We start from the raw sequence: 57,671 nt of genomic DNA, 5'->3' as shown, positions 1-57,671 counted from the left end.
AATGGGAACAAGTGCCCGTATAACCCAAAAACTGACTAGTGATGAATCTGAGAAGACATCTGATTATTTAACAATGGAAATTAGTAATCGAAAATTAAAACGCGACTTAAAAATAACAACAGATAAAAAAGGAAATGTTTATGCTCACATTAAGCTCCAATTAAAAGTTATAGCACTTGAATCTCCAAGAGATAATATGTATACAATGGACGATAGAGAAAAACTAAATAAAGAACTTTCTAAACAACTCACGAAAGAAGCGAAAAAAATAACACGAAAACTACAAAAAGCAAATTGTGATGCTTTCGGTATTGGAAGACATCTTATCGCTTATCATCCTAACTTATGGAAGAAAAAAAATTGGAATAAAGATTATGCAAAAGTAAAATTCAAACCTGAAGTAGAAGTAAGCATTTTGTATAGTGGTGTCTTAAAATAAAAAGGTTGTATGCCGCTCGGGCATACAACCTTTTTATTTCGTATATCGATACACAATTGATTCATATGGTCTTAAGTTAAGTTTTGCAATATCCTTGCTGGCATCTTTATAATTCGACAGTAGTACTTCTTGTTTCATTCCATCTAACTGAACGTGCGCTGGTACTGAATACGTTATTTCTTCTCCATAGAAGTTATTTATAACAAGTAGTACTTCACTTTCTGTAGTACGAGTATATGCCCAAATTTTAGGATCATTTTTATCCAAAATAGCATATTCTCCTTCTGTAATTACATCATACGTTTTTCTAAGCTCTATTAACTTTTTATAATGATAAAATACGGACTCTTTATCTTCTAATGCTTTCTCTACGTTTATTTCTTTAAAATTTTCAGCCGCTGAAATCCAAGGTGTACTTGTTGTAAAACCACTGTTCATCTCTTCATTCCACTGCATCGGAGTGCGAGAGTTGTCACGAGATTTTTGCTTTAAAATCCCTATAATCTCTTCTTTTGATAGCCCTTCTTTTAGCTTTATATCGTATATATTTAACGATTCTACATCACGATATTGCTCGATGGACTCAAATTTAGGATTCGTCATACCGATTTCTTCCCCTTGATAAATATAAGGCGTTCCTTGCAGCATGTGCATGGCTGTCGCTAACATTTTTGCAGATTCGTTTCGGTACTTTCCATCATCACCAAAGCGTGACACGATGCGAGGCTGGTCATGATTACACCAAAATAACGCATTCCATCCTCCGCCCTTTTGCATTTCAATTTGCCAGTTAGACATAATCTCTTTTAATTTAATAAAATCAAACTCTGCTTTCGTCCACTTATCACCATTCGGATAATCTACTTTTAAATGATGGAAACTAAACGTCATGCTTAATTCATTACGCTCAGGATTAGAATATTTAATACAATTATCAATTGTCGTAGATGACATTTCTCCAACTGTAATGACATCTTTTCCTGCAAAAACATTTCGGTTCATCTCTTGTAAATATTCATGAACACGCGGGCCATCTGTATAATACTTGCGTCCATCACTTGTCGCAGTACTACCTTCATCGTTTAAAAAGCATTGGTCTTTTGAAATTAAATTAATGACATCTAATCGGAATCCCGTTACCCCTTTATCCAGCCAAAAGCGCATCATATCATATACTTCTTCACGCAGTTTTTCATTTTCCCAATTTAAATCAGCTTGTGTTTCATCAAATAGATGTAAATAATATTGCTCCGTCTTCTCATCATATTTCCAAGCAGATCCACCAAACTTAGACTGCCAATTATTTTTTTCATCACGCCAAATATAGTAATTACGATATGGACTATTTTTATCTTCCTTCGCTTCTTTAAACCACTTATGTTCAGTCGAACTATGATTTACAACAATATCAAGCATAATTTCAATGTTACGTACTTTCGCTTCTGCTAAAAGTTCTTCAAACTCTTCCATCGTTCCGTAAGATGGATCAATGCTGTAATAATCACTTACATCATATCCATTATCATTTTGTGGTGATTGGTATATCGGTGTTAACCAAATATAATCCACTCCGAGTTCTTTTAAATAATCTAGTTTCTCTGTAACCCCTTTTATATCACCGGTTTCTCTATTGTAATAACTATTAAAGCTCTTCGGATAAATTTGATAGACTACACTTTTATGCCAATCCTTCATGTTTAACTTCCTCCTACTTCTGTTTCACTCTTTTTGCAAATAACCATGTTAAAGTAAATGGGATTACAACTGCAATAATCATTCCGACAATAAACATTGGAATCGATTTCGGAATGATAGAAATAAATGCTGGCAATCCCCCAATTCCGATAGCAGGTGCTAATACACCATTTAATGTAATGAATATCGCTGCCACAGCAGACCCTATAATCGCTGCATAAAACGGGAACTTATTTCGTAAATTCACACCAAACATCGCTGGTTCTGTAATACCGAAGTATGCTGAAATGGCTGATGTTGATGCCATACTTTTATCATTTTGATTTTTAGAAATCCAGAACATCGCAAGTGCCGCACTACCTTGCGCAATGTTAGAAAGAGCAATCATCGGCCAAATAAATGTACCGCCATGTTGTGCAATCAATTGTAAATCAATTGCAATAAACATATGATGCATACCTGTAATTACAAGTGGTGCATATAACGCTCCAAATAATACTGCTCCAACTACTGGTACTGTTTCATATACACCTACTAATCCTACTGTTAATAAATCTCCAATATGACGTGTAACCGGACCAATAATTCCTAATGCTAACACACCTGTCACAACGATTGTTGTAATTGGTACAACTAATAATTGAATTGCATTTGGTACATGTTTCTTTAAGAAAATTTCTACTTTACTTAACACAAATGCAGCTACTAAAACCGGCAAGATTTGACCTTGATACCCTACCTTTTCAATTTGGAACAGTCCTAAAATATCGAAGTACTCAATCTTTTGTCCGTCTAAACCAGTCGCTGCTTTTCCATAGTCCCAAGCGTTTAATAAGGCCGGGTGCACAAGCATTAATCCCATAACAATCCCTAGTATTGGACTACCACCAAAACGCTTCGTTGCTGACCACCCGACAAGTGCTGGTAAGAATACGAATGCTGTATTGGCCATCATATTAATTAAATCCCAAAGCCCGCCTAAGTTCGGATAAACATCTAATAAATTTTTCCCATCAAAAAATAAGTCCTTTGCGCCTAATAGATTGTTAATACCCATTAGTAAACCAGCCGTTACGATCGCTGGTAATATCGGCATAAATACATCTGAAAATATTTTTACAAACTTTTGAGCTGGATTTAACTTCTGATTTCCAGAGTCTTTTACGTCAGCTACAGTCGATTCTTTCATACCCGCAAGCGTTATCAATTCAGCGTAAACACGATCTACATCTCCTGGACCAATTACAACTTGAAATATACCAGCGTTATGAAACGCTCCTTTCACTAATGAAACAGACTGTAATTTATCATTATCTATTTTACTTTCATCTTTTAAAGCGATACGGAGCCTCGTCACACAATGTGCAGCTTGTTCAATATTGTCTTTCCCACCAATATACTGCAACACTTCCTCTGCTGTTTTACGATAGTCTTTCCCCATATTCCCGTCCCTCTTTTCTTTTTTTGATACCGTTTACAATTACATATTAACTCGTATATATAAGTTAGTCAACACTCGTATATACGAGTTTGTGTTTTTTTTATAAAAAAAAGAGATGAAACAATATTTTGTTCCACCTCTTTACTTCCTGCGTGCCACATCCGAAAAGTGAAAAATATCTAAACGGTGGCGTGATTCTGTATATTCAAACTGACTTCCATCATACAAATGTGTAAAGTTTTTCACAACGACAACATAGTCTGTTCCATTTAAATCTAAATACTTTCTGTCATCCTCTGTACATGGCTGTACTTCAATTACCCTCTGCGAATAACTAATATGTAGCCCAAGCTCTTTCTCGATGTATTTATAAATCGATGCAGTTGCAATTTCTTTCGTTAATCCTGGAACAAACTCAGATACAAAATGATTTATATCTAAAATTACTTTTTCTCCATCAATATTTCGTACACGTTTAATATGGTCAATCACTGTTTTTTCTTTCACGTTTAATAACTTTGCTACGTCTTTCGTCGCTTCAATTTTCTCCATTTCTACGACATCTGTAATACAATGACGTCCTAAACGTTCATTTTCTTCTTGGAAACTTACAATACCACCAAAATTAAATTCAATATTTTTTCGCTTTAAAACAAAAACACCTTTTCCATGAATTTTTTGCACATATCCACGCTCTTGCAGTAAATCTACAGCTTTTCTCACCGTGCCTCGGCTTGCCTCATACTGCTTCATTAATTCTGTTTCTGATGGGATTTTGCATCCCTCTTTTAATTGTTTATTATCAATAGATTTACTGATTTCTGTATAAATTTGTTCATACTTACTCATCATCTACAATAGCCCCTTGTCACCTTCTAATTCTATATGTATTATAACATGCTTCACTCTTCTGCCAATCTCTCACTTATTTTCCAGTACAAGAAAAATATAGGTAAATATTTAATCTTTAAAACGTATTTTTATAAAAATTTTTATATTTTTCTTTTCATTCAAAAAAACATGTAGTATACTAACTTCAAAATCAGAGGAGAAAGGGAGCAAAGAACTATGCTTACTTATACAACAACTGTAGTTACATTTGCACAAAAACATCATCATCATACGTAACCCTTGAAACCTAGCGGAAAAATTACGCGTAGGTACAAGGGTTATTCCCGTTGTACCTACGCTTTGGCAAAAGAGCCATGTAGGTATTTTTTTATCTACATGGCTCTTTTTTTATTGTCAAAAGGCTAGTAAAAAATGATGTTTAAGCAAAACTTACTACAAAGGAGTTAACAAAAATGGAAACGAAAAAATGGGGATTATGGGTTTTAACAGCATTTGTTATCGGGAATATGGTTGGCGGTGGCGTATTTATGCTTCCAGCAAATTTAGCACAAGTATCAGGTCCAATGGGTTCTACACTCGCATGGAGTATTACAGGCCTTGGCGTATTTATGATTGCACTTGTATTTGGAAATTTAGCGATTCGTAAACCAGAATTAAAAGCTGGACCACAAAGCTATGCTCAAGCGATGTTTCCTTCAAAAAAAGCTGGTAAAGTTGCAGGATATAGTATGGCATGGGGATATTGGGCTGCTAACTGGGCTGCAACAGCATCTGTTATTATTTCCTTTGCTGGATATTTATCAACATTCTTTCCAGTTTTACAAAGTAAGCAAATTCTTTTTTCAATAAACGGATTTTCACTAGAACTCGGAAAAGGGTTAACTTTCCTTGTATGTAGCCTTATGCTATGGGGAATTCAATATATTCTTTCTCAAAATATTGATCGAGCTGGAAATATGAATCTACTTGCTACTATTGCAAAAATTATCGGATTTACAATGTTTATTGTAATTACATTATTCATTTTCAATGCTTCTAATTTCGGAGACGGTCAAACCTTTATGAATGAAGCAGGACAATCTATCTCGTTAGGTGGCCAAATCAATTCAGCTGCTATTGCAACACTCTGGGCATTTATCGGTATTGAATCAGCGGTTATGCTTTCTAACCGTGCAAAATCACAGCGCGATGTAAAAAAAGCTACGATTTTCGGATTAATTATCGCTCTTCTTATTTACATGTCAATTACTTTACTTACAATGGGAGCTCTTCCGCAAGATGCTTTAAAGGAGTCTCAAAAACCGTTAGTAGATGCATTAAATTTAGCAATTGGAAATAAAGGTGCATATATAATGGCCTTACTCGCTCTTATATCTTTATTTGGATCTACAGTTGGCTGGATTGTTGTTAGTTCAGAAGTACCTTACCAGGCAGCAAAAAATGGACTTTTCCCTAAGTTTTTCGGGAAAACAAATAAAAAAGGTAGTCCTTCAAAATCACTATTGATTACAAATATAATGACGCAAATTTTCTTATTTTCAACGATTTCTGGTACTGTTTCAGAAGCGTATAGTTTCGCTATCGTCGTAGCAACATTAGCCTATTTAATTCCATACCTTGTTTCTACCTTGTACCAATTAAAATTAGTTATTACAGGAGAAACGTATGATATACTGCCCGGATCTCGAGTAAAAGATGGAATCATTACGACATTAGCGTTGGTATACTCTATTTGGGTTATCAAAACGGGAACTGCTGATTTAAAAACATTCTTCTTAGGAATTGGATTGTTCGTATTAGGTCTTATTCTTTATCCAGTACTAATGAAAGACTCACAAAAAACGGATTAAATAAAGAGAAGCTGCTGGCTTCTCTTTTTTATTAAAAATCTGTAATTAACTTTTCTTTTAGCTCTCCTACAGATAAAGGTTTCGCATAATAAAATCCCTGTACATAATCACAGCTCATTGATTGTAACAAACTCTCTTGCTCTACTGTTTCTACTCCTTCAGCAACTACTGCTAAATTTAAACTATGAGCAATTTCAATAACGGATTTTACAATCGTTCGTTCTGGTTGTGCGTGATCATAATGAAATTCACGAATAAAATTACGATCAATTTTTACAATATCCAGTGGTAGTTGTTTTAAATAATATAAGGAAGAATAGCCAGTTCCGAAATCATCCAAAGCAATTAAAACACCCATATTTCTTAATTCTTGTAATGTAGCAATAATATAATCAAAATGGCGGACTGCTATGCTTTCCGTTATTTCTAATATTAAACGGTTCGGAGGAAAACCAGTTCTCTTTAAAATGCTACGTACAGAGAAAATAAAACGTTTCTGCATTAATTGTTGTATAGATAAATTCACTGATAACTTTAGTCCTTCTTGATAATTGGGCAATGTTTTAAACAATCGGCACGATTTTTCTAATACCCAGTCTCCTAGCTTTATAATAAGTCCAGACTCTTCAGCTACCGGGATAAATTCGTTTGGTGAAATAGGTCCGTCTTCTGTCATACAGCGTACTAGAGCTTCTATACCAGAATATCTCTTCGTTTTCAAATCAATAATAGGCTGCAATACTACATCTAACTCTTCATCACGAATTGCCTTTTGCAAAGCAAACTCAACTTTCATTCTACGATTTATTTTCGCGCGTAGCTCATCTGTAAAGAAACATGCAGCATTTCTCCCCTGTTCTTTTGCACTATACATAGCTAAGTCGGAGTTTTTCAATAATGTTTCCACGTCTTGTCCGTCTTGTGGATAAGAACAAAGTCCTAGACTAGCTGAAATATATACTTCATGGCCTTCAAGAATAAATGGTGCCTGGAAACATGACAACACAGATGTCGCTAACTGCCTCATATCATCTTGCGTATGATTTTTTGTTAACAGCACAAATTCGTCGCCACCTAGCCTAGCCAGAACATCTTTCTCTCCTAGTACATAATGCAACCTTGAAGCGACTTCGCTTAAAAGTAAGTCCCCTATCATATGACCTAACGTATCATTTACTAATTTAAAACGGTCCAAATCAAAGTAAATCATACCAAATTCTTTTTTATCTGCAATCAATTTATTAACGGTCGTTATTAATTGCAAACGGTTCGGCAAACTCGTTAAAGCATCATGATAGGCAAGTTCCCTATAACGACTTTCACTTAGTCGCAACCTCTGTTCCGCTTCTTTTCTACTACTAATATCATTTCGTATTGCGATAAACTGGTATGGCTCTCCTTTTTCATTTAAAAATGGAACAATTGTTGTTTTGACCCAATAATATGTACCATCTTTTGCTCGATTCCGAATCTCACCTGTCCATACTTTCCCATTCAAAATACGTTTCCATAAGTTTTGAAAAAAGGTTTTCGGATGATGACCTGAATTTAAAATACGGTGATCTTTTCCAATTAATTCTTCCCTTTTGTATTTAGAGATTTCACAAAATTTATCATTTACATATGTAATAAGACCTTCTCGGTCTGTAATTGCAACAATTGAAGACTCATCTAATGCTAACTTTAAATCTCGCAACGAAGAGTCATATAATGCATGACCTCTCTGTTCTAGCATGCGCATCTCTCCTTGCTTCTATCTGACTAAAACACAACCTGTTTCTCTTCATAGAAATAGAGATATTTCATTTTCTAATACTAGCCCTTTACATAAATTATCTTTTTAAATAAACCGATTAAAATAACATAATATTATTTGTAATAAAAAGCAATATTATACCGTTTCAATTATAACTGGTAGCTTCCCATATCTCTAATTACTTCGCGCCTTATTATACCGCAATCCTTTTAAGTAGCTCTATGCAAGCCTTGTTTCCAACTAATACCACTCATATCTGATCTCTTTGTTTTTAATAACGAAATAGAAATTAGATCATACTACATAACTATTCACGAATAATAATATGAAAATCTACATTAATGTGTATGTTTTTGAATTACAATAACAAAATATTAACATATTTCTACCTTAACTTTGGAATTATTTTATAAATAAATACTGTATTAAACTAAAAAAGAGGATAGCCTCTTTTTTAATTTAATACGAATATGGTATTTGCTGATAACCTGGGTATGGCATTGGATACGTTACAGGGTATGGCGATGGATAAGCTACTGGATATGGAGCTGGATAATATCCTCCACTTGTTGCACCTGTTAATGCACCAGCTGTCAGTCCGCCTAACACTCCTCCTGCAAAGCTTCCAGGGAAAAATCCGCCTCCCCATGAACTACCACCACCCCAGCCCCATCCGCCTCCGTGATGATGATGGTGATCATAGTGATTGTGTCCTCCATGGTGATGATGTCCACCGTTATGATTGTGCCCACCATGATTGTGTCCTCCATGATGATGATTTCGATAGTACAATCCATTATTTTCTATATAATTCATGTTTCTCCGCTCCTTTTCGATTTTTTCATTTTCATATGCGTTAAGAGTGGGATAAAAAATGGGATAGTACACTGTATGTAGGACAAATGCGGAAAGTATAGGTGAAATGTCTATATTTTGTAAAAAAAGCAAAACACCTTATAATAAAGATGTCATATTACATCTTCTATTTAAGAAGTCTATATTGAAAAAAGATTAGGGGAATTATATAGAAATGAAGAAGCCTATCGTTCAATTACTATTAATATTTACAATTGTATCTATCGTTCTGTTCCTATTAAATACATCGTATATTTCGTTATATACATTTGTCGGTGCTCTATGGTCCATCACAATTGTCGGAATTTCATTCGTTATTTTTATAGAAAATAGATCTCCACAAAGTACGTTAGCATGGTTTTTAGTATTAGCACTTCTTCCTATTATAGGTGTGCTTTTATACGCTATTTTCGGACGCAGCCGCTGGAGAAGAAAAAAACATCTCCATCGTTCAGAAGAACAAAGAAAATTATTCCGTGAAATATTAGAAGGAAGAAGACTAGAGTTATTACTCACAGTCCCACTAAATGAACGTTCCATACATTTAACAGAAGTCATACAAAAATTTGGAGGTGGTCCTGCCGCAGATAAAACAACTACAAAACTTTTAACAAACGGAGATCAAACATTTTCAGAAATTTTGCGAGCTATAGAGCAGGCAAAGCATCATATACATATTCAATACTACATTTATAAATCTGATGAAATTGGTACAAAAGTTCGAGATGCTTTAATACAAAAAGCAAAAGATGGTGTTATTGTACGCTTCCTTTATGATGGCCTTGGAAGTAATACGTTACGACGGCGATTTTTGCAACCTATGAAAGAAGCTGGGATTGAAATTGTAGAATTTGACCCTATTTTTTCAGCTTGGTTACTTGAAACTGTCAATTATCGTAACCATCGAAAAATTGTTATTGTAGATGGAAAAATTGGTTTTACCGGAGGACTCAATGTCGGTGATGAATATCTTGGCCGTTCCAAAAAATTTCCTGTTTGGCGTGATAGTCATTTAAAAATAGAAGGAAAAGCATTATATAAATTACAAGCAATCTTTCTAGAAGACTGGCTCTATGCCTCTAGTGGTTTAAATACTTATTCCTGGGATCAATTCATGAATAGACAATACTTCCCAGGTAAAGAGATTTCAAATGCAGAAGGTGCTGTTCAAATCGTAGCAAGCGGACCAAGCTCCGATGATAAAAGTATTCGTAATACATTATTAGCTGTTATGGGCTCTGCAAAAAAATCCATTTGGATCGCTACACCCTACTTTATTCCAGATCAAGAAACTTTAACATTATTACGCTTAAGTGCAATTGCCGGAATAGATGTACGGATTTTATATCCAGGTAAAAGTGATAGCATCATTAGTGATCAAGCATCTCAATCCTATTTCACTCCGCTTTTAAAAGCTGGTGCTTCTATTTACAGTTATAAAGATGGTTTTATGCATGCAAAAATTGTACTCGTTGATGATACAATTGCAACTATTGGAACAGCGAACATGGATGTACGTAGCTTTGAATTGAATTACGAAATTATTAGCGTGCTTTATGAATCAAAAACAGTTCACGACATTAAACGTGATTTTGAAGAAGATTTTAAACATTCAACTGAAATTAAATGGAACTCTTTCCAAAAAAGAAGTATAAAAAAACGCATATTGGAGTCTTTCATGAGGCTCATTTCTCCTTTACTGTAGGCAATCAACTTCATCTTGATTGCTTTTTCTTTTCCCTTTATCCTCCTTCCTTTTCTTTGCATACCATATTAAAACAAGTTATCATAAGATGTATTACTTTATGAAAATAATGTTAGGTGGGAAATACATGTTAGAACAATTTCATATACATGCTGATTTAAAACAACAGCTTTCTACGATTCATGAAAAGAATAAACAAGAAGCTGGTGAAAATGCACATTTAATCGGAACGAAAATATATAAAGCGTCTGATAATAGCATTATTGAAGATGCGATTACAGCACTTCTTCTTGGCAAGAATATTCTATTAAAAGGACCGACTGGTAGTGGTAAAACAGTACTAGCGGAAACTCTTTCTTCTTTATTCCAAAAACCAATGCATAGCATTAACTGCTCTGTCGACTTAGATGTAGAGGGTATTTTAGGATACAACACACTACAAACGAAAGATGGTGCATCTGAAGTTTCATTCGTTAACGGTCCTCTTATGAAAGCAATGAAGAACGGTCACTTCCTATATATTGACGAAATCAATATGGCAAAACCTGAAACGTTACCACTTCTTCACGGCGCATTAGATTACCGTAAAATGATTACAAACCCATTTACACAAGAGGTTGTATACGGTGATGACGAATACCGTGTAATTGCTGCGATTAACGAAGGTTACGTTGGAACAAGTGAACTAAATGAAGCGTTAAAAAACCGTTTCGTTATTATTGAAGTTCCTTACATTCAAGGTGATACATTAAAAGAACTATTATTAGCAGAATCAAAATTAAATGATGTTGCAACAATTGAAAAGTTTGTTGCATTTGCAAGCGACCTTATGCCTTTAGCTCGCGATGGACGTGTAAGTGAAGAAGCAGCAAGTATTCGTGGTATTATCGACGCATGTGATTTAGGTGTATATATTCCTGTTATGCGAGCGATTGAACGAAGCATAATTGCAAAACTTAATGATGAAACAGAACAAATGACTGTCCGTGAATTAGCAGAAAGTTATTTCTTTGAGGGATAATTTATGAGACAAATTTTTAGTGACAAAAAAATTGATGCGTCACTGTTTCTACAAATGGAAAACTTAATGTATGCCCTTCTAAAAGAAGACGATGCCTATCTTGAATATGGCTATAAAGCATACTACGACGAAATTGAAAAGAAAGTTGTCATTAGTCACTTTTGGGATGATCGAAAAGAAGAAGATACAGTAATCGGATTAAAAAGCGAAGTGTTCTTAAAAGCACTTGGTAATAAACATTACTCGGACATGACTTTAATTCGTTCTTATGCGATTGAATTGCAAGAATCGCCCCTAAAAAAGTTTTTAACACAATTATTTGTTCTATTAGAAGATTTACGCGTTGAGGAAATCGTAAAGAACTTACGTCCTGGCACGAAGCATGTTTTTAAACGTCGAAAAGAAATGTACCGCAATTATTTCGGCTCTCAAAATGAAATAAACCGTGTTCGTAATTATCACGGTGATCGTCTATTTTGTCTATGCTATCTTTCATTAACGAGCGATAAATACGAAATGTTTAATAATGAATATTTTGAGCAAATTGAAGCGATTTTACATGAAACATTCCAAGCACGTAATACAGAAGATATTATGTATATCGTTGAGAAAATTCGCTATCGCTTAGAGGCGCTTCTTGAAAGCGATATGCTTAACAACTATTTCGGACATGCTCCACTTTACTTATCTGTCCTTGCAGACGAAAAGAACTGTCGCGTCGAAGATTTAGCAAATGATGATACGCAGCTTATAGATGACGATGAAAATAAAAACAAAATGGATGAAAGTTTCTCCACATGGCATCGTGAAAATAAAAATAACGAAAACGAGAACTTTTTACGCTTTGAATTAGAAAGCGGAACAAAAACTAATATGATGGGTGATACTGCCCGTGAATCAGAAGATGGCGACCAAGCACTTGGTTCTGTACAAGGTACCTCACAAAAAAGTACACAATCCAACTTTGATGGCGCTGATACAGAAGAAGCAAGGGCTTCACACGCTTCTAGCCAGCACGACGGTGCATACGGTAAGTATAATGTAGGTGCTTCTCATACATTTAAAGAAGCTCGCAAACCAAACTCAGATGAGAAAAAAGATTACCAAGCTATCAAATCAGTCGTCAATAAAGATGTAAAAGAATTAAAGAAAATTATCGAAAAAACAATTGAAAATAAAACGAATGCGAATAGTGATAAATATTACGGAAGACTTCGTAAGAAATTCCTTCGTATTTATACCGAAAAACAACCGCGTATGTTTTATAAAAAAGGACAAGAGTCACAAGAACTCGATGTTGCATTCCAACTATTAGTTGACTGTTCTGGTTCTATGTATAACAAAATGGAAGAAACGAAGAAGAGTGTTGTACTATTCCATGAAGCTTTAAAGTCTTTAAAAATCCCGCACGCTATTAGCGGATTTTGGGAAGATGCCTCTAGCGCTAAACCTGAAGATAAGCCGAACGTTATCCATGAAGTTGTAAATTATAAAAACTCAACGTTGCCAAACGTTGGTCCAGAAATTATGCAACTTCGTGAAGAAGAAGATAACCGCGACGGATATATTATTCGTATCGTTTCTGAAAAACTTGCCAAAAGACCTGAGAAACATAAATTCTTACTAGTCTTCACAGACGGTGAGCCTTCTGCGCTAGACTATCAACAAGACGGAATTTTAGATACGCATGAAGCTGTTAAACTCGCGCGTAAAAGTGGTATGGAAGTAATCGGTATCTTCATCGAAGAAGGCGAAGCGAAAGAAGCAACTTATCAATTGATGAAAAACATTTATAACCATCACTTCTTAGTTGCAAATCATGCTGAAGATTTACGATTGAAGATTAAACCATTGCTGAAAAAACTATTACTGAAGACGATTGAATAGAAAATAGGAGCCTTGTGGCTCCTGTTTTTTCGTTCAATTACTTTGTTTCTGGTTGAAACTTGTATGGAATGGCTACTTCTAATAAAGATTCAAATCCTCCGTCATAGTATGGGAAACGCTCATTCGCAATTGTTCGATCTACCCACTCTATTGCAGAAATTTCACCTTCATCTTCCGCAATAAGTTCCCCTTTTACTACATTCGCTCGGAATGTAAAAAATAGTGCATGATTCCCTGATTCTTCAAAGAATTTTTCATTGATCGCAACAAGCCCCCCAGCCAAGGCGGTTAAACCTGTCTCTTCTTTCACTTCTCTTATTAGTGCTTCCTCTAATATTTCACCTTTTTCCACAGCCCCACCTGGCAATGACCAAACGTTTTGTTCTACATTATGTACCATTAATATTTTATCTGTTTCTTCGTCATGTATTAGTGCGTATACGACATCAACTCTTTGCATAAGACTTCTCTCCTCCCAAAAATAATGAAGAGCCGATTCCTAAGAATCGACTCTTCCTATTAATTCATCACTAACTCAGCTGTGAGCTTTTTTTTTAACTTAGCCAGCATGTCAGTTGTCATTTTGTCTAAATCGTATTCTGCTTTAAAGCCCCACTCTTTCATTGCTGCAGTTGCGTCAATAGAGTTTGGCCAGCTATCAGCGATTGTTTGACGAGCTGAATCTACTGCATAATCCATTGTAAACGTCGGAATGTGTTTACGAATTGACGCTGCAATTTGCTCTGGCTCGAAGCTCATTGCTGTAATGTTAAATGCATTTCTATGCACTAGCTTACTTGGATCAGCTTCCATTAATGAAATGATCGCTTGTAAAGCATCAGGCATATACATCATGTCCATGTACGTTCCTTCAGCAATGTATGAGGTGTATGCACCTTTTTTAATCGCCTCATAATAAATTTCAACTGCATAATCAGTCGTTCCGCCTCCTGGAGGAGCTACGTAAGAAATTAAACCTGGGAAACGGACACCGCGCGTATCTACGCCAAATTTTTGATGATAATAATCACATAGTAATTCTCCTGCCACTTTGTTTACCCCATACATCGTAGTAGGACGCTGAATTGTATCTTGCGGTGTATTATCTTTTGGCGTCGATGGACCGAATGCACCGATAGAACTTGGCGTGAAGAACTTACAGTTTAATTCACGAGCTGCTTCTAATGCATTTACAAGTCCGCCCATATTTAAGTTCCATGCGAATAACGGATTTTTTTCTGCTGTTGCTGAAAGTAAAGCTGCTAAATGAATAATTGTATCTACTTCATTACGCTTTGCGATATCATGTAGTTTTTGTCCATCTGTTACATCTAACGTTTCAAATGGACCAGACGTTACTACTTCACTATCTGTTTCACGAATATCTGTTGCAATAACATTTGATGCGCCGTATACATCACGAAGTTTCATTACTAGTTCAGAACCAATTTGCCCTAAAGAACCGGTTACTAGAATTTTTTTCATTTTCCCCACTCCTCATTTGCAAGCTATTCAAAAGATGTCGTTACTTAAATGATGCCCATTTCTTTTCCTACTTTTTCATACTTAAGAATTGCTTCATCTAACATTTCTTTCGTATGAGCTGCTGTAGGCATATTACGAACGCGCCCTGTTCCTTTTGCTACAGTTGGGAACACGATAGATTTTGCGTATACACCTTCTTCATTTAGACGTTTACTAAATTCTTGTGTTAATACTTCGTCCCCAATGATACAAGGTGTAATTGGCGTTTCACTTTCCCCAATGTTAAAGCCAAGTTCTTTTAATCCTTGTTTTAAGTAGCGACCATTTTCCCATAAGCGATCGTGTAACTCTGTGCTTTCCATTAAGATTTCAATTGATCTCATGCAAGCTGCTGCATCAGCTGGTGTTAATGCTGTAGAGAATAAGAATGGACGTGAACGAACTTTTAACCAGTCAATTAAATTTTGTTTCCCTGCTACATATCCACCAATTACCCCAATTGCTTTTGATAATGTACCAATTTGGAAATCAACTTTATCAGAAAGACCGAAGTGCTTTACAGTTCCTGCACCTTTTCCAAGTACACCTGAACCGTGTGCATCATCTACGTATGTCATTAAATCTAACTCTTCTGCAATCTCAACAATTTCTGGTAGTTTTGCAACATCTCCATCCATTGAAAAGACACCGTCTGTAATTACCATTAATTTATTGTAAAGACCTGATTCTTTCGCCGCAATTGCTTTTTGGCGTAAATCTTCCATATCCGAATGTTTATAAACAATAATTTTTGCTTTTGATAGACGACTACCATCAATAATAGAAGCATGGTTTAATTCGTCTGAAAGAATTGCATCATTTTTATCCATAACGGCTGAAATCGCTGCCATATTACAGTTAAATCCTGATTGATAAGCAATTGCTGCTTCTGTATGTTTAAACTTTGCAATTGTTTCTTCTAACTTAATATGCAAATCTAAAGTACCGTTAATTGTACGAACAGCCCCTGCTCCAACACCGTACTTATGAATAGCACCAATTGCTGCTTCTTGCAAACGACTATCTGTTGCTAATCCAAGATAGTTGTTTGAAGATAAGTTAATATATTCTTTTCCGCCAATTGTAATGATCGGTCCATTTGAACTCTCAAGCGGATCAATTACGTTATAAAGCCCCTTTGATTTTAAATCCTCTAAATTTTCTTCTAAAAATTTCGCAAGTGTTTTACTAGACATCGTGAAGCCTCCCATCGTTCATGTAAGCGGATTATTGTCTTAATAGTTCTAATAATCCCTCTACTAGCTTAACACGTTTTCAGAATTTATTATAGAAAAATAGTTTAAAGTAACCGCTTACAATTTTAGATTATATATGATTCATTACAATAAATCTATTATTTACTTTTCATATTTGATAGAATTAAAAAAATATTTCGGGAGGTTTCAAACATGGCATTTACAGAATCTGATGTATACAATAACACAGCATTTTTCGAACAATATATGAAACGAAGATACCGAGAAAATAGCCCAAATGAATCCATTGAAAAACCAATATTCTTTCAGCTCATTGGTCATGTACGAGGAAAACAAATTCTCGATTTAGGCTGTGGTGATGCTAAGTTTGGCGCGGAATTATTAGAAAAGGGATGCTACTCTTACACCGGCATTGAAGGCTCCGAACTTATGTATGAAAAAGCTAAAAAACAACTAGAAAATAAAAATGGAACTGTTCATTTTTTAAACCTCAAAGATTATACCTACCCCTCTTCCACTTTTGATTTAGTAACATCTAGACTCGCCTTACATTATATTGAACATCTTGATACCATTTTTCAAAATGTGTTTCAAACTTTAAAAACAAATGGCACCTTTACCTTTAGCGTTCAACATCCCGTTATTACTTCTTCGTTTGAAAGCTTACAAACAAGTGGTAAAAGAACGAGTTGGCTCGTCGATGATTACTTTAAACTAGGCAAACGGGTTGAACCATGGATTGACCAAGAAGTTATTAAATATCATCGTACAACGGAAGATTATTTTACATTATTACAGCAAGCCGGATTTACCATTACATCATTAAAAGAAGCTACACCAAATCCAACCTATTTTCAAGATGAAGAAGAGTATAAACGTCGCTTACGTATTCCTCTCTTCCTCTTATTTTCTTGTACCAAATAAAAAAACGATGAATCACTCATCGTTTTTTTATCTCATTGCCTGAGCAACTTCTTTAACTACACGTCTTCCTCTTCCGTGAGGTATACAAAGCGGTGTTCCAAATAACGGATCCGTACTAATTTGACACTCCATTCGGAATACATCACGTACTAGTTTCTCATCTACCACTTCTTCAGGTTTACCTTGTGCATATATTTGTTTATCTTGAATGGCTACAATGTTATCTGCATAGCGACATGCTAAATTTAAATCGTGTAATACCATAACAATTGTTCTTTGTTCTGTTTCATTTAATTCGAATAATAAATCTAGCACTTCAATTTGGTGAGTCATATCTAAATATGTAGTAGGCTCATCCAGTAAAATAATATCTGTATCTTGTGCAAGCGTCATTGCAATCCAAGCACGTTGTCGTTGTCCACCTGAAAGAGCATGCACATCACGCTCAGCAAATTCTGTCATACCTGTTGCTGCAAGTGCCTTCTGTACCATTTCCTCATCTTTTTCTGACCACTGTTTCAGCCATGTTTGATATGGATAGCGTCCTTGTTTTACAAGTTGCAATACTGTAAGCCCTTCAGGTGCTTGCGGTCCTTGCGGTAAAATTGCCATTTGACGAGCAATTTGCTTCGTTTGCATACTTTGAATAGCTTGATTATCTAACAAAATGTCACCAGTTGTTGGCTTTAATAATCTAGCTAGTGAACGTAATAAAGTTGATTTCCCGCAACCGTTGGAACCGATAAAGATTGTAATTTCACCTTTTGGAATTTCTAAATTCAACTCATCGATAATAATTGTTTCACCATAAGACAACGTCAAACGTTTCGTCTCCAATGCTTTTTGCATATTCATCTCCCTTTATGAATTCCGACTTTTATAAAGTAAATAAATAAAATAAGGTGCACCAATTGCTGATGTAAATACCCCTGCTGGAATTTCAAGTGGTGTGAAAACTGTACGCCCAATTAAATCTGCAGCAAGTACTAGAATTGCACCAACAATAGCTGCAACTGGGAGTAATGCACCGTATAAAGAACCAACTAGCCTTCGTGAAATATGAGGTGCCATTAAACCGACAAATCCAATTCCTCCGGCGAAGGCAACTGCTCCCCCAATTAAAGCCGTACTAAGTAATAACATGAATACGCGTGACTTCGTTAAAGGAACACCAAGTCCTACCGCAATATCATCCCCTAGCTCTTGCGCATTTAAATGTCTAGCAGCTATAAATGATATTACCGTTAAAATGAGAACCCACGGTGCAAGCACCATAACGTTTTGCCATGAAGAACCATAAACAGTACCTGTAATCCATACATTCGCTTGACTCGCTTGATAAATTGGTGCTAACAACATAAACAAAGTCGTTGCCGCTTTCGTTAATGCCCAAAACCCCACACCAATTAAAACAAGACTAATCGGCGATAACCCGTCATTTCTCCATGCAAATAAATATACAAAAAGCGCCACAATCGTTGCCCCAACAAAGGCTGCTAACGGCATATAATGAATACTTACAGTTAGCGCATTATTTTTATCACTAAATATAGCTAAAAACAATACAACTGCAACACTTGCCCCGCCCGTAATCCCGATGATATCCGGAGAAGCAAGTGGATTTCGAACGAGACCTTGTAAAATACATCCTGCTACAGCAAGCGCAATTCCTACGAGGATAGCAATTAAAATACGTGGCATACGAAACTTATTCACAACCATATTTGACATCGCATCGCCATTTCCAGTAATTGCTTGCCATACGTCATAAGGAGCAATTTTCATGTCTCCCATACCTGCGCTCGCAAAGAATAATCCTATTAAAACAACTAGTAAACTTAACAAGACGAGACAAGCTCGTTTATACATTAAAAACGAGAGCTCACCTTTTCCTATACGAAACGGAATATATTTCTTCATTTGCTAAGCCCTCTCTTACGTGCAATATAAATAAAGAATGGAGCTCCAATAAATGCTGTCATAACTCCTACTGGTACTTCTTGTGGCATAATGACATATCTTGCTGCTATATCAGCCAATATTAGTAGTATTGCACCTAACAATCCGCTATAAGGCACTCTCCATCTGTGGTCAACTCCAACAAGAAATCTCGCAAAATGCGGAGTAATAATTCCAATAAATCCAATTGGGCCAGCAACCGCAACCGAACCACCAGACAACAGTACAATAATAAGTAACACGAATGATTTCATTAAAATTGTTCGTTGTCCAAGTCCTTTCGCGACGTCTTCTCCCATCATCAATGTATTTACTTTCCCTGCCATCATAAGAGATGCAATCCATCCTATTAATAAATATGGGAATACAGATTGTAAAATTTCTAACTTTCTCCCTTGCACAGATCCAGCAAGCCAAAATAATACCTCTTCAAGTGCTTTTTCATTTAACACAAGTAATCCTTGTGTTAATGATGAAAATAACGCACTAATTGCGACCCCTGCTAACGTTAACTTAAGAGGAGTAGTTCCTTCTTTTCCTAAAGAACTAGAAGCAAATACAAGTACAGCTGCAACCGCCGCTCCTAAAAAGGCAATCCATGTGAAAGCTGATAATGATGTTACTGAAAAGATTACAATTGCTACAACTATGAAGAACGCAGCACCTGAATTTAATCCAATAAAATCTGGAGAAGCAAGTGGATTCTTAGTTAAAGTTTGCATAAGACAACCAGCAATGGCTAAACTAGCACCAACACTAGCTGCAATTAACGCCCTAGGCAGACGTACATTTTGAATAATAATATGTTCATTGGAACCGTTAAAATGGAAAAAAGCATCCAATGCTAGTTTCCAACTCGTATTTGTATACCCGAAAATAATACTTCCCCAAATACAAATAACGACTGCAATGATTCCAACAAATAATCCAATCCATTTTGCTCGATTTGTTTTTAATAACATGCAGCGTTTCCCCTTCAATGTATAATGATACGTTGTTAGTGTATTTCAACTTAATTCTCATTGTCAACGGAAATGAGAATTATTTTCACCCATATGTATTGACAATCAAAAGATAAAGGCTTAATATCATGCTTGCTATTGAAAAATATTCTCAACATGTAGGGGGTACATAATGAATTTCATGCGGAAGAAATCGTTTACAGTATTTGTATTTTTACTAGCATTTTCAATGCTTTTAAGCGCTTGTGGAAAATCAAATAACAAAGAAGAATCTACAAAAGAAGATAATAAAAAAGAAGTGGTTACTGTAGAACATGCAATGGGTAAAACAGAAGTTCCTGCTAATCCAAAACGTGTAGTTATCTTAACAAATGAAGGAACTGAAGCTTTACTTGAATTAGGTGTGAAACCAGTTGGTGCTGTAAAGTCTTGGACTGGTGACCCATGGTATCCACATATTAAGGATAAAATGAAAGATGTAAAAGTTGTTGGTGATGAAGGACAAGTTAACGTTGAAACAATTGCTTCTTTAAAACCAGACTTAATTATCGGTAATAAAATGCGCCACGAAAAAGTGTACGAACAACTAAAAGCAATTGCACCTACTGTGTTCTCAGAAACATTACGTGGTGAATGGAAAGATAACTTCAAATTTTATGCAAAAGCATTAAATAAAGAAAAAGAAGGTCAAAAAGTTGTAGCTGATTACGAATCACGTATAAAAGATTTAAAAGGCAAACTTGGCGATAAAGTAAACCAAGAAATCTCTATGGTTCGTTTCATGCCTGGTGATGTTCGTATTTATCATGGCGATACATTCTCTGGTGTTATTTTAAAAGAACTTGGATTTAAACGTCCTGGAGATCAAAATAAAGATGATTTTGCAGAGCGTAACGTATCTAAAGAGCGTATTTCTGCTATGGATGGTGACGTATTATTCTACTTCACATTCGATAAAGGAAATGAGAAAAAAGGATCTGAACTAGAAAAAGAGTATATAAACGATCCTCTATTTAAAAATTTAAATGCAGTAAAAAATGGTAAAGCATACAAAGTTGATGACGTTATTTGGAATACAGCTGGTGGCGTAATGGCCGCTAACCTACTATTAGATGACATCGAAAAACGCTTTGTTAAATAATATTTCCTTAACCAGCTCCCTTCTGTGGAGCTGGTTATTTTTCAATTCACTTAAATGTCACATTATTTCGTTTTGTATTTTTATTCCCAATATGTTATATTGAGAAAGTAAATAGAATATATTTTCTTTATATCAGAATAAATGTTTTAATCTAAATTTTCTGATTAATCACTATTTTATTTTCTTTTAGAATTCAATTATTACATTTGAAAACGCTTATCATCTCGTTTTCAGGGCAAAATACAGTAACGGTCGAAGAAAAATAGAACTTTTTTAGAAATTTTCTTTCTATTTCCATATAATTCTATTGACTTCTAAATATTTTGTAAATTAAAATGATTACATAAATATCCGTTATACAGGATTAGGGGGAAACAAAAATGGATGCAGCTTTAAAATTAGACAAAGCTGGAGAGCAACAATCACCAAAAAAACATCCACCAGGGTTATACTTGTTGTTCTTTACAGAAGCATGGGAAAGATTTAGTTATTACGGAATGCGTGGCTTATTAGTTCTTTATTTAACAACGAGCTTAGTAAGCGGCGGTTTAGGATTTGATAAAGCAGTTGCAGTTCAAATTTACGGTATTTTCACAATGTTAGTATACTTCACACCTATTATTGGTGGTTGGTTAACTGACCATTTCATTACGAAGCGACATGCCATTACTATTGGTGGTATCATCATGGCAATTGGTAACTTTGTATTATTCTCAATGAACACAAAAACTGGACTTTTCTTAGGATTAGGATTATTAGTTATTGGTAACGGATTCTTCAAACCAAATATTTCGACTTTATTAGGTCAATTATATAGCGACAACGATTCTCGTCGTGATAGTGCCTTCACTATCTTCTACATGGGGATTAACTTAGGAGCTCTTATCGCTCCATTCATTTGCGGTTACTTCGCAGATTATAGATACGGTTTCTTAACAGCTTGTATCGGTATGATTATTGGGCAGCTTGCCTTTAATTTCTTAGCACCTCGTTACTTAGGGTCTATCGGAACAACTGTTGTAGGTAAACAATCTAAAGAAAAAAATGCAAAAGCAATTGAGAAAAAACCTTTAACAACACAAGAGAAAAAACGTACTGCTGCAATTTTAATTTTAACTTGTTTCGTAGTATTCTTCTGGGCAGGATTTGAGCAAGCTGGTAGTTCTTTAACACTTTACACAGATAAGTTCGTAGATCGTACAATTGGTGGATTTACAATTCCAACACCTTGGTTCCAATCTGTAAACCCACTATTCATTATCTTACTAGCATTACCTGTTTCTGCGTTATGGATTAAGCTTTCAAAAACAAAAAATGGCGATTTGAAAATCCCAACAAAAATGGCATTAGGCATGATTTTACTAGGGATTGGATATTTAGTTCTAACTTTAGCTGTTTTAAAAACTGGTAGCGATGAAGGTAACATTACAATGAAAGCAAACTTACTATTCATTGTATTCACTTACATGTTTCACACAATCGGTGAGTTATTCTTATCACCAATCGGATTATCTATGGTAAGTGCAATTGCTCCTGTTAAATTAGCATCATTATTAATGGGTGTATGGTTAGCTGGTACTGGCTTCGCAAACTTATTAGCAGGACAATTAGCCGCTTTCACTCAATCTTTAGGATATTTAGAAGTATTCGCAAGCATCGGTATTATCGTAATTGTACTGGGATTAGTACTTCTTATGTTCTCTAAGAAAATTGCACATATGATGGAATAACAAAAAGACGCTTCTAAAATTAGAAGCGTCTTTTTTATTACTTCTCCTCTAAAGCTGTCACGTCCACATGAACGCTCTCACCAGGATTAGATACATCATACACTTGAGCACTCCCCTTCTGCTCATCACAGCTCTCAATCCATACTGGTACGCCCTCATATGTAACGTCAATTCTACTTGAAGAAGATAAGATTTGTTTCACACGTTTCACATCCATACTACTATCCCTCCTTTTGCTTACTACACTCCTTTTTATTTTTTCTTTTCCTTTTAGAATATATTCCGTCAGGCAGCATGTTGATTGATAGTCATTTCTTCCTAACATGCTAATATTTACTCTCTCGCTACCTTTCTGACAAATAAAAAAAGACGTATATTCTACACGTCTTTTTCCATAATATTCAAATTTTAAGAAAATAATGTTTTTACTACCGCACTTACTTTATCATTATGGATTTGATAATACACTTCTAATCCTCGTCTTTCAAAGCGTACTACTTTATTTTGCTTTAACTTCGTTAAATGTTGTGAAACAGTTGATTGTGGAATTTCTAATACTTCCTGTAGCTGTGTTACATTACATGTTCCTCTTTGCATAAGTTCCATTACTAGACGTAGACGAAGTGGGTGAGCTAACGCTCTTAACATTTGTACATCTTCTTCTGAAATACGACATTCGAATTGATTTTGGCTCATAAAGTTCCCCTCATTTTCGTTTTTATTTGCGTTTTTATGTTCTTTTTATTTATTTATATATCTGTTCTTATATTTCCTGTTACGACATAACTTTATCAACCTATAAAGCCGAAAATTTTTTCCATCTTTATCAGCAAAAATTCAGGAAAAAATCCTTGCTGATTTTGAATATTATACTATATGATATAACGAAAAAGCAAAATAATGGCCTACGAATACTTTGCTTGCAAACGTTGTTTTATCAGGCTTTTTGTTATATTTTCACCTCATTGAAATGCACAGTAACGGTATTGTAAAATACCGTCTATAATTGATAACCTATCGTAATGTAGTTGAACTATAATTAACCTCTTTGTTACGCTAAAAGGAATTTTCAGTAAAAAGAGATGATGTGATATTAAAAATTTGTTTCTTATTTTTTATTCGTATTGCAAGCGGTTGGATTGTTGTGCAAAACTTCCTATTAAATCCACTCACCGTTCCCCCCACTAGATCAAACAGGACAGATAATTGCATATATCAAACTTTATACTTAATATAAAAGACTTCATCTAATATACACCTATAAGGAACATGCCATCTGAATAAGCAAAATAATATGCACATAGTTTATACAGCGCACTTAAATTCATTTGAGTGTGTTTTTTGTCTACTTTATGAACAAAGCTTTTCTTTTAACACTATTATGGAATAATTATACTTTTTTACGTTGACAATAGTGTTGAAGGAGAATATACTAAGCATGTAAGTTGATTGTGAATTGTTTCACAAATAATGTGAATTTCTTCACATATAATAGATAGGAGTTGTCATTATTATGAGTACTTGGACACAAATTTATGACCCGTTAAACAATATTTGGTTATCTGCACTAATCGCAGCACTTCCAATCTTTTGTTTCATCATTTGTTTAATGGGATTCAAAATGAAAAGTTACATGGCTGGTCTTTATAGTGTGATTGTCGCTATTATCCTTGCAATATTTGTTTATAAAATGCCAGCAACAGTAGCTGTAGCATCTGCCGGATTCGGTGTTTTATCTGGATTTTATCCAATTTGTACTATCGTTATCGCCGCAATTTTCCTTTACAAATTAACTGTTAAAACAGAGCAATTCAATATTATTCGCGATAGTATTTCAAGCATTACAAATGATCAACGTTTACAAGTATTATTAATCGCTTATTCTTTCGGTGCTTTCTTAGAAGGCGCAGCTGGTCTAGGGGTTCCAGTTGCTATTACAGCTGCACTACTTGTAGGTATGGGCTTTAATCCATTAAAAGCAGCAGGTATTTGTTTAGTAGCTAATATTGCTGGTGGTGCTATGGGTGCTATGGGTATTCCAGTTACAGTACCAGCACAATTAACTCAACTTGACGCATTAACTATTGGTCGTCAAACTGTTCTTATTTTACCTTTCATTAGTGTTATCTTACCTTTCTTACTTGTTTCAATGGTCGATGGAATTAAAGGTATTAAAGAAACTTGGCAAGGTATTCTTGTAAGTGGTGTTTCTTTCGCTATTACTCAATTCGCTGTAACTTACTTCTTAGGCGCAGAACTTACTAATATTTTTGCAGCCGTTGTAAGTATGATTGCTCTTGCATTATTCTTACGTGTTTGGCAACCAAAATCTTCTACTAAAGAAGAAAAACAAGAAACTAAAGTATCACATACATTCAATCAAATTTTATATGCTTGGTCTCCATTCGTATTCTTAACTGCATTTGTAACAATCTTTAACTTAAAACCGATTAAAGCTTTATTTGCTCCAGATGGTGCGTTAGCAAACTTAGTATTTAACATTCAGTTCCCTGGTCTTCATAATGCTGTTATGAAAACTACACCAATTACAAAAGCTGATACACCTTTCGCAGCTGTTTTCAAATTTGATGTATTCTCTTCTACAACTACTGCGATTGTACTAGCAATTATCGTTTCACTTATCGTTTACCGCGTAAAAGGTAAAATGGTTAAAGAATTAATGATTGAAACAATGAAAGAATTAAAAGCCCCAGTATATACAATTTGTAGCGTTATCGCATTAGCTTACGTAGAGAACTACTCTGGTATGTCATCTACACTTGGACTTGCATTCTCTTCTACTGGTAATGCATTCCCAATTCTTTCTCCAATCTTAGGATGGATTGGCGTATTCATTACAGGTTCAGTAGTTTCAAGTGGTTCTTTATTCGCACCACTTCAAGCAGTAACAGCAGACCAGTTAAACATCGTCCCTTCTACACTCGTTGCCTTAAACGTAGTAGGTGGTACAATGGCAAAAATGGTTTCACCACAATCTGTAGCAGTTGCTTGTGCCGCAGTTGGACTAGTTGGTAAAGAATCTGCTCTATTTAAAACAGCAATGAAATACAGTTTAATCTTCTTAGCTGTTATTAGCTTACTTCAATTAAACGCTGTATTTAATATCTTTTAAAAATAAAACACCGATCCAAATGGATCGGTGTTTTTCACATTACATTTTTTTATTTTTTAATAAAGAAGCTCCAGCAATTTCAGGGTGAGTCATTTCGAATGGATCTAAAATAATATCCAATTCCTCTTCTGTCAGTACACCATGCTCTAAACATAACTCCCTAACAGATTTTCCTGTTTCAATCGCTTCACGTGCAATACGAGATGCTGCTTCATAACCAATATGAGGATTAACTGCTGTAATAATTCCAACACTTTTCTCAACATATTGCTTCAGCAATTCTTCATTTGCTGTAATTCCTTCAATACAATATTCACGGAATACACGGAATCCATTATTCATAATACTTATAGATTGAATTAAATTAAATACAAGCACAGGCTCCATTACGTTTAACTCTAATTGTCCTGCTTCTGATGCTAAGCAAATTGTATGATCGTTTCCGATTACTTGGAATGCGACTTGGTTAATCACTTCTGCCATAACTGGATTTACTTTACCTGGCATAATCGATGAACCCGGCTGACGTGCTGGCAATTGAATTTCAGCCAACCCAACACGTGGCCCAGACGCCATAATACGAAGATCGTTTGCAATTTTAGACATGTTCATCATACATACTTTAAGTGCTGCAGATACTTCTGTGTATGCATCTGTATTTTGCGTTGCATCAACTAAATGCTCTGCACCAACAAGTGGGAACCCACTAAACGTTCTTAAATGTTTTACCACCTGTTCAATATACGTAGGATTTGCATTTAATCCTGTACCAACAGCTGTCGCCCCCATATTCACTTCATATAAATGTTGACGAGACTGTTTAATTCTTTTTATATCACGCGCAAGCACTCGGCTATACGCTTCAAATTCTTGTCCAAGGCGAATTGGAACTGCATCTTGTAAATGTGTGCGTCCCATTTTAATAACGTGATCAAACTCTTTTGCTTTTTTACGAAAAGCAGAATGAAGTTCTTCCATTGTAATAAGAAGCTTTTCTAACATCATAAGAGTTGCAATATGAATTCCTGTCGGAAACGCATCGTTCGTTGATTGGGCCATGTTCACATGAGTGTTTGGGCTAATTTTCGCATACGCCCCTTTTTCATATCCCATACGTTCTAACGCTCTATTCGCAATTACTTCATTTGTATTCATATTAATAGAAGTTCCGGCTCCGCCTTGAATAGGGTCTACGATAAATTGATCATGAAACTTTCCATCAACAATTTCTTGCGCTGCTTCTGCAATTTCATGTCCAATGTCTTTAGCTAAGTAACCAGTATCTATATTCGCAAGCGCCGCCGCTTTTTTCACAATTGCCATTGCTGTAATGAGTGATGGATGAATGCGATATCCTGTAATTGGGAAGTTTTCTACGGCACGTAATGTTTGTACACCATAATAAGCTGCACTTGGTACTTCTTTTTCACCTAAAAAATCTTTTTCTATACGTATATCCTTCGTTGCTATCATTTTTATCACCTATACTTTTTCATTCTAAATCCTTATCCAAAAAATCCGCCCTCGAAAAACACGAGTATCATTCAGAAGAATTTTTCAGTATCCACCTTCACTATATAGTACCTTTTTTGAAAGCGCAAACATTTATTTTTCTGCATATCCTTTTTATTAAAGTTTATAGAAAATCATTCTTCTACTTTCCTTATTTCCACTCGTTTAATTTGATGCATATCCTTTTCAAGGACTTTAAAATAAAAACCGTATTTCTCAATAACATCTCCTTCAGCAACGATTTGTTTTTGTACCATAATCCAGCCACCAATTGTATCTACATCATCAGCAATTAAATGTATGCCAAGCAAATCATTTACTTCACTAATAAGCACTTTTCCCTCTACGATTTTATAACCTTCACTTACATGCTCTATAGGTGGATTCTCATCTTCATCGTATTCATCTCGAATTTCTCCAACAATTTCTTCTAAAATATCTTCTAGTGTAACAATCCCTGCTGTACCACCATATTCATCATACAATACAGCTAATGGAATGTGTTTTCTTTGCATTTGTAATAGTAAATCATGAATTGGAATATTTTCTAGCACTTCAATAACGGGCCTTGTATATGACATAATCGAGCACTCCTCGTCCCGACTACCATCCATATAACGAATAAATAAATCTTTTACATTAACCATCCCAATAATTTCATCTTTATCTTCACCAAATACAGGATATCTCGTGTACTTTTCTTGCGCGATTACTTTAATATGTGTTTCAAATGGTTCGTCCTCATATAAGCCTACAACTTCCGTACGAGGTACCATAATTTCTTTTGCTACTCTATTATCAAATTCAAAAATATTATTTACATATTTAAATTCCCTTTGGTTAATCTCTCCGCTCTCATAGCTCTCAGATAAGATTAACCTTAATTCTTCTTCTGAATGAGCTACTTCATGTTCAGAAGCTGGATGTAATCCGAATAAACCAGTTACAACCCTCGCTGAACCATTCAAAGCCCAAATAAACGGATACATAACTCGGTAAAAATAAATAAGTGGTTTAGATAACAATAAGCTAACTTGTTCTGCTTTTTGTATAGCAAATGTCTTTGGAGCAAGTTCCCCAATGACAACATGTAAAAATGTAATTACTGCAAAGGCAATAATAAATGAAACTGTACTGGAAATTGTAGGTGAGAATTGCAATTTTAAAAACAACGGCTCGAGTAAATGTTTAATGGTTGGTTCCCCTAACCACCCGAGCCCTAAAGCAGTAATTGTAATACCTAGCTGACAGGCCGATAAATATTCATCTAAATTTGTAGTTACCTTTTTAGCGGCCAGTGCACCTCGTCTTTTTTCGCTAACGAGTTGATCAATACGACTGCTACGTACCTTAATAATTGCAAATTCAACAGCCACAAAAAATGCTGTTAACCCAATAAGAATGACTACCATCAATAATTTTAAAATATCCACATATGCTCTTTAGCTTTCTTAGCTAAAGTTACACCTCCTTTTAAAAAGAAGTTTCACTTTAGTTTCTTCAATTATTGGAAAGCAACTCTATATAAAATCCACCAATTTTCAAACCTCATACAATTCTAAAGGTAAACCATCAGGGTCTTGGAAAAAGACGAATTTCTTCCCCGTTATTTCATCAATACGGATCGGTTCGGTCTCAACACCACATTGATTTAAATGCTTCACAGCTTCTTCTATATTTGTAACAGCAAATGCTAAATGTCTAAGACCGGCTGCTTCTGGAAAACTTTTGCGCTCAGGCGGATTTGGAAATGAAAATAATTCGATTTGATACTCTTCTCCTACACATAAATCTAATTTATAAGAATCTCGTTCCTTTCTATATACTTCATTCATTTCTTTAAACCCTAATATTCTAGTATAAAAATCCTTTGACGTCTCATAATTCGAACAAATAATTGCAACGTGATGCACTCTACATATATTCATACTCTCTCTATTCCTTTCTTTACCAAAGATGCATATTCTCCCTTGAAATGAAAAACATATATAGCAGAATATCTCTTTTAGGGGGCTTACCATGAAATTCATTACTTTTTTCGTCGGATTAATTGTTGTTTTCTTGCTCGCTTATATTGCTAGCAATAATAAGAAGCATATTAAATTTAAACCAATTTTTATCATGCTTATTATACAGTTAATTTTAACCTATTTACTATTAAATACAGAAATCGGCCTCATACTTATTAGAATCATTTCCAGTTTGTTTACAAAGCTACTCGAGTATGCTGCTAATGGAATAAATTTCGTATTTGGTGGTCTTGCAAATAAAGGTGAAATGCCATTTTTCCTTACTGTATTATTACCAATCGTCTTTATTTCTGTTTTAATTGGTATATTACAACATTTCAAAATACTACCATTTTTCATTCGTTGGATCGGGTACTTTCTTAGTAAAATAAATGGTCTTGGAAAATTAGAATCTTACAACGCTATCGCCTCTGCCATTGTCGGCCAATCAGAAGTTTTTATTACAGTGAAAAAGCAATTAGCTCAAATCCCAAAACACCGTCTTTATACACTTTGTGCCTCCGCTATGTCAACCGTATCTATGTCTATCGTAGGTGCCTATATGACAATGATTGAACCTAAGTATGTAGTAACTGCACTCGTTCTCAATTTATTTAGCGGTTTTATTATCGTACTCATCATTAACCCTTACGACGTTAAAGATGACGAAGATATTTTAGAAATCAAAGGTGAAAAACAAAGCTTTTTTGAAATGCTTGGAGAATACATTCTTGATGGTTTTCGTGTAGCCATTGTTGTCGGCGCTATGCTCATCGGATTTGTTGCCTTAATTAGTTGTATTAATGACCTGTTCCTCATTATATTCGGTATTACGTTCCAACAATTAATTGGCTACGTATTTGCACCTATCGCATTCCTTATCGGTGTACCAAGTTCTGAAATTGTAGCAGCTGGCAGCATTATGGCAACGAAGCTTGTAACGAATGAATTTGTCGCAATGATGGACCTTAGTAAAATTTCTAATAGCCTTTCTCCCCGTACAGTTGGTATTATTTCTGTTTTCCTTGTATCTTTTGCCAATTTTTCTTCCATTGGTATTATTTCAGGTGCGGTAAAAGGACTAAACGAAGAACAAGGAAACGTTGTTGCGAGGTTTGGCCTTAAATTACTATATGGAGCTACTCTCGTTAGTATTTTATCTGCAATTATCGTAAGCATTATGTTGTAATTAGGTAAAATTTTATCATTTTCTTATCCCTATCTTTTGTATACAATAACGAATAGATGTCTTATAAAGTGAAACTTTAATCAGAGTGGGGCTATCCCCACTCTGATTATTAGCCTTCACCAATCGGGTATTTACGGGCAGTTATCTCCCACCTAACTTCATTGCATTCACTGGACTTTGAGGTGGGAGTTTTACTACCCGTTAATACGGGATAAATAATCAAGACATCTATTTTTTATACATGTACAATCGCTTTTATTTAGCGTAAAATATTTTTTATGTGTTTGAATACACTTCTAAATGTATACACTTTGATAGTTTTAAAGGAGAAAAAATGATGAAATCCGACACGAACAAAGATACGCGAGCCAAAAAAGGACGCTCAAAGAAAAAACGCCTACTTTGGTTCCTTCTTATTCCATTACTAATTGTAGGACTTGGAGCAGGAGGCTATTCCTTCCATATATACAGTAAAGCAAAGTCCGTCTTAAATAATGCTTATGCTGAACTAGGTCGAGGAGATAAGTCCAGTAAACGTGAAAAAGCTGTTAAACCTATGACCGACAATATTTCCGTACTAATTATGGGTGTTGACGAAAGTGATATTAGGGAAAAAGGTTATGGAAAAGCAACTCGAACAGATGCGTTATTACTTGCAACAATTAATAAAAACGATAAATCCGTTAAACTTGTAAGCATTCCACGTGACTCACGCGTCTACATTAAATCACGTGATAAATACGATAAAATCACACATGCGCACGTATTCGGTGGTGTAGACAGCACAATTGATACGGTAGAGAACTTTTTAGATGTTCCAGTTGATTATTATGTAAAATTCAATTTTAAATCCTTTATTAAAATTGTTGATTCTCTTGGTGGCATTACTGTGGACGTTCCAGTTGAATTCACAGAGCAAAATAGTAAAGATGAAGCAGATGCAATTCATCTAAAAAAAGGACGTCAACATTTAAATGGAGAAGAGGCACTGGCACTAGCTAGAACTCGTCACATCGATAGTGATTATATGCGTGGCCAACGACAACAGCTTGTATTAGAGGCCATTGCTGAAAAGGCACTATCTCTTAATTCCATTAATAAAATCGGTGGCCTACTAGACGCTGTCGATAAAGACTTAAAAACCAATTTAACTTTTGATGATATGATGACAATTACAAAAAATTCAATGGATTCAAATTTAAAGATGGAAAAAATGCAAGTAGAAGGTACAGATAAATATATAGGTGGTATTTATTATTACGTGCCAAATGAAAAAAGCGTCGATACTATTTCAACTACCCTTCAAAAACATCTCGGTGTTACGAATAAAAATGAACATAAAAAATTATAATAAAAAGGCTGCTAGATCATTCTAGACAGCCTTTTTATTATATTTTTCAACATATTTTTCATACACATTGTGACAAGAAGTGACAATTATTACAGCGATGTAACATTTTTTATGAAAACATTACACACACAGTGAAAATAATAGTATACTAGTACGTACATAATGTTATTTTCATCATTTTTATACAAAAAATGTAATACATATATTTATACATAAATTTCTGGGGGGAAATAAATGAAGCTAAGTAAAATACTGATTGGTTCTGCAATTGCTGGGGGCATATTACTTTGTGTAGGCGGTGTTGGGGGATATCAATATGTATCCAAATTAAATAATCAATTAGATACTACTGCATTACCAAATACTACATTTGAAGGTATTTCTCTCGATGGAAAAAATAAGAAAGATATTCAAGCAATTATTAATCAAAGGGTAACTGAATTAGATCAAAAATCCCTTACCTACATATTCCAAAACGATAAACAAACTTACACATGGAAAGATTTAGGAGTAAATTATAAAGAGAAAGATATTATTGACAAAATCTTTAAAGAACAAGAAGGAAACGTAATGAATCGTTACAAAATGCGTAAGCAAGCTGAAAACGGTGAATTAAAACGTGACTATAAATTAACACCACAATTAAATGCAACAGCTTATGAAACCTTTATAAAAGATAAATATAATGAAACATTAAAAAATCCTGTTAATGCAGAATTAAGCATTGAAGGCTCAACAGTAAATGTTAGTCAAAGCCAAAACGGAGAAAAAATTGATAAAGGAAAACTAAACAGTTTAACAAACGAAGCTATTACTACTGGTAAATCAGATGTTACATTACCAGTTACATTCATAAAACCAGAACGTTCTACAGAAGATATACAGAAAATGGGTATTAAAGAAGTCATTGCTGAATATTCTACTCCAATGGCTGGCCGTAACGGAAATCAATCATTTAACGTAAATAAGTCAGCTAATACTTTAAGTGGGGTTATTGTCGCACCTGATGAAACATTTAGTTTTAACGGCCGCGTTGGCGTAACTGATGCTGCACATGGTTACAAATCTGCAGCAGTATATTCACAAGGTAAAGTAATACAAAGTGCAGGCGGAGGAGTTTGCCAAGTCAGTAGTACTTTATACAGCGCAGCTTTAAGGGCTGATTTAGGAATTGTTTCTCGAAGCAATCATTCTATGCCAGTAAATTATTTACCACTTGGGCAAGATGCAGCAGTAGCAGATTATGGTCCAGATTTAAAATTTAAAAATAATACAGGCAATCATATTTATATTCAAGCATTTTCAAATGGAGGTAGTATTACTACACGCATTTTCGGTACAAATACTGGTAAAAATGTTGAAGTTTCTTCTCAAGTAATTAGTAGGACTAGTGATAAAATCACAGCGGTTACGTATAAAAAAGTAACACAAAACGGGGAAGTAATATCAAATGGACAAATTTCAAAAAGTGTATATAAAAGCGCTCCAAAAGAATAGATAATATCAACCAAATAGCATAAAGAAAAAGGCGTGAGTAAATCACGCCTTTTTCTTTTGCAGTAATAGTAAAAAAGTTTCAAGATGCTCTTTCGTTTCTTCTAAAGACCACATACGGTTTCCTTGCTTCGCAGCTAATACACACGCCTCTTCCCACGCGTTCTTTTTCTTCATATTTATTAATTCATCACGTAATTTCAAAACAATTTCTTCGTCTTCTTGTTCAATAAACTCTTCCATCACGCTTACTATTTCATCCTCATGAATACTTAACGTACAGTACGATTTAAGAAAGTATTGTAATGTCGTATACATAATGTACTCCCCCTTCTTATTTATCAGATGGATAAGAAGTAATAATCTTAAACCCTAATTCCCCTGACTTATCTCTTGCTAAAACAGTAACAGTTTTTACTAATTTGTCTTTTACACTCATATTTTTCTTTATTACCGTCTTTCCAACAGGGAATGAATGAGTTGTATTTATTACGAGACGAGCCTCTTTAGAATTTTTTAACCAATCTTGAATTTCCTTGTCATGTTGCTTCAAGCTATCTTTTACAGCTTTCGTCGCTGTTTCTTTATCATAGTATGTACTTGCGGCTGACACTTTATCTGTCTTCAAGCGATTCTTCAAATCCTCTTCTGACTTGCCTACATGTCTTTCAATCGTATGACCATTTTTAGGTGGTCCTTCCATTTCATCTAAAATATTATCACTAATTTTTTCTACCGATGTAGCTTGATTACCTGTCTGTTTCTCTGTTTTTTGTTCTTTTCCTGCACATCCACTTAAGATTAGCACTAATGCCAATAAACTACTGAAGAAAAGACTGCTTATTCGTTTCATCATATCACCTCTTCCATGATTATTATCGCAACTTCACTAAAAGTCAATTTCACAACGAAAAAATCTATCAGTTTTCATTTTTTTCATCTATTTTTCCATATTTACCCGCGCAATTTCATCAACCCTCTATTTTCCGCCTTTTATAATATATACCCCCCTATATTTTATAATTATTTCCCGAATAAAATCACCAATAATATAATTATAAACTCTTTTACACAAAAGGTTTTTATACTGTTTTTTAAATGATTTAAAATACCCCTATTTTTATATACCTAATACCCATATAAGGTATAAATACCCCTTCTTATCAACGTTTTTCTACATTATGTAAATTTTCCCTTGCCTATACAATCGAAATATGGTGTAATGCAAAAAAAGATAAAGGATTTTAAACAATGGCTGAAACGATTCAAAATTTCTTAACAGAATACTATTCAATCGCAATTCCACTTAGTATCTTAATTAACATCATCATTAGTCTTTTAGGTGTTATTCCTAGCATCTTTTTAACCGCCATTAATATACAGCTCTTCGGTGTAACAAATGGCACAATCATTTCGATCGCAGGTGAGGCCTTAGGGGCTATTATCTCGTTTTATATTTACCGCCTGGGCCTTCAAAAGTTCACTCACGATAAAGTAAATAAGTACCCAAAGGTAGAGCGTCTTCTTTATGTAGAAGGTAGAGAGGCCTTTCTACTCGTTCTATCGTTTCGATTGATACCTTTCATCCCATCAAGTATCGTGACTTTATTTGCAGCTCTAGGGAAAATGTCATTACTCTCCTTCAGTATTGCCAGTACAATAGGTAAAATACCGGCCTTATTGATTGAAGTATATTCGGCATACCAAGTCATGAACGGAACAAATGAAGCGAAGTGGGTTGTAACAATCGCAGGCGTTATTGGATTGTTTTATTTGTGGAAAAAATGGAGAAAAAAATAAAGAAGGAGCCTATGCTCCTTCTTTATTTTTGAGGTATTTTATTACTAGCTCTTCCTTAAAGCCTTAGTTTACACCAACAGCACTAAATGATTGCTTAACTGCTGCTACTTCAGCAGAATTTGCACCATATAAGTCTGCAGCAGCTTGTACTGCACCAGCACGAGCTTGACTAAATGTAGTAGATTGCGTGAAATACTGTGTATTTGCACGGTAGTAAATCGCACCTAATTTATCTTTACCGATACCAGTTACAGTTACACCATAATGCGTACCACCATTTGCTAATAAATAAGCTTGTTTATTAATAATGCCGCTGTTTGTATGAACACCACCGTTATCACTTGAACCAGTGTAACGCTTAGAATAATGGTCTGGATCACCATACTTCGTAGGATCACTCATAGAGCGAAGTGCGTCTCCTGCTTTACCAGGTGTGTAAATATCTTCACCAATCTCCCAATCCGGGTTACGGTTATCATAGAATTCTACTAAAGTACCAAAGATATCAGAAATCGCTTCATTTAAAGCCCCTGATTCATTTTGATAAATTAGATTTGAACTATTTTCCGTAACAGCATGCGTTAACTCGTGACCAATTACATCAATTCCACCAGATAATGAAGTAAACGTTACACCATCACCATCTCCGTATACCATCTGTGATCCGTTCCAGAATGCATTGTTATAATTACTTCCGTAATGAACTGTCGATTTTAACGGCGCTCCTGCATCATTAATAGAATTTCTATTAAACGTAGCTTTATAGTAATCATATGTTTTACCTGCATAGTAATGAGCATCTACTGCTGCTGCATCATACGCTGCATTGAAAACATTATCTGCATCTGCCCATAATGTTCCTGGTAATGTTGAACGGTTTTTCGCATCATATGTGAAAATCGTTGCCCCGCGTGTATTATCTTGTAAGTAGTAAGATGATCCAGATAACGTTGTATTAAGCGACTTCGTATCTCCTAATACACCTTTACCAGTTCCTACTTTATTCGTTCCTGTTACAGGCTTTACAACAGCTTTCGCATCCTGTTTAGGAGCCTCTTGCTTAACTGGTGACTTATCATCATTCGTCACATGATCAATTGTATTAAACTTATTTAATACTTTACCGCTGTCTGCCTCAATGAAATAGTAGTAGTTTCCTGGGCTTGGATCTAAGAAGTTTAGATTTACAACATATGCATATGTTGTTTCCTCACCGTTTTGATATACATATAAGTCCGCTTTTGGTTCTACTTCATATTTCGGTGTTACCCCTAAATCTTGCTGCGCGATTTCAATTGCTTTTGCGCCTTCAATCTTATTTTTATTTTTCAACTTTTCCTTTTTATCTAAATCAGGTGCAACTGTTCCAGACAATACTTTTAAAGAACCGTCTTTACTTACGTGAGCTACTTGAGTAGAACCCCATACAGGCACTCCTTCGTAAACTTGTTGCATACGTACTACTGTTGAATCAGTTACAGCATCTTTCTTCACTTGTTTCACTTTGAAAGAATCTTGTGCACTCTTTTCCCCTAGCTTGTAATCACCTTTTGCTGCGTTTAAGTAATCAAACACAACAGATTCAGCTTTCTTGCCAGTTGCTTCAGTTAGATCACCAGAAATAAACTCAGGTGACTGCACCGTCTCATTGTACTTCTTCGTAGAGAGCACATTTTTAGAATCCGCAAATGCAGAGCCTGTCCCTCCAAACGTTGTAACTGCCATTCCTGTCGCTAACACTAACGCTAAACTTTTCTTTTTCATGAACCTTCCCCCTAATAAAAAATTTTTTTGAAAAAGAGTAGTTTCATATTAGCATTATGTTTCCACTATTAATATACTAAAAATTCAAATAATTTTTTTCTCAAGTTTTGTAGAATTTTGAGGAACAAATATTGAAAAACCCCTTTCCTGTTGGAAAGGGGTTTCTGTTAAGAATTTATTAATTCTACTACTTTTTCTCCTTGACCATAAATATCCGATGTCCAAGCATATTGCGGTTCCAATACCACTAATACAGCTACCAAAGCCAAAGCACTAATAATTATTTTTTTCATATTATTTTCCTCCCTTTTCTTCTAATAAATTAATTGCTAATTTATAGTAGTTATTACTTTCCTTAAATTCTAGTAATTCCTCGTGATATCCTGCTAGTTCTAAATACACCATTTTTAATTCCTTTTTATTTTCTTCGCCTCTAAAAAATGGGATTGCCTCAACTTCTAAAAATCTTTTATAAACATCTTTCGTTTCAAAGTATTTATTCTTAAGCATTGAAAGTATATATAGCATACTTTTATACTTTTCATCCCTCTTGGCAACATCTATCCCTTTATTAATCCAATCTTTCGCTTCTTCAAATTCTTTTAATTCAATACACTGCAAAGCGATCTCATACACTGCATCAATATAATTTAAATCCTCTTCCTTTTTGTACTTTAGGCATTGTAAATAATAATCTTTTGCTTTTGCATAATCTTTTAAGTTATAGTACAAGAAGCCTAAATTATTTAAAGCAATAGCTGTTATACTTTCTTTATCAGCAAAAGAATTTGCTTCCCTCAAAATATTATTATAAATAGATAGTGCTTCATTATATTGCTTTTTTTGTATATAACTCAACGCAATAAGTAACTGGCAATTTATCACATAACGGAATTTATATTCATTCTTAAATCCTTCCATTGCTACATTAGCAAAATGTAAAGTCATATGTTCAACTTCTAATTCATTATAAACAAGAGCTAAATTGAAATATATTCCATTCTCATGATAACCTTGTTCCTTTGCCATTACTTCTGTTCGAGTCAAATACTCCAATGCCTTCTTATATCTATGTTGTAAAAAATAATATAACCCTTTGCTATACGTATATAATAATTTTTGGAATGGTGAATACTTTTTGTACATCTTCTTTAAGCTCTCTAACTCTTTTTCGACAGCAGGAAAATCCCTTTTCATAATTAAATAACGTGTATACAGCAGTTTATAATAATTTATAATTTCAAAATCCAACACATGCTTCATTTCACCTTGCAACTCTTCATATATACGTTCTACTTGTTGCTTGTCCAAATGAACTAGTGCATTCAACCATTCATCCAGCTTCCCCTTCACATCTTCTTCTACATCCCTCAAATCCGTCACAGCAATTTCTAGTCTTGTGCAGAGCAATTGTAGAATTTCTTCTGATGCTTCAATCTTTCCATTTTCAATCTTACTTAAGTATGAGACAGAACAAATGCCCTGACATAATTCTTCTTGTGTCATTTTTTGCTGTAGCCGTTTATAAAAGACTTGTTTGCCTATTTTTTCTAATGTTTGTTGCATTGTCCTCCTCCATTCTCATTACCCCCATTACTCTAATAATACATAAAATCTGGAGAAATATAAATTGATAAATATAAATTTTCTAAAAAATATGCATAATTTCATTTTTTTCTCTCTTGACTTCACATCAATATCTCTTCTTTGCTACGAATGGTGAAAAATTGGTATACTATAACCAAATTATGGAGGTGTTCTCGCGATGACTCATTATAAAGACGATAGTTATGCCTTACATACAGACCTATATCAAATCAACATGGCTTATACATATTGGAAAGATGGTATTCATAATCGCCGTTCTGTTTTTGATTTATATTTTCGAAAGCTTCCATTTGAGAACGGCTACGCTGTTTTTGCTGGCCTTGAGAAAATTGTAGAGTACATAGAAAATTTCAGTTTTACTGAAAGCGATATCGCTTATTTAGCAGCATTACAATTTGAAGAAGAATTCCTTCATTATTTACAAAATATGAAATTCACTGGGACGATTCGCAGTATGCAAGAAGGTGAAGTTGTATTTAATAACGAGCCTTTATTACGTGTTGATGCACCACTTGGTGAAGCACAAATTATTGAGACTGCCCTCTTAAATATTGTGAATTACCAAACATTAATTGCCACAAAAGCAGCACGTATGAAACATGCTGCAAGTAATGATGAGCTTTTAGAGTTCGGCACAAGACGTGCCCATGAGTTCGATGCTGCCCTTTGGGGGACGCGTGCTGCCTTTATTGGTGGTTTCTCCTCTACAAGCAACGTTCGTGCTGGGAAACGCTTTGGGATTCCTGTAGCTGGCACACACGCTCACTCTTTCGTTCAAGCATATCGCGATGAATACGTCGCGTTTAAAAAATACGCTGAAACTCATAAAAAGTGCGTCTTTCTCGTTGATACATATGACACATTGAAATCTGGTGTTCCAAATGCGATTCGTGTTGCAAAAGAATTTGGGGATCGTATTGATTTCTATGGCATACGTCTTGATAGTGGTGATATGGCTTATTTATCGAAAAAGGCACGAAAACTATTAGATGAAGCAGGGTTTACAACTACAAAAATTATCGCTTCTAGCGATTTAGATGAATACACAATTATGCACCTTAAATCTCAAGGAGCAAAAATTGACGTATGGGGCGTTGGGACAAAATTAATTACGTCCTTTGAGCAACCTGCATTGGGGGCTGTTTACAAACTAGTTGCGATTGAAGATACTGACGGAAAATTAAATGATACGATTAAAATTTCATCTAATCCTGAAAAAATTACCACTCCAGGACTGAAACGAATTTATCGTATTATCAATCGGGTAAACGATCATGCAGAAGGCGATTATATTGCGTTAGATTCTGAAGAACCTGAAAAAGAAGAGCGCTTAAAAATGTTCCATCCAGTTCACACATATATAAGTAAATTCGTAACAAACTTTGAAGCCCGTGAACTGCATAAAGATATTTTCGTTAACGGTGAAAGAACATATGAACTACCAAGTATATTAGATATTCAAAAATATAATGAACAGAGTCTCTCTCTATTTTGGGAAGAATATATGCGAACTTTAAATCCTGAAGAATACCCTGTCGATTTAAGCCAAGAGTGCTGGGATCATAAAATGAATTACATTCAAACAGTTCGAGAACAAGTTGAAAAAAACATACAAAAGTAAACAGAGAAGTTTCCCCTTCTCTGTTTTTTCAATACTATATGGATATTTGTAAAAAATATATTAAAATAATAAGACGAATGTATTTTATTTGTAAATTTTAATATTACGCCATTTAAAAGTAAAATAATATTTAGTATTATTTTATTGAGTCAATTTCAACAAAATCACCAATAAAAAAAGGACGCGGGTCGCGTCCTCTTTTTTATAAATCTTTCACTCTTAATACACGCATTGCATTTAACACTGCAAGTAGTGTCACACCAACATCTGAGAAAACAGCTTCCCACATTGTTGCAATACCAAAAGCACCAAGTAATAAAACGATCCCTTTTACACCTAGAGCAAAGATGATATTTTGCCACACTATACTTCTTGTACGTTTTGCAATTTTTACAGCTGTCGCAATTTTTGAAGGCTCATCAGTCATAATAACAATGTCTGCCGCTTCAATTGCTGCATCTGATCCTAAACCACCCATCGCAATACCAACGTCTGCACGGGCTAATACTGGTGTATCGTTAATACCGTCACCAACGAAGGCAATTTTTTCTTTTCCGTGCTTCGCTGCATCAATTTTTTCAATCTCTTCTACTTTTTGTTGCGGTAGTAATTCCGCATGAACTTCATCTAAGCCTAATTCTTTACCGACAGCTTCACCAACTGGTTTTGCATCACCAGTTAACATTACTGTCTTTTTAATACCTAGTTCTTTTAACTTTTGAATCGCTTGTTTCGAATCCTCTTTTACCTCATCAGAGATAACAATATAACCTGCATATCTTCCATCTACAGCAACGTGAACTAATGTACCTACTGTTTCTGGTTGCTTAAATTCAATATTTTCTTTTCTCATTAATTTTGCATTACCTGCAAAAATTTCTTTTCCTTGTACTTTTACGACTGTACCGTGACCAGAAATTTCGTTATAATCATCGATTATTTTTTCATCAATTGATTTTCCATATGCCTTTCGAATAGATTGGGCAATTGGATGGTTAGAATATACTTCAGCAAATGCCGCATACTCTAATAACTCTTCACTTGTAGTACCTTCGCTCGGTTCCATTTTTGTAACTTTGAAAACACCTTTTGTTAATGTTCCTGTTTTGTCAAAAACAATATATTTTACATCATTTAAAGCTTCTAAATAGTTACTACCTTTTACTAACACACCACTTTTAGATGCACCACCGATACCTCCAAAGAATCCAAGAGGAATGGATACAACTAACGCACATGGACAAGAGATTACTAAGAACACTAAAGCTCTATAAATCCACTCAGAGAATGTAGCTCCTTCTAAAATAAGTGGTGGAATAAACGCCATGATCGCCGCTGTAATAACTACAACTGGAGTGTAGTAACGTGCAAACTTCGTAATAAAGTTTTCCGTTGGTGCTTTTTTACTGCTTGCATTTTGAACTAAATCTAAAATTTTCGATACAGTGGATTCACCGAATTCTTTTGTAACTTCAATTGTCAACACACCATTTTGGTTCACAAAGCCACTTAATACATCATTTCCAACTTCTACTTCACGTGGTACAGATTCACCTGTTAATGCTGAAGTATCTACCATTGATGTTCCTTCAATTACTTTTCCGTCTAACGGCACTTTCTCACCTGGCTTAACGATAATATAATCGCCAATTTTCACATCTTCTGGTGATACTTGCTTCGTTTCATTTCCGATCTTTACATTCGCATAATCAGGACGAATATCCATTAATGAAGTAATTGATTTTCGGGAGCGGTTTACCGCAATACTTTGGAATAGTTCTCCTACTTGGTAAAATAGCATTACTGCTACAGCTTCAGAATATTGTTGAATTGCAAAAGCTCCTACAGTTGCAATTGCCATTAAGAAGTTTTCATCAAATACTTGGCCACGAGTTATGTTTCTTATCGCTCTCCAAACGATATCTCCACCTATTAATAAATAAGCAAGGACAAATAACGGAATTGTTACCATTTGTGGTAAGCCCGCTAATGCAGCAATTGCTGTCAAAATTCCGCCGACCACTAATCTCCCTACCATCTTTTTCACATTCGCTTCACCATGATCGTGACTATGTCCGTGGTCATGACCGTTCTTCTCTTCACGAACAACTTTCACATCTGGTTCTAACTTTTGAACGACATTTGTTATATTTGCTACAGTCGCTTCTAGTTCTCTTTTATTCGCAACTTCTACTCGTAATTTCTTCGATACGAAATCAACAGTTGCTTCTGAGACAGCTGGCATTTCCTTCACTTTATTTTCAATTTTCATTGCACAGTTCGCGCAATCTAAACCTTCTAATATAAATACTTCTTTAGCAATTTTATTTTTTTGTTCTTCTTGAACTTTAATATGCGGTTCTAATTTTGTAACGAGTTGTTTCGCTTCCGTAACAACTTCGTTTTCTTTATTTTGTGCTGTTTCTAAGATCATTGTCTTTGTTGCGAAGTTTACAGAACAAGAATTTACCCCTTCTATATTCCCAACACCTTTTTCAATTTTCATTGCACAGTTCGCACAATCTAAACCTTCTAACATCAGTTTCTTTTTCACCAATGCTTCAGCCATCGTTCTCCCTCCTCGCGTTCTTTTTATTCTTCTTCGTTTACGTGTTCAAACGCTTGCTCGAAGATATGAATTACGTGCTGGTCAGCTAACGAATAATAAACAACCTTTCCTTCTTTACGATTCTTCACAAGTTTCGCTTGCTTTAACACACGAAGCTGATGCGAAATAGATGATTGTGTCATTCCTAATAAATAAGCTAAATCACAAACGCACATTTCAGCTTCAAATAGCGCATGTAATATTCTCGTACGTGTACGGTCACCTAATACTTTAAATAGTTCTGCTACTTTACTTAAACTTTCATCAGTTGGAATTGTTTGTTTTACTTGCTCTACAACTTCTTCATGAATTATCGTTTGAGAACATGTCTCTTGTGGTGTTTCTACTTTATTTCCAGCCATAATAGCTCACCTCTTTAATTGAACATATGAACAATCATTCATATATCTTATACTCTTATTATATGAGCGCCCACTCATATGTGTCAATGAAATCTGAATTTTTTTATGAACATTCCGTTCACATTTTAATAAATCGTATACATATTTTCCGCACTCTCTATATTCTCATACAAAAAAGGATGCACAATTCGCACACCCCTTTTTACTTACTTTTCATTTTTTACCGCATCCACAATTAAAGAAACAAATCCTAACTGATTATCCCGATTTCTATGGTCAAAACGTTTCGAACGATAAATAAATCCATCTTTCTCATTCCAATCATTATAGTGAAACTTACCATTCTCATCACAGTATTCTAAGAGCCTCACTTGAAAACCTGCTGATTCAAACATGGATGTGATTGTTTTATAGTTATGAACAATTTTATGGCTTGCTGCAGGATGATCTAATGGACCAGGTCCACCTACTTGTACTCCTTGCTGATATTCTTCATCTGGAAAAAATGCATCTGGTACTGCACAACGAATATATCCATTCTCTATTAAAAACTCATAACAAATTTTTGCAGCTTCAATTCCTTCTTCATATGATAAATGCTCCCATACATGTTCTGCCAAAATTACTGATAAAGAATTAGGTTGAAATTTATCAAGCCAAGTTTCTCTCCGTAATAAATTTAATTCTTCTTCATTCGTATGTAACCAACCAGGGTTATTATTATAACCCTCTGCTCCAACAACAACTTTTGTTTCTTCCATTTTGCCCCCACCCTTTTTTCATATTCCGACATAAAAATTCAACAAAGTAATATACATCCCCTTTATTTCAACAAAAGAAAAAGCCTTGCGCGCTCCCTAGACGCACAAGGCTTACTATACTTATATCCCTTTTAATTAGCTTGTTCTAAATTATCCTGCGAACTTCCATCGTCTTTTAAATGACTATGTTTTTTCGAATAAACAAAGTATACAACTACTCCAATTGCTAACCAAGCACCGAAGTACATCCATGTTTTTAATGGTAGATTTACCATTAAGAATAGACAACATGCAATCGAAATAATCGGCAAGATCGGTACAAGTGGTACCATAAATCCACGTTGTAATTTTGGATGTGTTTTACGAAGAATAATAACTGACACACCAACCATCGCAAATGTTAACAACGCTCCAATATTCGCTAAATTCGACAATTCTTTCAAATCGATAAATCCAGCAATTAAAGCACTACCAATTCCTGTTAACCAAACTGTAAATGTTGGCGCTTCTGTCTTTTTATTAATTTTCGCGAAAGATTCTGGCAATAAACCGTCACGGCTCATCGCGAAGAATACACGTGTCGTTGCATAAATGTAAGCAAAAATTACTGCCATAATACCAATTACAGCTCCAATTGCGATTATACCAGCTACTTTATCTTGTCCTACAACTTCTAACACATATGCCATAGCTTCTGGTACATCTAATTCTTTATAAGAAACCATCCCCGTCATAACGAGACAAACTACAACATAAATGATTGTACAAATGACTAACGAAGCGATAATACCAATCGGTAGATCACGTTGCGGATTTTTTACCTCTTCAGCAGAAGTTGCTAATGCATCAAATCCTAAGAAAGCAAAGAATACTGCTGCTCCCCCCGCGAAAACTCCACTTAAACCGTACGGTGCAAATGGTATCCAGTTTTCTGGTTTCACGTAGAATACACCAACTGCAATGAATAAAACAACGATACCAATTTTAATTAATACCATTATGTTATTCACGCGTTTACTTTCTTTCGTACCTCTTGATAATAACCAAGTTATAACTAATGTAACGATAACTGCTGGTAAATTCACCATACCACCTTGAGACGGAATCGTTAGCAGTGCTTTTGGAATTTCAAGCCCTAATCCACTCACTAAGTTATGGAAGTAACCAGTCCATCCGCCAGCTACTGCGGCAGTCGTTACAACATATACGGATAGTAATGTCCATCCCATTAAATGAGCTACAAACTCGCCAATTGTTGCATATGAGTATGTGTACACACTACCTGAAACAGGAAGTGTAGAAGCAACCTCTGCGTAACATAATGCTGCAAATCCACAAACGATGGCTGCAATCATGAATGAAAAAATAACTGCTGGACCAGCATCTCTTGCTGCTACTAATCCAGTTAATACTAGAACTCCTGTACCAATTATCGCACCAATCCCTAGCATTGTTAGGTCAAATGCCCCTAGCGTTTTCGTCAAAGTTTTACTTTTACTCTCCCCTAACAATTGCGTAACGGATTTCTTTTTAAATAGGTTGGCCACGATGTATGCCCCCTTTTGCCAAGAAGAGCTAAGAGATCTTCACTCTTAGCTCTTATCATGTTGTTTTATATATTGTTCGATTTTGTTTTGTATAATGCTTCTATTAGCAAGATACTGTTTCTGCTTCTAATAATTCTTTAGCACCTTTGTACTCTACACCGTGAGCTTCTGCAACTGCTTCAAATGTTACATAGCCATCTAATGTGTTAATACCTTTTAATAGTGCAGTGTTGCCTAGGCAAGCTTCTTTGTAGCCTTTGTTAGCAATTTGTACTGCATATGGTACTGTTACGTTTGTTAATGCAAGAGTTGATGTACGTGGAACCGCACCTGGCATGTTTGCAACTGCATAATGAACAACGCCGTGTTTTTCATAAGTTGGGTTATCATGAGTTGTAATACGATCAGTTGTTTCGAAAATACCACCTTGGTCAATCGCGATATCTACAACAACAGAACCTGGTTCCATTGATTTAATCATTTCTTCTGTTACAAGTTTTGGAGCTTTTGCACCTGGGATTAATACTGCACCGATTACAAGATCAGACTCTTTAACAGCTTCTGCAATATTGTAAGGATTAGACATTAAAGTTTTTACTTGGTTTCCGAAAATGTCATCTAATTGACGAAGACGTTCTGCGCTTAAGTCGATGATTGTTACATCCGCACCTAGTCCAACTGCAATTTTAGCAGCATTTGTACCAGCTTGTCCACCACCGATGATTGTTACTTTACCACGTTTAACCCCTGGAACACCTGCAAGTAAGATACCTTTACCGCCTTTGTTCTTCTCAAGGAATTGTGCACCAATTTGTGCAGCCATACGACCAGCTACTTCACTCATAGGTGCAAGTAATGGTAATGAACGATTTTCTAATTGTACTGTTTCATATGCAATAGAAACAACTTTTTTCTCGATTAAAGCTTTTGTTAATTCTGGCTCTGGAGCTAAGTGTAAGTATGTGAATAAGATTAAGCCTTCACTGAAGTGTTTGTATTCGCTTTCAATTGGTTCTTTAACTTTCATAACCATTTCCATGTTCCAAGCTTCTTCAGCTGTATCAACAATTTTTGCTCCCGCTTCCACATACTGAGCGTCTGTGAAACCAGATCCTAAACCTGCACCCTTTTGAATGAATACTTCGTGATTGTTACGAATTAAATGTACAACACCTGCTGGTGTCATTGCCACACGGTTTTCGTTGTTTTTAATTTCTGCTGGTACCCCAATACGCATAATGAAATGCCCCCTTATAATTAACAGAAAAAAGAGATTCTTTTTTCTTTTTGTAATAATTAATAACTTATGTCCTTATTCTAGCATAACTTAAAAGTTATGAAAACGCTAACATACCATTTTTATAAAGTTTATATATTTAGAATAGTGTAAATATATAAAACATTGATTCTATTGGGGGTTTCGTGACATTTCATTATCTATCACTCTATTTTTATTATACCTCTTCAAAATAAACAGCAACCTTTTATTATTTGACAATAATTTAACAATGTAAGAAACCTAAGCGATAACGTATACATATACAGTTATTATTTTACTCAATACTTTAGAGATATATTCTTTTCAAAAAAACAGCTGCTAGCATTTAGCTAGCAGCTGGGTAACTTATAAATAACTTAGAAAATAAATCATCTGTCGTTTCAGTAATTTTATCAAACAGATCACTTTCTTCCGCTTCTTGCTCTTTTAACATCTTAATTGTTTCACGTGCATCTTCAGGGTAATCGGTTATGATACCATCTACGTTCAACTTATAATATGCCTTTAAATTTTCCATATCATTTACTGTCCATACGTAAATTGGTTTGTTTAACTTCCTTGCTTCTTTTACTAATTTCTTATTTAACATATATTCTTCTGCTACGTAAAAGTCAGCCTTCACATTCTTTAAGTTAGCTCTACTTGCATACAATATATACCCTACTTTTATATCTGGATTTGCACGCTTAAACTCTTTAATAAGTGGATAGTGTAACGTTTGAATTACACATTGCTTCTCAAATTCATTATCTTTAATCGTTTTTAAGACTTTGTTTACAAAATCTTTTTCGCCCCCATGAAGCTTCACTTCTATATTAAGTTTGATTTTGCCATTTGCTAGCTTAATGATTTCATCAAGTGTACTTATTTGTCCTGAAAGTCCATCTTGACTAAGGGTAAGTTGCCTTAACTCCGCCATCGTTAAATCTGACACATGCACATTGGCATTTGCGAGACGTTTCAGCTTCAAATCATGTATAACCGCTAGTTCACCGTCTTTCGTTTGTAATACATCTATTTCAGCGTAGTCTGCTTTTGCATCAATAGCACCTTGCACAGCTTCTTTCGTATTTTCTACACCTTTTGATATATACCCGCGGTGCGCCATAATAATCGGTTCTTTATATGAATTTGAAATAAACGTTACAATGAAAGCAACGACCATTCCGGCAGTAATAATTCCTACAATGTATACGCCAATGAATTTCCAACGATGTTTTTGGAAGAAACATTTATCTGCTTTCGTTTTCGAATAATCTAATCCTTCTTCTAATAAAACATCCTCAACCGGTACCTTTTGTAAGTATAATCGCGTAATCGCCATAATATAAAATGGCGTCACGATAAAGCTGAATAAATACAATGTGCTCGTTAAAAATACAGAAATCGTTGACTCAGCTAATAATGCAAATGTTCCTTTCGGGTTTGTAAATTCATAAACACCCCATAGGCACAATAAATATATTCCCAAAAACACGACATATACAATTCCAATTGAAATAAAAAATCCTACTAAAAAGAATAGTACTTTAAAAAAGCTTTCCTTTACTAAAGTTGCACTTTTACGTGCTGCCACGCGAAATGGTTTTTGCTCTAAAACAACAATGGGTAGAACGAAAATCCATCGAAGATTCAAATACGCGACTACAGCAAAGAACGTGTAATAACCAACTTGTCCCATCGTTGTCTTAAACAGTTCTCCTGTAATAAAGTTAGGAATTTGAATTTGCGGGATTAATGCCGTTTCATATCCCATATTTAAAAGAGGCAACAATACGACAGCATATAAAATAAATCCTGGTAAGCAATATGTGAAAAGAGTAGGTAAATACGTTACCGTTTTATATAAAATCGGACGTAATTTCACCTTCTGTCTTTTATGAGCGAAATACGAAATAATAATAAGCACTGCAAATTCTGTAAAGATAAGAAACAGTGCTAACAATGATAAAATTACGATTGCTAAGATGCCATAAGGCGTCTTTAAAAACGCTAATAATTCATCATTTGTCGCATTTGCATAACCAGCAAAATACAATAACTTATTAAAAATGATTCCAAATAGTGGAACAAACACAATCGCTGCTAATAATTTATAAGCAAGTTGAAAAGTTAATACATTCCAAAAAGCAAATTTAACTGTTTGAAAGGAATGTCTCATTACTCCTGGTATAGATAGTTTTTTACGGTGTTGCATATATTCCTCCAAATTCTAAAACGGTATTTGAGATGGATTCCATATTTCAAGTTCTAATCCATCTTTTTAATAATAATATATTCCGCTTAACATGAACACTCTTATACATATAATGAAAAAAGTGATGGCTACTTCCCATCACTTTTTCATTTATTCTATTTTTTCTCTAGGCCTTGTCCAAATGCTTTCAAAAAGCTAAAACCGAATGTAATAGCTCTATTGATATCTGGATCTTTTAATACTTTAAAGAAATCCATTACTTTTGTTTTTTTACCACTATTTAATTCATCTGTTGCAAATTGCAATCCTGTAACTAAACTTGACGTAATTTGCTTCGTTATTTCTGGATCAACTGAAGATAACGCTTCTCCTGCCCCCATCATATTGTTGAGTGCATTTTTAACTGGTTCACGATTTAATTGCTCCACAGCGATTTTTGAAACATCTTCCTTCGCAGCAAGTAAACTAATTGCTGCATCTAATATACCAGCCTTCTGCAACTGTGCTAAAAGCTGCATCGTTTCTTCTACTGCTTCACGATTATTAGATAGCTCATTTAGAAGTTCATCTGCTACTTGCTGTTTCTGTTCTTCCTCTGTTACAACTTTCTTTTTAATTACAGTAATTTCTTTCGCCACTATCTCCGCCCCCTAGTCCACAAGTGATACGTATTGTTTTCTTTGCCATTTTTGCTGGATTTCAACACCATTTTGCGGATTACGCTTTTTATCTCTCGGGTTTGAAGATGGTAACGGACGCTTCCCTTTTTCACGTAGTACACGCATCTTTACCATCGTTTGTTTATACGCTGGTGTACACGTATAAAGATCTGTCGCCGTTCCAGTTAAAATATTGATTGCCTCTTCATTTACCGTTGCATGCATCGGTAAATATAGCTCTTTCCCCGTTACACGATCTGTAACAAGTGCCTGTACTTTAATTTTCCCAAATGGTGATGCTAATTCTACAAGACCACCATCTTTCACATTGCGCTCTAGGGCAAGTTCCGGGGAGATTTCAACGAACACTTCAGATACTTTAGATAAAATACCAGCCGATTTATTCGTCATATTTCCTTCATGGAAATGTTCTAACATACGACCATTATTTAAAAGTAAATCATACTCATCTGGTGCTACAACTGGTGGTACCCATTCATCTAATGATAAACGAGCGAGTTTATCTGGGAAGTTAAATCCGTCTACATATAATAGCGGTGTATCGCTACCATCATGACTACCCCAACATAAACTATTCCATCCTTCTAGACGGTCGTACGTTGCTTGAGAGTATAACGGTGCAAGTGACGCGATTTCGTCCATAATTTCACTTGGACTTTCATAATTCCAATCCCCGCCAAGTGCACGAGCTACTTTTTGTAAAATCCACCAGTCTGGTTTTGAATCACCAAGCGGCTTCAATACTTCATATAATCTTTGAATGCGGCGCTCTGTATTTGTAAACGTTCCTTCTTTTTCTAAGCTTGGTGCCGCTGGTAAAATAACATCAGCAAAACGAGCTGTTTTCGATAAGAACATATCTTGAACAACAAGGAAATCTAAATTCGCTAAAATATGTTGTACATGGTTGGCATTCGAATCTACTAAAGCCATTTCTTCACCCATAACATACATACCACGCAGTTTTCCTTCATCTGCCGCAAGTAACATTGCAATATTATTTAAGCCTGGTGCTTTCGGAATTGTAGTACCGTATGCTTTTTCAAATTTCGCACGGAGCGCATCATCTGAAACCGCTTGGTAACCTGGAAGCCAGTTTGGTAATGTTGCCATATCACAAGCGCCTTGTACGTTATTATGTCCGCGTAATGGGTATGCTCCTGCACCAGGACGACGATAGTTACCCGTAACAAGCAATAGATTTGAAATTGCTGCTGAAGTTGTACTTCCTCCAGTATTTTGAGTTACACCCATTCCCCAAAGTACACAAGTACCATCTGCTTCATATACCATACGAGCCATTTCTTTCAGATTTTCTTTCGAAATCCCCGTGATTTCTTCTGTATAATCAAGCGTATACTTTTCTACCATTTTGCTATATTCATCAAAATTCTTCACATTTTCAGCTATGAACTTTTTATCGTGCCAATCTTGATCAATAATATATTTCGTAATACCAGCGAGCCATACGTAATCAGTTCCTTGGCGCGGATGAATGAATAAATCCGCACGCTCTGCCATTTCATGTTTACGAAGGTCTGCCACAATTAATTTTTGGTCATGTAATTTATGTGCACGTTTTACACGCGTTGCAAGTACAGGATGTCCTTCTGTTGGATTTGCTCCAACGATAATGACAAGGCCTGCTTCCGCAATATCTTTCACTGTTCCAGCGTCCCCGCCCATACCGACAGTTTTAAATAAACCGTCTGTTGCTGGAGATTGACAATAACGGGAACAGTTGTCTACATTATTCGTTCCATATATTTGACGGGCTAGTTTTTGCATAAGATAATTTTCTTCATTCGTTACTTTCGAAGAAGAAATAAATCCAAATGCATCACTTCCATATTCTGATTTAATATGCTGCATATTGGATGCAACAACTTCAAGAGCCTCTTCCCATGAAGCTTCAACAAACATATCTCCTTGGCGAATTAATGGCTTCGTAATGCGATCTTCACTATTTACAAAATCCCATCCAAATTTGCCTTTTACACATGTGGAAATACCGTTAACCGGCGCATCTGAAACAGGCTGTACTTTCAAAATGTGGCGGTCTCTCGTCCATACTTCAAATGAACAACCTACACCACAAAATGTACAAACTGTTTTTGTTTTATTCACTTTCGTCTTACGCATCGCAGCCTCTACTTCTGAAACTGCTAAAATACTACTATATCCAGGTTCTACATCCTTTACAAAATCAATCATCGGATCTAACACATCCTGTTTCAATCCTGTCATGAATCCAGCTTCACCCAGCATTGTTTTTTCCATTAACGCATTACATGGACATACTGTTACACACTGCCCACAACTTACACAAGATGAGTCATTTATACTTACACCATTGTCCCATATAACACGTGGACGGTCTAAGCTCCAATCAATCGATATAGTTTCATTCACTTGTAAGTTTTGACATACTTCTACACACTGCCCACAAGCAATACATTGATTTGGATCATACCGATAAAACGGATGTGACATATCCACTTCACACGCACTTACTTTTGGCTCATACGGATATTTCTGTTCCTCAATTCCCATCATATGTACTGTATTGTGGACTTTACAGTTACCATTATTGTTATCACAAACGGTACAATACAGTAGATGATTCTCTAATATTCGATCCATTGCCTCAGTCTGTGCCTCTTTTGCACGCTGGGACTGTCTTTCGATATGCATACCGTTCTCTAATTTCGTTGAACAAGCACGCAATAACTTTCCATTTACTTCTACAATACACGTATCACAAGTTTGAATTGGATCTACTTCTGGTACATGACAAATTTGAGGATGTTCCAAATTACTCTCGTTAAATAATTGTAGTATCGTCTTTTCACCTGATGCAGAAAATTCTTTACCATCGACGGTTACACGGACTGTCTGTTCTGCCATAGTTTCCCCTCTCCTTACAACCAACTGTACAACACAATTATGAATCCGTTTTCAAAATCGCATTACTGTACATATTTTTGAAACGCTCTACCCAAATACTTTCTTATGAAGTCGATTCTAGATGTTATAAGGTATAACTACGAAAGCTTGAAATTATCACTATTCTACAGTTCTATTATATCGTACATATACAATAATAACCAAAATAATCTGTGCTCTTCTTGTTAATAGGTGTTTTTATTTTTCCCATTGTTTTATGATAAATGTGGGAGAGAAATACATATAAAAGGGGAATTTAATATGGGGCCTACGCAAGAGACTTATACAATTGTACGCTATCAATCTGGTACATTTTCAAAACGGCTTGATGAGATTGTTACAGAATCTCCTATTACTATTAAGTTGAATGGTGAAGAATATGTAACAGTCGTATGCACACCAAATTATATTGAAGATATGGTAATTGGTTTTTTAATTTCTGAGGGGATTATTTCTTCCTATAAAGATGTTGAAGAACTATGGGTTCAAAAAGATAACGGAATTGTCCATGTAAAATCATCAAAAGTGAATCCGCTCTATCAAACTTTATATAATAAACGATACATCACTTCTTGCTGTGGAAAAGGTAGACAAGGTTTTATTTTCGTAAACGACGCAGCAAAAGCAAAAGACTTACATGATATACATGTAAAAATTACTCCTGAAGAATGCTTTCACTTAATGAATACCTTGCAACAATCTTCTACTACATTTCGCCAAACTGGCGGTGTTCACAATACCGCGCTATGTGATCGAAACAATATCCTCCTATCAAGAATGGATATTGGAAGACATAATGCATTAGATAAAATATATGGTCATTGTTTGCGTAACGATATATCCATTAAAGGAAAAATCATCGCATTTAGCGGACGTATTTCATCCGAAATTTTACTCAAAGTTTCAAAAATCGGATGTGAAATTGTTCTATCTAAATCCGCTCCAACAAAACTGGCATTGCAACTTGCCCATGATTTAGGCATTACAGTCGTAGGGTTTATTAGAAATGAATCTTGTAATATTTACACACATCCAAAACGAATTGATGGCTATCAATCCAATGTTTAAAAAATAACTCCTCAATCGAGGAGTTATTTTAGTTATAAAAATGTAACATATTAAACACTTGAATAGTTAACAAAGTTAATATATAATTTCATTACATAATTAAAACAAAACATTGTAGCATATATCTTTTCATTCTTTTACAAATTAAAAGAGAATACTAACAAAACATATACTCAATCTTATAAAAGTAATGGATTTATTTGAAATCCACCAGGGAGGTTACAACTATGGAAATTCGCTTATTAACAACAGAGGACGCAGAAATATATTTAAAAGTTTGTATGGAAGGTTTAACGAAGAATCCGGAAGCTTTTAGCTCTTCTTATGAAGATGTTCTTAAACATGAAAATCCTGTGGCTGCTATGGCTAAACGATTAAGCAATCCGGATAAGTATACTCTAGGTGTCTTCAAAGATAATGATTTAATTGGTATCGCTACTTTAGAAACAAAACCATTTATTAAACAAGAACATAAAGCAAAAATCGGTTCCGTTTTTGTTTCTCCAAAAGCGCGTGGCCTTGGAGCAGGACGAGCTCTAATTAAAGCAATTATTGAAAATGCCGATAAATTACATGTAGAACAACTTATGCTCGATGTTGTAGTTGGTAACGATGCAGCAAAAAAATTATATGAGTCATTAGGTTTCCAAACTTACGGCGTACAAGAGCGTTCATTAAAACATAACGGTCAATATTGGGACGAGGAACATATGGTTCTGTTCTTAAATGATTAATACTTCAATATAAAGTGAAACTTTACTCAGTGGGTGATTTTTCCATCCTCCACTGAGTATTAGCTGAACCAATCGGGCTTTTACGGGCAGTTATCGCCCACCTAACTCCCTCGCATTCGCTGAATTTTAAGATGGGAGTTACTGCCCACAAATAGCGGGGGAGTTTTCCAAAAACATCTTTCTTAATAAGAAAGATGTTTTTTTGCATTACAACAATGTAATCTTCATGTCACCTTTATCGATCGTACCAATCCTTACCATTCATTATACTAAAAATATAAAGTGAAACTTTACTCAGTGGGGAACTACATCCCACGCCGATCGCATGTACTTGATATGTAGAGGAGAATGTGACATGAAACAAAACAAACGAGCTATGCTTTTAATATTTACTACAGCAATTGTAACTTCTGGGTTAGCAATTTTACCTTGGTTTATCATATAGGAATACTCCCCTAACAATGAAAAAAGCTGATTGCTTCTTAAGAAGCAATCAGCTTTTTTTATATTATAAAATCCCCAAAATTTTATTTACGCAACTTATAATAATAACCATAGATACGGCAACGCACATGACAACCGTATTACGATCTTGCTTTTCTTTTTTTGAAATTTCTTCTTTTGAATTCATGTGTATGATCTCCTTTTAAAAAAAGTGTGAGATAGGAAATTTTTCTTATCCGATGCGAGGTGAATACGAAAACCCTCTCTATCTCACATACACAATAGAATGGAATTGTCATTTTATAAATAAAATGACATGACGTTATGTCGCAACATAGGGTATTTTGTGTCGCTACGTTTTCTATTATAAAAAATAGTTGTGCAAAACTAGTGCATTTTTTATGTCAATTACTCTGAGCGAAAAATAACTCTTCCACTCAATCACATAAAAAGAGTTTTTTATTATTTTCATGTAAACTATACAAGTAGAATGAACAGTTTGGGGTGCACAAGATTATGGTAAAAATTTTATTAGTAGACGATGAAGAACGTATGTTACGATTATTAGATCTGTTCTTAAGCCCTCGCGGCTATTTTTGCATGAAAGCTACCTCTGGCCTTGAAGCACTAAATTTAATCGAACAAAAAGAATTCGATATTATTTTATTAGATGTTATGATGCCAAATATGGATGGATGGGATACTTGCTATCAAATTCGTCAAATTTCCAATGTTCCTATCATTATGTTAACAGCTCGTAATCAAAACTACGATATGGTGAAAGGCCTCACGATGGGCGCAGATGATTATATTACAAAACCATTTGATGAGCATGTATTAGTCGCACGAATCGAGGCTATATTACGCCGTACAAAAAAAGATGGCTTTGTTAGTTTCAATGGTATTGAGTGGGATAAAACGAAACATACTGTCACAGTTTATGATGAAAAAATCTCATTAACTCCTATCGAATTTTCGTTACTCGGACTATTTTTGCAAAATACAAACCGTGCTTATAGCCGAGATGATTTAATCGAAAAAATTTGGGGCTATGAAACAGATATCGAATATAGAACAATTGATTCACACATTCGTAATATCCGTGATAAACTACGCAAAAAAGGATTTCCAATTGAAGATTACCTAGAAACGGTCTATAAAGTCGGATATAAATGGAAAAGTGAATAATTACTTCGGTCAGTGGGAAATCGTATACCACTGACTCTTTATTATGAATAAGGTATGGTGAAAAAATGAGTAAACTTTCCCTTAAAATTGGGACATACTTTTTAATATTAGCTTTATGTATTGAAACAATTGCTTTCGTATCTTTTTATAAAAGCCTTTCAAAAATGCGTATTGTAGAGGAAACAGATGCTCTTTTAGAGAAAGGTAATCGCTATAGTAAAAAAATTAAAAGCCGCGAGAGACGGGATGAATATTATAAAGAAATGAAACACGCTGAACATAATAAAAGTCCTAAACGCCCTGTGTATCCTGAATTCGATATTACGAATGAGGCTGCACACTTAGTTGAATCGGAATCAATTTCTAACTCCGATATAGCTATCATTATTACTGACCATAACGGCAAAATTATTTCCACCTCAGAACCCGTAACAAAAGATATGCAAAAACAACTTACTTGTAAAACAGAAACTGTCCCAGACGGCGGATTGGTCGTTGAAAGGAACTGGAAAAAATCAAAGTTCATCACAACAGTAAGCCCACTTAACACAACAAAGTTTCAAGGAAAGCTATATATGCTATTAAAAACATCTTTCCTAGAAAATATGTTACTTAAACTCATGAACCAATTTCTTATCATTAGCGTTTTAACAATTATTTTAACAACAATTTCTGTCTTTGTTTTTTCACGCGTTATTACAGAACCACTTGTAAAAATGAAGAGAGCGACAGAAAAAATGTCAAAATTAAATAAGCCAATTCAATTAGGTATTAAACGGAATGATGAACTCGGAAGTTTAGCAAAAACAATTGAAGATTTATCGAGTGAACTTACGTATATGAAAAAAGAGCGCAATGAATTTCTCGCTAGTGTCGCTCATGAACTATTAACTCCATTGACCTATATGAAAGGTTATGCAAAGGTAGCAAAGAGAGACTCTTTAACAAAAGAGGAGCGAGAAGAATACTTACAAATCATTGAGGATGAAACGGATAGTGTAACCGATCTCGTCCAAGATTTATTTATGCTTGTACAATTAGAACAACACCAATTTGTTATAAAAAAACAAAAAGTGCTTCTTCAGCCATTTTTAGAACGAATGGTTGAAAAAACAAAAACAACATTAACGAATAAGCAAATGCAACTTCATGTATATTGCAAAGATGATTTAGAAGTTTGTATAGACGAAAGACGTATGGAACAAGTTATGTTAAATTTATTACACAACGCTTATCAACATTCGCCAGAAAACACATCCATTACGATACGTGTACTCATGGAAACAGATTCTTTTACAATAAGTGTACAAGATGAAGGTGAAGGTATTCCTGAAGAAGATATCCCGCATATTTTTGACCGTTTTTATCGTGTTGATAAATCTAGAACACGAGCTACAGGCGGAAAAGGCATCGGGCTA

At 35.0% G+C, this 57,671-nt stretch carries 48 protein-coding genes (2 of these 48 cut by a window edge); 18 read left to right on the top strand and 30 right to left on the bottom strand.

Annotated elements, in window-relative coordinates:
- On the top strand, positions 1-439 hold the final stretch of the coding sequence (locus NST27_RS03190) for a Ger(x)C family spore germination protein (protein WP_000484126.1). It extends 686 nt beyond the left edge of the window; 439 of the gene's 1,125 nt are visible here — the last part of the coding sequence; the start codon falls outside the window, past its left edge; the stop codon is at positions 437-439.
- A gap of 33 nt (positions 440-472) precedes the next feature.
- Here NST27_RS03190 and treC read toward each other — a convergent pair whose 3' ends face one another.
- The 3 genes from treC to treR form a co-directional block, all read right to left on the bottom strand.
- Positions 473-2,134, bottom strand: coding sequence for an alpha,alpha-phosphotrehalase (gene treC / locus NST27_RS03185; protein ID WP_000656144.1), 1,662 nt, complete (start codon positions 2,132-2,134; stop codon positions 473-475).
- Between the two features lie 13 nt (positions 2,135-2,147).
- Complete coding sequence (gene treP / locus NST27_RS03180; RefSeq protein ID WP_000513940.1) at positions 2,148-3,575, bottom strand: PTS system trehalose-specific EIIBC component; 1,428 nt, start codon at positions 3,573-3,575, stop codon at positions 2,148-2,150.
- A 141-nt stretch (positions 3,576-3,716) separates the two neighbouring features.
- Entirely contained in the window at positions 3,717-4,427 is a 711-nt protein-coding gene (treR, locus tag NST27_RS03175) for a trehalose operon repressor (RefSeq protein ID WP_000987235.1), read from the bottom strand.
- 452 nt (positions 4,428-4,879) lie between these two features.
- On the opposite strand from treR, the gene NST27_RS03170 reads away from it, so the two are divergent.
- Positions 4,880-6,277 carry an amino acid permease gene (locus NST27_RS03170; protein ID WP_000448444.1) on the top strand — a complete coding sequence of 466 codons (1,398 nt, stop codon included), beginning with the start codon at positions 4,880-4,882 and terminating at the stop codon, positions 6,275-6,277.
- Positions 6,278-6,308: 31 nt separating this feature from the next.
- Here the strand turns inward: NST27_RS03170 and NST27_RS03165 are convergent, their stop codons facing one another.
- Together NST27_RS03165 and NST27_RS03160 are read right to left on the bottom strand one after the other, a co-directional pair.
- Positions 6,309-8,012, bottom strand: coding sequence for a putative bifunctional diguanylate cyclase/phosphodiesterase (locus tag NST27_RS03165; RefSeq protein ID WP_000893343.1), 1,704 nt, complete (start codon positions 8,010-8,012; stop codon positions 6,309-6,311).
- Between the two features lie 480 nt (positions 8,013-8,492).
- The gene (locus tag NST27_RS03160; protein WP_001106406.1) at positions 8,493-8,849 is read right to left on the bottom strand and encodes a hypothetical protein; all 357 of its coding nucleotides are present in this window, start codon (positions 8,847-8,849) and stop codon (positions 8,493-8,495) included.
- A gap of 214 nt (positions 8,850-9,063) precedes the next feature.
- On the opposite strand from NST27_RS03160, the gene NST27_RS03155 reads away from it, so the two are divergent.
- The 3 genes from NST27_RS03155 to NST27_RS03145 all read left to right on the top strand — a co-directional run bounded on the left by NST27_RS03155 (position 9,064) and on the right by NST27_RS03145 (position 13,501).
- A complete protein-coding gene (locus NST27_RS03155; protein WP_000743031.1) occupies positions 9,064-10,593 on the top strand; it encodes a cardiolipin synthase in 1,530 nt (509 codons plus the stop codon).
- A 127-nt stretch (positions 10,594-10,720) separates the two neighbouring features.
- Positions 10,721-11,614: an ATP-binding protein gene (locus NST27_RS03150; RefSeq protein ID WP_000892973.1), complete on the top strand. Its 894-nt coding sequence runs from the start codon at positions 10,721-10,723 to the stop codon at positions 11,612-11,614.
- 3 nt (positions 11,615-11,617) lie between these two features.
- Positions 11,618-13,501: a vWA domain-containing protein gene (locus tag NST27_RS03145; protein ID WP_001248851.1), complete on the top strand. Its 1,884-nt coding sequence runs from the start codon at positions 11,618-11,620 to the stop codon at positions 13,499-13,501.
- A gap of 37 nt (positions 13,502-13,538) precedes the next feature.
- On the opposite strand, the gene NST27_RS03140 is transcribed toward NST27_RS03145, so the two are convergent.
- The 3 genes from NST27_RS03140 to NST27_RS03130 are packed head-to-tail and all read right to left on the bottom strand — an operon-like array spanning position 13,539 to position 16,221.
- Entirely contained in the window at positions 13,539-13,961 is a 423-nt protein-coding gene (locus NST27_RS03140; protein WP_001189940.1) for an NUDIX hydrolase, read from the bottom strand.
- Positions 13,962-14,020: 59 nt separating this feature from the next.
- A complete protein-coding gene (locus NST27_RS03135; protein WP_000723129.1) occupies positions 14,021-14,986 on the bottom strand; it encodes an L-threonine 3-dehydrogenase in 966 nt (321 codons plus the stop codon).
- 44 nt (positions 14,987-15,030) lie between these two features.
- A complete protein-coding gene (locus NST27_RS03130; protein ID WP_000095905.1) occupies positions 15,031-16,221 on the bottom strand; it encodes a glycine C-acetyltransferase in 1,191 nt (396 codons plus the stop codon).
- Between the two features lie 213 nt (positions 16,222-16,434).
- Here NST27_RS03130 and NST27_RS03125 point away from each other — a divergent pair, with 213 nt between their 5' ends.
- Complete coding sequence (locus tag NST27_RS03125; RefSeq protein WP_000885966.1) at positions 16,435-17,166, top strand: class I SAM-dependent DNA methyltransferase; 732 nt, start codon at positions 16,435-16,437, stop codon at positions 17,164-17,166.
- Between the two features lie 27 nt (positions 17,167-17,193).
- On the opposite strand, the gene NST27_RS03120 is transcribed toward NST27_RS03125, so the two are convergent.
- Genes NST27_RS03120 through NST27_RS03110 form a run of 3 tightly spaced genes read right to left on the bottom strand, consistent with a single transcriptional unit; the run spans position 17,194 to position 20,087 of the window.
- A complete protein-coding gene (locus NST27_RS03120) occupies positions 17,194-18,015 on the bottom strand; it encodes an ABC transporter ATP-binding protein (protein ID WP_001167962.1) in 822 nt (273 codons plus the stop codon).
- A gap of 12 nt (positions 18,016-18,027) precedes the next feature.
- On the bottom strand, positions 18,028-19,086 hold the full coding sequence (locus NST27_RS03115) for a FecCD family ABC transporter permease (RefSeq protein ID WP_000760054.1): 1,059 nt from the start codon (positions 19,084-19,086) through the stop codon (positions 18,028-18,030).
- A complete protein-coding gene (locus tag NST27_RS03110; protein ID WP_000925232.1) occupies positions 19,083-20,087 on the bottom strand; it encodes a FecCD family ABC transporter permease in 1,005 nt (334 codons plus the stop codon). Before NST27_RS03110 ends, NST27_RS03115 begins: the two co-directional genes overlap by 4 nt.
- A gap of 172 nt (positions 20,088-20,259) precedes the next feature.
- On the opposite strand from NST27_RS03110, the gene NST27_RS03105 reads away from it, so the two are divergent.
- Together NST27_RS03105 and NST27_RS03100 are read left to right on the top strand one after the other, a co-directional pair.
- Entirely contained in the window at positions 20,260-21,228 is a 969-nt protein-coding gene (locus tag NST27_RS03105; protein ID WP_001010274.1) for an ABC transporter substrate-binding protein, read from the top strand.
- 380 nt (positions 21,229-21,608) lie between these two features.
- The gene (locus NST27_RS03100) at positions 21,609-22,958 is read left to right on the top strand and encodes a peptide MFS transporter (protein ID WP_044584126.1); all 1,350 of its coding nucleotides are present in this window, start codon (positions 21,609-21,611) and stop codon (positions 22,956-22,958) included.
- A gap of 37 nt (positions 22,959-22,995) precedes the next feature.
- Here the strand turns inward: NST27_RS03100 and NST27_RS03095 are convergent, their stop codons facing one another.
- Positions 22,996-23,175: an acid-soluble spore protein H gene (locus NST27_RS03095; RefSeq protein ID WP_000382679.1), complete on the bottom strand. Its 180-nt coding sequence runs from the start codon at positions 23,173-23,175 to the stop codon at positions 22,996-22,998.
- Between the two features lie 191 nt (positions 23,176-23,366).
- Positions 23,367-23,654, bottom strand: coding sequence for an ArsR/SmtB family transcription factor (locus NST27_RS03090; protein WP_000081428.1), 288 nt, complete (start codon positions 23,652-23,654; stop codon positions 23,367-23,369).
- Between the two features lie 817 nt (positions 23,655-24,471).
- Between NST27_RS03090 and NST27_RS03085 the strand changes: the two genes are divergently transcribed.
- Positions 24,472-26,091, top strand: coding sequence for an L-lactate permease (locus NST27_RS03085; protein WP_030023043.1), 1,620 nt, complete (start codon positions 24,472-24,474; stop codon positions 26,089-26,091).
- 39 nt (positions 26,092-26,130) lie between these two features.
- Here NST27_RS03085 and aspA read toward each other — a convergent pair whose 3' ends face one another.
- From aspA to gloA2, 3 genes are all read right to left on the bottom strand, one after another.
- A complete protein-coding gene (gene aspA, locus NST27_RS03080; protein WP_000562130.1) occupies positions 26,131-27,564 on the bottom strand; it encodes an aspartate ammonia-lyase in 1,434 nt (477 codons plus the stop codon).
- A 173-nt stretch (positions 27,565-27,737) separates the two neighbouring features.
- Positions 27,738-29,036: a hemolysin family protein gene (locus NST27_RS03075; protein WP_047385604.1), complete on the bottom strand. Its 1,299-nt coding sequence runs from the start codon at positions 29,034-29,036 to the stop codon at positions 27,738-27,740.
- Positions 29,037-29,144: 108 nt separating this feature from the next.
- A complete protein-coding gene (gene gloA2 / locus NST27_RS03070; RefSeq protein WP_001017679.1) occupies positions 29,145-29,531 on the bottom strand; it encodes an SMU1112c/YaeR family gloxylase I-like metalloprotein in 387 nt (128 codons plus the stop codon).
- A 91-nt stretch (positions 29,532-29,622) separates the two neighbouring features.
- Between gloA2 and NST27_RS03065 the strand changes: the two genes are divergently transcribed.
- From NST27_RS03065 to NST27_RS03055, 3 genes are all read left to right on the top strand, one after another.
- Positions 29,623-30,801: a NupC/NupG family nucleoside CNT transporter gene (locus NST27_RS03065; protein ID WP_000668870.1), complete on the top strand. Its 1,179-nt coding sequence runs from the start codon at positions 29,623-29,625 to the stop codon at positions 30,799-30,801.
- A gap of 334 nt (positions 30,802-31,135) precedes the next feature.
- Positions 31,136-32,152, top strand: a complete 1,017-nt coding sequence (locus NST27_RS03060; protein ID WP_002098837.1) for an LCP family protein — start codon at positions 31,136-31,138, stop codon at positions 32,150-32,152.
- A gap of 234 nt (positions 32,153-32,386) precedes the next feature.
- On the top strand, positions 32,387-33,649 hold the full coding sequence (locus NST27_RS03055; RefSeq protein WP_000777362.1) for a VanW family protein: 1,263 nt from the start codon (positions 32,387-32,389) through the stop codon (positions 33,647-33,649).
- Positions 33,650-33,691: 42 nt separating this feature from the next.
- On the opposite strand, the gene NST27_RS03050 is transcribed toward NST27_RS03055, so the two are convergent.
- On the bottom strand, positions 33,692-33,964 hold the full coding sequence (locus NST27_RS03050; RefSeq protein ID WP_000288804.1) for a hypothetical protein: 273 nt from the start codon (positions 33,962-33,964) through the stop codon (positions 33,692-33,694).
- Between the two features lie 16 nt (positions 33,965-33,980).
- The gene (locus NST27_RS03045; protein WP_000822699.1) at positions 33,981-34,499 is read right to left on the bottom strand and encodes an RNase A-like domain-containing lipoprotein; all 519 of its coding nucleotides are present in this window, start codon (positions 34,497-34,499) and stop codon (positions 33,981-33,983) included.
- A gap of 398 nt (positions 34,500-34,897) precedes the next feature.
- Between NST27_RS03045 and NST27_RS03040 the strand changes: the two genes are divergently transcribed.
- A complete protein-coding gene (locus tag NST27_RS03040) occupies positions 34,898-35,446 on the top strand; it encodes a TVP38/TMEM64 family protein (RefSeq protein WP_000852232.1) in 549 nt (182 codons plus the stop codon).
- 63 nt (positions 35,447-35,509) lie between these two features.
- On the opposite strand, the gene NST27_RS03035 is transcribed toward NST27_RS03040, so the two are convergent.
- The 3 genes from NST27_RS03035 to NST27_RS03025 all read right to left on the bottom strand — a co-directional run bounded on the left by NST27_RS03035 (position 35,510) and on the right by NST27_RS03025 (position 38,776).
- A complete protein-coding gene (locus NST27_RS03035; protein WP_000730369.1) occupies positions 35,510-37,210 on the bottom strand; it encodes a M4 family metallopeptidase in 1,701 nt (566 codons plus the stop codon).
- A 167-nt stretch (positions 37,211-37,377) separates the two neighbouring features.
- Positions 37,378-37,503 (bottom strand): NprX family peptide pheromone, encoded by a 126-nt coding sequence (locus tag NST27_RS03030; RefSeq protein WP_141526350.1) that lies wholly within the window; start codon positions 37,501-37,503, stop codon positions 37,378-37,380.
- A 1-nt stretch (position 37,504) separates the two neighbouring features.
- Positions 37,505-38,776: a helix-turn-helix domain-containing protein gene (locus NST27_RS03025; RefSeq protein ID WP_001187959.1), complete on the bottom strand. Its 1,272-nt coding sequence runs from the start codon at positions 38,774-38,776 to the stop codon at positions 37,505-37,507.
- A gap of 199 nt (positions 38,777-38,975) precedes the next feature.
- On the opposite strand from NST27_RS03025, the gene NST27_RS03020 reads away from it, so the two are divergent.
- Positions 38,976-40,439, top strand: coding sequence for a nicotinate phosphoribosyltransferase (locus NST27_RS03020; RefSeq protein WP_047385601.1), 1,464 nt, complete (start codon positions 38,976-38,978; stop codon positions 40,437-40,439).
- Between the two features lie 202 nt (positions 40,440-40,641).
- On the opposite strand, the gene NST27_RS03015 is transcribed toward NST27_RS03020, so the two are convergent.
- From NST27_RS03015 to fdhF, 8 genes are all read right to left on the bottom strand, one after another.
- Entirely contained in the window at positions 40,642-43,008 is a 2,367-nt protein-coding gene (locus NST27_RS03015; protein ID WP_000796558.1) for a heavy metal translocating P-type ATPase, read from the bottom strand.
- A 23-nt stretch (positions 43,009-43,031) separates the two neighbouring features.
- The gene (locus NST27_RS03010) at positions 43,032-43,409 is read right to left on the bottom strand and encodes an ArsR/SmtB family transcription factor (RefSeq protein ID WP_000918378.1); all 378 of its coding nucleotides are present in this window, start codon (positions 43,407-43,409) and stop codon (positions 43,032-43,034) included.
- A 206-nt stretch (positions 43,410-43,615) separates the two neighbouring features.
- A complete protein-coding gene (locus tag NST27_RS03005; protein ID WP_047385599.1) occupies positions 43,616-44,170 on the bottom strand; it encodes a class I SAM-dependent methyltransferase in 555 nt (184 codons plus the stop codon).
- 131 nt (positions 44,171-44,301) lie between these two features.
- A complete protein-coding gene (locus tag NST27_RS03000) occupies positions 44,302-45,717 on the bottom strand; it encodes an amino acid permease (RefSeq protein WP_001284890.1) in 1,416 nt (471 codons plus the stop codon).
- 103 nt (positions 45,718-45,820) lie between these two features.
- Positions 45,821-46,954 carry an alanine dehydrogenase gene (gene ald, locus NST27_RS02995; RefSeq protein WP_001219744.1) on the bottom strand — a complete coding sequence of 378 codons (1,134 nt, stop codon included), beginning with the start codon at positions 46,952-46,954 and terminating at the stop codon, positions 45,821-45,823.
- A gap of 367 nt (positions 46,955-47,321) precedes the next feature.
- Positions 47,322-49,193: a glycerophosphodiester phosphodiesterase gene (locus NST27_RS02990; protein ID WP_001164705.1), complete on the bottom strand. Its 1,872-nt coding sequence runs from the start codon at positions 49,191-49,193 to the stop codon at positions 47,322-47,324.
- A 155-nt stretch (positions 49,194-49,348) separates the two neighbouring features.
- Positions 49,349-49,831: a DUF1641 domain-containing protein gene (locus NST27_RS02985; protein ID WP_001040540.1), complete on the bottom strand. Its 483-nt coding sequence runs from the start codon at positions 49,829-49,831 to the stop codon at positions 49,349-49,351.
- Positions 49,832-49,843: 12 nt separating this feature from the next.
- Positions 49,844-52,780, bottom strand: coding sequence for a formate dehydrogenase subunit alpha (gene fdhF / locus NST27_RS02980; RefSeq protein WP_047385597.1), 2,937 nt, complete (start codon positions 52,778-52,780; stop codon positions 49,844-49,846).
- 300 nt (positions 52,781-53,080) lie between these two features.
- Here fdhF and fdhD point away from each other — a divergent pair, with 300 nt between their 5' ends.
- On the top strand, positions 53,081-53,887 hold the full coding sequence (gene fdhD, locus NST27_RS02975) for a formate dehydrogenase accessory sulfurtransferase FdhD (RefSeq protein ID WP_000529244.1): 807 nt from the start codon (positions 53,081-53,083) through the stop codon (positions 53,885-53,887).
- Between the two features lie 227 nt (positions 53,888-54,114).
- A complete protein-coding gene (locus NST27_RS02970; RefSeq protein ID WP_000405883.1) occupies positions 54,115-54,621 on the top strand; it encodes a GNAT family N-acetyltransferase in 507 nt (168 codons plus the stop codon).
- Between the two features lie 508 nt (positions 54,622-55,129).
- On the opposite strand, the gene NST27_RS02965 is transcribed toward NST27_RS02970, so the two are convergent.
- Entirely contained in the window at positions 55,130-55,252 is a 123-nt protein-coding gene (locus NST27_RS02965) for a hypothetical protein (protein WP_001085006.1), read from the bottom strand.
- 329 nt (positions 55,253-55,581) lie between these two features.
- Here NST27_RS02965 and NST27_RS02960 point away from each other — a divergent pair, with 329 nt between their 5' ends.
- On the top strand, positions 55,582-56,253 hold the full coding sequence (locus tag NST27_RS02960) for a response regulator transcription factor (RefSeq protein ID WP_000238959.1): 672 nt from the start codon (positions 55,582-55,584) through the stop codon (positions 56,251-56,253).
- A 65-nt stretch (positions 56,254-56,318) separates the two neighbouring features.
- Positions 56,319-57,671, top strand: the 5' portion of a protein-coding gene (locus NST27_RS02955; RefSeq protein WP_000041027.1) for a HAMP domain-containing sensor histidine kinase. Its footprint extends 102 nt past the window's final position; 1,353 of the gene's 1,455 nt are visible here — the first part of the coding sequence; the start codon lies at positions 56,319-56,321; the stop codon falls past the right edge of the window.

Source organism: Bacillus sp. FSL W8-0770 (assembly GCF_038008705.1).
Classification (GTDB): domain Bacteria; phylum Bacillota; class Bacilli; order Bacillales; family Bacillaceae_G; genus Bacillus_A; species Bacillus_A cereus.
This window is presented reverse-complemented; position numbering and strand designations above follow the sequence as displayed.

What these genes read in the sequence shown, in the direction of transcription:
- treC (WP_000656144.1), bottom strand. Translation starts at nt 2,134, where the DNA reads ATGAAGGATTGGCATAAAAGTGTAGTCTATCAAATTTATCCGAAGAGC.
- NST27_RS02990 (WP_001164705.1), bottom strand. Translation starts at nt 49,193, where the DNA reads ATGCAACACCGTAAAAAACTATCTATACCAGGAGTAATGAGACATTCC.
- NST27_RS03110 (WP_000925232.1), bottom strand. Translation starts at nt 20,087, where the DNA reads ATGTTATTAAAAACAAATCGAGCAAAATGGATTGGATTATTTGTTGGA.
- NST27_RS03155 (WP_000743031.1), top strand. Translation starts at nt 9,064, where the DNA reads ATGAAGAAGCCTATCGTTCAATTACTATTAATATTTACAATTGTATCT.
- NST27_RS03085 (WP_030023043.1), top strand. Translation starts at nt 24,472, where the DNA reads ATGAGTACTTGGACACAAATTTATGACCCGTTAAACAATATTTGGTTA.
- NST27_RS03165 (WP_000893343.1), bottom strand. Translation starts at nt 8,012, where the DNA reads ATGCTAGAACAGAGAGGTCATGCATTATATGACTCTTCGTTGCGAGAT.
- NST27_RS03030 (WP_141526350.1), bottom strand. Translation starts at nt 37,503, where the DNA reads ATGAAAAAAATAATTATTAGTGCTTTGGCTTTGGTAGCTGTATTAGTG.
- NST27_RS03055 (WP_000777362.1), top strand. Translation starts at nt 32,387, where the DNA reads ATGAAGCTAAGTAAAATACTGATTGGTTCTGCAATTGCTGGGGGCATA.
- NST27_RS03140 (WP_001189940.1), bottom strand. Translation starts at nt 13,961, where the DNA reads ATGCAAAGAGTTGATGTCGTATACGCACTAATACATGACGAAGAAACA.
- NST27_RS03135 (WP_000723129.1), bottom strand. Translation starts at nt 14,986, where the DNA reads ATGAAAAAAATTCTAGTAACCGGTTCTTTAGGGCAAATTGGTTCTGAA.
- NST27_RS03010 (WP_000918378.1), bottom strand. Translation starts at nt 43,409, where the DNA reads ATGGCTGGAAATAAAGTAGAAACACCACAAGAGACATGTTCTCAAACG.
- ald (WP_001219744.1), bottom strand. Translation starts at nt 46,954, where the DNA reads ATGCGTATTGGGGTACCAGCAGAAATTAAAAACAACGAAAACCGTGTG.
- NST27_RS02970 (WP_000405883.1), top strand. Translation starts at nt 54,115, where the DNA reads ATGGAAATTCGCTTATTAACAACAGAGGACGCAGAAATATATTTAAAA.
- NST27_RS03120 (WP_001167962.1), bottom strand. Translation starts at nt 18,015, where the DNA reads ATGCAAAAAGCATTGGAGACGAAACGTTTGACGTTGTCTTATGGTGAA.
- NST27_RS03005 (WP_047385599.1), bottom strand. Translation starts at nt 44,170, where the DNA reads ATGGAAGAAACAAAAGTTGTTGTTGGAGCAGAGGGTTATAATAATAAC.
- NST27_RS03160 (WP_001106406.1), bottom strand. Translation starts at nt 8,849, where the DNA reads ATGAATTATATAGAAAATAATGGATTGTACTATCGAAATCATCATCAT.
- NST27_RS03050 (WP_000288804.1), bottom strand. Translation starts at nt 33,964, where the DNA reads ATGTATACGACATTACAATACTTTCTTAAATCGTACTGTACGTTAAGT.
- NST27_RS03015 (WP_000796558.1), bottom strand. Translation starts at nt 43,008, where the DNA reads ATGGCTGAAGCATTGGTGAAAAAGAAACTGATGTTAGAAGGTTTAGAT.
- NST27_RS03105 (WP_001010274.1), top strand. Translation starts at nt 20,260, where the DNA reads ATGAATTTCATGCGGAAGAAATCGTTTACAGTATTTGTATTTTTACTA.
- NST27_RS03060 (WP_002098837.1), top strand. Translation starts at nt 31,136, where the DNA reads ATGATGAAATCCGACACGAACAAAGATACGCGAGCCAAAAAAGGACGC.
- NST27_RS03025 (WP_001187959.1), bottom strand. Translation starts at nt 38,776, where the DNA reads ATGCAACAAACATTAGAAAAAATAGGCAAACAAGTCTTTTATAAACGG.
- NST27_RS03020 (WP_047385601.1), top strand. Translation starts at nt 38,976, where the DNA reads ATGACTCATTATAAAGACGATAGTTATGCCTTACATACAGACCTATAT.
- fdhD (WP_000529244.1), top strand. Translation starts at nt 53,081, where the DNA reads ATGGGGCCTACGCAAGAGACTTATACAATTGTACGCTATCAATCTGGT.
- NST27_RS03150 (WP_000892973.1), top strand. Translation starts at nt 10,721, where the DNA reads ATGTTAGAACAATTTCATATACATGCTGATTTAAAACAACAGCTTTCT.
- gloA2 (WP_001017679.1), bottom strand. Translation starts at nt 29,531, where the DNA reads ATGAATATATGTAGAGTGCATCACGTTGCAATTATTTGTTCGAATTAT.
- NST27_RS03065 (WP_000668870.1), top strand. Translation starts at nt 29,623, where the DNA reads ATGAAATTCATTACTTTTTTCGTCGGATTAATTGTTGTTTTCTTGCTC.
- NST27_RS03040 (WP_000852232.1), top strand. Translation starts at nt 34,898, where the DNA reads ATGGCTGAAACGATTCAAAATTTCTTAACAGAATACTATTCAATCGCA.
- NST27_RS03045 (WP_000822699.1), bottom strand. Translation starts at nt 34,499, where the DNA reads ATGAAACGAATAAGCAGTCTTTTCTTCAGTAGTTTATTGGCATTAGTG.
- NST27_RS03035 (WP_000730369.1), bottom strand. Translation starts at nt 37,210, where the DNA reads ATGAAAAAGAAAAGTTTAGCGTTAGTGTTAGCGACAGGAATGGCAGTT.
- NST27_RS02965 (WP_001085006.1), bottom strand. Translation starts at nt 55,252, where the DNA reads ATGAATTCAAAAGAAGAAATTTCAAAAAAAGAAAAGCAAGATCGTAAT.
- aspA (WP_000562130.1), bottom strand. Translation starts at nt 27,564, where the DNA reads ATGATAGCAACGAAGGATATACGTATAGAAAAAGATTTTTTAGGTGAA.
- NST27_RS03170 (WP_000448444.1), top strand. Translation starts at nt 4,880, where the DNA reads ATGGAAACGAAAAAATGGGGATTATGGGTTTTAACAGCATTTGTTATC.
- NST27_RS03130 (WP_000095905.1), bottom strand. Translation starts at nt 16,221, where the DNA reads ATGTCTAGTAAAACACTTGCGAAATTTTTAGAAGAAAATTTAGAGGAT.
- fdhF (WP_047385597.1), bottom strand. Translation starts at nt 52,780, where the DNA reads ATGGCAGAACAGACAGTCCGTGTAACCGTCGATGGTAAAGAATTTTCT.
- treP (WP_000513940.1), bottom strand. Translation starts at nt 3,575, where the DNA reads ATGGGGAAAGACTATCGTAAAACAGCAGAGGAAGTGTTGCAGTATATT.
- NST27_RS02960 (WP_000238959.1), top strand. Translation starts at nt 55,582, where the DNA reads ATGGTAAAAATTTTATTAGTAGACGATGAAGAACGTATGTTACGATTA.
- NST27_RS03145 (WP_001248851.1), top strand. Translation starts at nt 11,618, where the DNA reads ATGAGACAAATTTTTAGTGACAAAAAAATTGATGCGTCACTGTTTCTA.
- NST27_RS03100 (WP_044584126.1), top strand. Translation starts at nt 21,609, where the DNA reads ATGGATGCAGCTTTAAAATTAGACAAAGCTGGAGAGCAACAATCACCA.
- NST27_RS03125 (WP_000885966.1), top strand. Translation starts at nt 16,435, where the DNA reads ATGGCATTTACAGAATCTGATGTATACAATAACACAGCATTTTTCGAA.
- NST27_RS03095 (WP_000382679.1), bottom strand. Translation starts at nt 23,175, where the DNA reads ATGGATGTGAAACGTGTGAAACAAATCTTATCTTCTTCAAGTAGAATT.
- NST27_RS03115 (WP_000760054.1), bottom strand. Translation starts at nt 19,086, where the DNA reads ATGAAGAAATATATTCCGTTTCGTATAGGAAAAGGTGAGCTCTCGTTT.
- NST27_RS03090 (WP_000081428.1), bottom strand. Translation starts at nt 23,654, where the DNA reads ATGAGCCAAAATCAATTCGAATGTCGTATTTCAGAAGAAGATGTACAA.
- treR (WP_000987235.1), bottom strand. Translation starts at nt 4,427, where the DNA reads ATGATGAGTAAGTATGAACAAATTTATACAGAAATCAGTAAATCTATT.